General features: G+C 71.1%; 49 protein-coding genes (2 of these 49 cut by a window edge). 24 read left to right on the top strand and 25 right to left on the bottom strand.

Going from position 1 to position 56,980, the window contains the following annotated elements; genetic code table 11:
* The 3 genes in view from ligD to ACFYZE_RS20405 are tightly spaced (at most 14 nt apart) and all read right to left on the bottom strand, a layout consistent with a single transcriptional unit that may run on beyond the window.
* Window positions 1-182, bottom strand: partial view of a non-homologous end-joining DNA ligase gene (gene ligD, locus ACFYZE_RS20415; protein ID WP_388995700.1) — the 5' portion only. Its footprint begins 739 nt before the window's first position; only the first 182 of its 921 coding nucleotides appear in the window; its start codon is at window positions 180-182; its stop codon lies beyond the left edge, outside the window.
* A 14-nt stretch (window positions 183-196) separates the two neighbouring features.
* Entirely contained in the window at window positions 197-2,044 is a 1,848-nt protein-coding gene (locus tag ACFYZE_RS20410) for a transketolase (RefSeq protein ID WP_388995697.1), read from the bottom strand.
* The gene (locus tag ACFYZE_RS20405) at window positions 2,041-3,378 is read right to left on the bottom strand and encodes an NAD(P)/FAD-dependent oxidoreductase (RefSeq protein ID WP_388995694.1); all 1,338 of its coding nucleotides are present in this window, start codon (window positions 3,376-3,378) and stop codon (window positions 2,041-2,043) included. The genes ACFYZE_RS20410 and ACFYZE_RS20405 overlap by 4 nt, the downstream gene beginning before the upstream one ends.
* Before the next feature lie 188 nt (window positions 3,379-3,566).
* Between ACFYZE_RS20405 and ACFYZE_RS20400 the strand changes: the two genes are divergently transcribed.
* The gene (locus ACFYZE_RS20400; RefSeq protein WP_388995691.1) at window positions 3,567-4,523 is read left to right on the top strand and encodes an LLM class F420-dependent oxidoreductase; all 957 of its coding nucleotides are present in this window, start codon (window positions 3,567-3,569) and stop codon (window positions 4,521-4,523) included.
* A 69-nt stretch (window positions 4,524-4,592) separates the two neighbouring features.
* On the opposite strand, the gene ACFYZE_RS20395 is transcribed toward ACFYZE_RS20400, so the two are convergent.
* Together ACFYZE_RS20395 and ACFYZE_RS20390 are read right to left on the bottom strand one after the other, a co-directional pair.
* Window positions 4,593-5,606, bottom strand: a complete 1,014-nt coding sequence (locus ACFYZE_RS20395; RefSeq protein WP_388996069.1) for an SDR family oxidoreductase — start codon at window positions 5,604-5,606, stop codon at window positions 4,593-4,595.
* A 30-nt stretch (window positions 5,607-5,636) separates the two neighbouring features.
* Entirely contained in the window at window positions 5,637-6,122 is a 486-nt protein-coding gene (locus tag ACFYZE_RS20390; RefSeq protein ID WP_388995688.1) for a phage holin family protein, read from the bottom strand.
* A gap of 102 nt (window positions 6,123-6,224) precedes the next feature.
* On the opposite strand from ACFYZE_RS20390, the gene ACFYZE_RS20385 reads away from it, so the two are divergent.
* Both ACFYZE_RS20385 and ACFYZE_RS20380 read left to right on the top strand, forming a co-directional pair.
* Window positions 6,225-6,578, top strand: a complete 354-nt coding sequence (locus ACFYZE_RS20385; protein ID WP_388995685.1) for a VOC family protein — start codon at window positions 6,225-6,227, stop codon at window positions 6,576-6,578.
* A 122-nt stretch (window positions 6,579-6,700) separates the two neighbouring features.
* The gene (locus tag ACFYZE_RS20380; protein ID WP_388995682.1) at window positions 6,701-8,395 is read left to right on the top strand and encodes a purine-cytosine permease family protein; all 1,695 of its coding nucleotides are present in this window, start codon (window positions 6,701-6,703) and stop codon (window positions 8,393-8,395) included.
* Window positions 8,396-8,429: 34 nt separating this feature from the next.
* Here ACFYZE_RS20380 and ACFYZE_RS20375 read toward each other — a convergent pair whose 3' ends face one another.
* The 6 genes from ACFYZE_RS20375 to ACFYZE_RS20350 all read right to left on the bottom strand — a co-directional run bounded on the left by ACFYZE_RS20375 (window position 8,430) and on the right by ACFYZE_RS20350 (window position 14,354).
* On the bottom strand, window positions 8,430-8,975 hold the full coding sequence (locus ACFYZE_RS20375) for a GNAT family N-acetyltransferase (RefSeq protein ID WP_388995679.1): 546 nt from the start codon (window positions 8,973-8,975) through the stop codon (window positions 8,430-8,432).
* 24 nt (window positions 8,976-8,999) lie between these two features.
* Window positions 9,000-9,248 (bottom strand): LapA family protein, encoded by a 249-nt coding sequence (locus ACFYZE_RS20370; RefSeq protein ID WP_388995676.1) that lies wholly within the window; start codon window positions 9,246-9,248, stop codon window positions 9,000-9,002.
* A gap of 76 nt (window positions 9,249-9,324) precedes the next feature.
* On the bottom strand, window positions 9,325-10,248 hold the full coding sequence (locus tag ACFYZE_RS20365) for an LD-carboxypeptidase (RefSeq protein WP_388995673.1): 924 nt from the start codon (window positions 10,246-10,248) through the stop codon (window positions 9,325-9,327).
* On the bottom strand, window positions 10,245-12,209 hold the full coding sequence (locus ACFYZE_RS20360; protein WP_388995670.1) for a prolyl oligopeptidase family serine peptidase: 1,965 nt from the start codon (window positions 12,207-12,209) through the stop codon (window positions 10,245-10,247). Before ACFYZE_RS20360 ends, ACFYZE_RS20365 begins: the two co-directional genes overlap by 4 nt.
* 14 nt (window positions 12,210-12,223) lie before the next feature.
* Window positions 12,224-13,528: a M20/M25/M40 family metallo-hydrolase gene (locus ACFYZE_RS20355; protein WP_388995667.1), complete on the bottom strand. Its 1,305-nt coding sequence runs from the start codon at window positions 13,526-13,528 to the stop codon at window positions 12,224-12,226.
* On the bottom strand, window positions 13,521-14,354 hold the full coding sequence (locus ACFYZE_RS20350; RefSeq protein WP_388995664.1) for a M55 family metallopeptidase: 834 nt from the start codon (window positions 14,352-14,354) through the stop codon (window positions 13,521-13,523). Before ACFYZE_RS20350 ends, ACFYZE_RS20355 begins: the two co-directional genes overlap by 8 nt.
* Before the next feature lie 308 nt (window positions 14,355-14,662).
* Between ACFYZE_RS20350 and ACFYZE_RS20345 the strand changes: the two genes are divergently transcribed.
* Complete coding sequence (locus ACFYZE_RS20345; RefSeq protein WP_388995662.1) at window positions 14,663-15,244, top strand: hypothetical protein; 582 nt, start codon at window positions 14,663-14,665, stop codon at window positions 15,242-15,244.
* A gap of 115 nt (window positions 15,245-15,359) precedes the next feature.
* Here ACFYZE_RS20345 and ACFYZE_RS20340 read toward each other — a convergent pair whose 3' ends face one another.
* Genes ACFYZE_RS20340 through ACFYZE_RS20320 form a run of 5 tightly spaced genes read right to left on the bottom strand, consistent with a single transcriptional unit; the run spans window position 15,360 to window position 20,319 of the window.
* Window positions 15,360-16,379: a Gfo/Idh/MocA family protein gene (locus ACFYZE_RS20340; protein WP_388995660.1), complete on the bottom strand. Its 1,020-nt coding sequence runs from the start codon at window positions 16,377-16,379 to the stop codon at window positions 15,360-15,362.
* Window positions 16,380-16,402: 23 nt separating this feature from the next.
* Window positions 16,403-17,311 carry a sugar phosphate isomerase/epimerase family protein gene (locus ACFYZE_RS20335; protein ID WP_388995658.1) on the bottom strand — a complete coding sequence of 303 codons (909 nt, stop codon included), beginning with the start codon at window positions 17,309-17,311 and terminating at the stop codon, window positions 16,403-16,405.
* Window position 17,312: 1 nt separating this feature from the next.
* Complete coding sequence (locus tag ACFYZE_RS20330) at window positions 17,313-18,215, bottom strand: ATP-binding cassette domain-containing protein (RefSeq protein WP_388995655.1); 903 nt, start codon at window positions 18,213-18,215, stop codon at window positions 17,313-17,315.
* 6 nt (window positions 18,216-18,221) lie between these two features.
* A complete protein-coding gene (locus ACFYZE_RS20325) occupies window positions 18,222-19,292 on the bottom strand; it encodes an ABC transporter permease (protein WP_388995652.1) in 1,071 nt (356 codons plus the stop codon).
* 4 nt (window positions 19,293-19,296) lie between these two features.
* A complete protein-coding gene (locus ACFYZE_RS20320; protein ID WP_388995649.1) occupies window positions 19,297-20,319 on the bottom strand; it encodes a sugar ABC transporter substrate-binding protein in 1,023 nt (340 codons plus the stop codon).
* A 312-nt stretch (window positions 20,320-20,631) separates the two neighbouring features.
* On the opposite strand from ACFYZE_RS20320, the gene iolC reads away from it, so the two are divergent.
* From iolC to ACFYZE_RS20290, 6 genes are all read left to right on the top strand, one after another.
* Window positions 20,632-21,588, top strand: a complete 957-nt coding sequence (gene iolC / locus ACFYZE_RS20315) for a 5-dehydro-2-deoxygluconokinase (RefSeq protein WP_388995646.1) — start codon at window positions 20,632-20,634, stop codon at window positions 21,586-21,588.
* A 59-nt stretch (window positions 21,589-21,647) separates the two neighbouring features.
* Complete coding sequence (locus ACFYZE_RS20310) at window positions 21,648-22,526, top strand: deoxyribose-phosphate aldolase (RefSeq protein ID WP_388995643.1); 879 nt, start codon at window positions 21,648-21,650, stop codon at window positions 22,524-22,526.
* A gap of 87 nt (window positions 22,527-22,613) precedes the next feature.
* Window positions 22,614-23,498, top strand: coding sequence for a 5-deoxy-glucuronate isomerase (iolB, locus tag ACFYZE_RS20305; protein WP_388996066.1), 885 nt, complete (start codon window positions 22,614-22,616; stop codon window positions 23,496-23,498).
* On the top strand, window positions 23,498-25,372 hold the full coding sequence (gene iolD, locus ACFYZE_RS20300; protein WP_388995640.1) for a 3D-(3,5/4)-trihydroxycyclohexane-1,2-dione acylhydrolase (decyclizing): 1,875 nt from the start codon (window positions 23,498-23,500) through the stop codon (window positions 25,370-25,372). The genes iolB and iolD overlap by 1 nt, the downstream gene beginning before the upstream one ends.
* Before the next feature lie 34 nt (window positions 25,373-25,406).
* Window positions 25,407-26,900 carry a CoA-acylating methylmalonate-semialdehyde dehydrogenase gene (locus tag ACFYZE_RS20295; protein ID WP_388995637.1) on the top strand — a complete coding sequence of 498 codons (1,494 nt, stop codon included), beginning with the start codon at window positions 25,407-25,409 and terminating at the stop codon, window positions 26,898-26,900.
* 79 nt (window positions 26,901-26,979) lie between these two features.
* Window positions 26,980-27,780 carry a GntR family transcriptional regulator gene (locus tag ACFYZE_RS20290; RefSeq protein ID WP_388996063.1) on the top strand — a complete coding sequence of 267 codons (801 nt, stop codon included), beginning with the start codon at window positions 26,980-26,982 and terminating at the stop codon, window positions 27,778-27,780.
* Window positions 27,781-27,790: 10 nt separating this feature from the next.
* Here ACFYZE_RS20290 and ACFYZE_RS20285 read toward each other — a convergent pair whose 3' ends face one another.
* Window positions 27,791-28,945 carry a Gfo/Idh/MocA family protein gene (locus ACFYZE_RS20285; RefSeq protein WP_388995634.1) on the bottom strand — a complete coding sequence of 385 codons (1,155 nt, stop codon included), beginning with the start codon at window positions 28,943-28,945 and terminating at the stop codon, window positions 27,791-27,793.
* 110 nt (window positions 28,946-29,055) lie between these two features.
* Here ACFYZE_RS20285 and ACFYZE_RS20280 point away from each other — a divergent pair, with 110 nt between their 5' ends.
* The gene (locus ACFYZE_RS20280) at window positions 29,056-30,057 is read left to right on the top strand and encodes a LacI family DNA-binding transcriptional regulator (RefSeq protein ID WP_388995631.1); all 1,002 of its coding nucleotides are present in this window, start codon (window positions 29,056-29,058) and stop codon (window positions 30,055-30,057) included.
* Window positions 30,058-30,087: 30 nt separating this feature from the next.
* On the opposite strand, the gene ACFYZE_RS20275 is transcribed toward ACFYZE_RS20280, so the two are convergent.
* From ACFYZE_RS20275 to ACFYZE_RS20260, 4 genes are all read right to left on the bottom strand, one after another.
* Complete coding sequence (locus tag ACFYZE_RS20275; protein WP_388995629.1) at window positions 30,088-32,538, bottom strand: SpoIIE family protein phosphatase; 2,451 nt, start codon at window positions 32,536-32,538, stop codon at window positions 30,088-30,090.
* Between the two features lie 217 nt (window positions 32,539-32,755).
* Window positions 32,756-35,152: an MFS transporter gene (locus tag ACFYZE_RS20270; protein WP_388995627.1), complete on the bottom strand. Its 2,397-nt coding sequence runs from the start codon at window positions 35,150-35,152 to the stop codon at window positions 32,756-32,758.
* A gap of 298 nt (window positions 35,153-35,450) precedes the next feature.
* Complete coding sequence (locus ACFYZE_RS20265) at window positions 35,451-35,894, bottom strand: SRPBCC family protein (protein WP_388995625.1); 444 nt, start codon at window positions 35,892-35,894, stop codon at window positions 35,451-35,453.
* A gap of 44 nt (window positions 35,895-35,938) precedes the next feature.
* Complete coding sequence (locus tag ACFYZE_RS20260) at window positions 35,939-36,865, bottom strand: alpha/beta hydrolase (protein ID WP_388995622.1); 927 nt, start codon at window positions 36,863-36,865, stop codon at window positions 35,939-35,941.
* 196 nt (window positions 36,866-37,061) lie between these two features.
* On the opposite strand from ACFYZE_RS20260, the gene ACFYZE_RS20255 reads away from it, so the two are divergent.
* Entirely contained in the window at window positions 37,062-38,108 is a 1,047-nt protein-coding gene (locus ACFYZE_RS20255) for an Rv2578c family radical SAM protein (RefSeq protein WP_388995619.1), read from the top strand.
* Between the two features lie 111 nt (window positions 38,109-38,219).
* On the opposite strand, the gene ACFYZE_RS20250 is transcribed toward ACFYZE_RS20255, so the two are convergent.
* Window positions 38,220-39,704, bottom strand: coding sequence for a hypothetical protein (locus ACFYZE_RS20250; RefSeq protein WP_388995617.1), 1,485 nt, complete (start codon window positions 39,702-39,704; stop codon window positions 38,220-38,222).
* Window positions 39,705-40,222: 518 nt separating this feature from the next.
* Between ACFYZE_RS20250 and ACFYZE_RS20245 the strand changes: the two genes are divergently transcribed.
* Both ACFYZE_RS20245 and ACFYZE_RS20240 read left to right on the top strand, forming a co-directional pair.
* On the top strand, window positions 40,223-41,812 hold the full coding sequence (locus ACFYZE_RS20245; protein WP_388995614.1) for an alpha/beta hydrolase: 1,590 nt from the start codon (window positions 40,223-40,225) through the stop codon (window positions 41,810-41,812).
* A gap of 71 nt (window positions 41,813-41,883) precedes the next feature.
* Complete coding sequence (locus ACFYZE_RS20240) at window positions 41,884-42,282, top strand: RidA family protein (RefSeq protein WP_388995611.1); 399 nt, start codon at window positions 41,884-41,886, stop codon at window positions 42,280-42,282.
* Between the two features lie 28 nt (window positions 42,283-42,310).
* Here the strand turns inward: ACFYZE_RS20240 and ACFYZE_RS20235 are convergent, their stop codons facing one another.
* Complete coding sequence (locus tag ACFYZE_RS20235) at window positions 42,311-42,886, bottom strand: adenylosuccinate lyase (RefSeq protein ID WP_388995608.1); 576 nt, start codon at window positions 42,884-42,886, stop codon at window positions 42,311-42,313.
* 366 nt (window positions 42,887-43,252) lie between these two features.
* Here ACFYZE_RS20235 and ACFYZE_RS20230 point away from each other — a divergent pair, with 366 nt between their 5' ends.
* The 9 genes from ACFYZE_RS20230 (at window position 43,253) to pssA (ending at window position 54,161) form a co-directional block, all read left to right on the top strand.
* Window positions 43,253-45,058 carry a 3-hydroxyacyl-CoA dehydrogenase family protein gene (locus ACFYZE_RS20230; protein WP_388995605.1) on the top strand — a complete coding sequence of 602 codons (1,806 nt, stop codon included), beginning with the start codon at window positions 43,253-43,255 and terminating at the stop codon, window positions 45,056-45,058.
* Between the two features lie 136 nt (window positions 45,059-45,194).
* Entirely contained in the window at window positions 45,195-46,007 is an 813-nt protein-coding gene (locus ACFYZE_RS20225; protein WP_388995602.1) for a TetR family transcriptional regulator, read from the top strand.
* Window positions 46,008-46,405: 398 nt separating this feature from the next.
* Window positions 46,406-47,743 (top strand): crotonyl-CoA carboxylase/reductase, encoded by a 1,338-nt coding sequence (gene ccrA, locus ACFYZE_RS20220; RefSeq protein ID WP_388995599.1) that lies wholly within the window; start codon window positions 46,406-46,408, stop codon window positions 47,741-47,743.
* 18 nt (window positions 47,744-47,761) lie between these two features.
* Window positions 47,762-49,810, top strand: coding sequence for a protein meaA (locus ACFYZE_RS20215; RefSeq protein ID WP_388995596.1), 2,049 nt, complete (start codon window positions 47,762-47,764; stop codon window positions 49,808-49,810).
* Entirely contained in the window at window positions 49,807-50,772 is a 966-nt protein-coding gene (locus ACFYZE_RS20210; protein ID WP_388995593.1) for an HpcH/HpaI aldolase/citrate lyase family protein, read from the top strand. Before ACFYZE_RS20215 ends, ACFYZE_RS20210 begins: the two co-directional genes overlap by 4 nt.
* A 5-nt stretch (window positions 50,773-50,777) precedes the next feature.
* Complete coding sequence (locus tag ACFYZE_RS20205) at window positions 50,778-51,290, top strand: MaoC family dehydratase (protein WP_366027535.1); 513 nt, start codon at window positions 50,778-50,780, stop codon at window positions 51,288-51,290.
* A gap of 3 nt (window positions 51,291-51,293) precedes the next feature.
* Window positions 51,294-52,499 (top strand): acyl-CoA dehydrogenase family protein, encoded by a 1,206-nt coding sequence (locus ACFYZE_RS20200; RefSeq protein WP_388995589.1) that lies wholly within the window; start codon window positions 51,294-51,296, stop codon window positions 52,497-52,499.
* 170 nt (window positions 52,500-52,669) lie between these two features.
* A complete protein-coding gene (locus ACFYZE_RS20195; RefSeq protein WP_388996060.1) occupies window positions 52,670-53,317 on the top strand; it encodes a phosphatidylserine decarboxylase in 648 nt (215 codons plus the stop codon).
* A gap of 22 nt (window positions 53,318-53,339) precedes the next feature.
* Entirely contained in the window at window positions 53,340-54,161 is an 822-nt protein-coding gene (gene pssA, locus ACFYZE_RS20190; RefSeq protein ID WP_366027545.1) for a CDP-diacylglycerol--serine O-phosphatidyltransferase, read from the top strand.
* 119 nt (window positions 54,162-54,280) lie between these two features.
* Here pssA and ACFYZE_RS20185 read toward each other — a convergent pair whose 3' ends face one another.
* Complete coding sequence (locus ACFYZE_RS20185) at window positions 54,281-55,399, bottom strand: glycerate kinase (protein ID WP_388996056.1); 1,119 nt, start codon at window positions 55,397-55,399, stop codon at window positions 54,281-54,283.
* Between the two features lie 196 nt (window positions 55,400-55,595).
* Between ACFYZE_RS20185 and ACFYZE_RS20180 the strand changes: the two genes are divergently transcribed.
* The gene (locus tag ACFYZE_RS20180) at window positions 55,596-56,696 is read left to right on the top strand and encodes an ADP-ribosylglycohydrolase family protein (RefSeq protein ID WP_388995586.1); all 1,101 of its coding nucleotides are present in this window, start codon (window positions 55,596-55,598) and stop codon (window positions 56,694-56,696) included.
* Between the two features lie 71 nt (window positions 56,697-56,767).
* Here the strand turns inward: ACFYZE_RS20180 and ACFYZE_RS20175 are convergent, their stop codons facing one another.
* Window positions 56,768-56,980 carry the final stretch of a hypothetical protein gene (locus tag ACFYZE_RS20175; RefSeq protein WP_388995583.1) on the bottom strand. Its footprint extends 231 nt past the window's final position, so 213 of the gene's 444 nt are visible here — the last part of the coding sequence; its start codon lies beyond the right edge, outside the window — the gene reads right to left on this strand; the stop codon is at window positions 56,768-56,770.

The following is a 56,980-nucleotide window of genomic DNA, read 5'->3' as shown; positions in this document are numbered from 1 at the left end:
TCCAGCATCAGGGGACGGCCGCGCAGGTGCGGCAGCATGAAGGGGGCGACGGAGCGGTAGTACGCCACGAGGTCCGCCTTGGTGTACTCCTTGCCGTTCCCGTCGCCGGGGAAGAGCACCTTGTCCGGCCGGTGCAGCTCGACCGTGCGGCGGCCGGCCCGCACGGTCCGCGTGCTGCTCATGTCGCTCCCTTCGCTCACGGCACCACGGCGTGCTCCACCAGCAGCCGGGCCGAGGCGGCGATCGACTCCGCGTCGATGCCGGCGGCGTGCAGCTGCTCCTCGGGGGTCGCCGAGCCCGGCATCGTACGGACGGCGAGGCGCACCAGACGCGGTACGGGCCGACCGTCGAGGAAGGCGTCGAGCACCGCGTCGCCGAGGCCGCCCTCCTCGCGGTGGTCCTCCACGGTCAGCAGGCAGCCGGTGCGGTCGGCGGCCTCGCGCAGGGTCTCGCGGTCGACGGGCTTGACCGAGTAGAGGTCGATGACCCGCACGCGGATGCCCTGTCCGGCGAGGGCGTCGGCGGCCTTCAGCGCCTCGTGGACGGTGATCCCGGCGGCGACGATGGTGAGCCGGTCCTCATGGGAGGCGCGCAGCACCTTGCTGCCGCCGATCGGGAACTCCTCGGTGGGCCCGTAGATGACCGGTGTCTTCCCGCGCGAGGTGCGCAGATAGCGGACGCCCTCACGGCCGGCCATCGAGGCGACGAGCCGGGCGGTCTGGTTGGCGTCACACGGGTACAGCACGGTCGAGTCGTACACCGAGCGGAACATCGCGAGGTCCTCGAGACCCATCTGCGAGGGGCCGTCCTGGCCGATGGCGCAGCCGGCGTGCGAGCCGACGAGGTTGATGCCGGAGCCGCTGATCGACGCCATGCGCACGAAGTCGTGGGCGCGGGTGAGGAACGCGGCGAACGTGGAGGCGTACGGCACCCAGCCGCGCGCGGCCATGCCGACGGCGGCGCCGACCATGAGCTGTTCGGCGATGTAGCACTCGAAGTAGCGCTCGGGGTGTTCCTTGCCGAAGTACTCGGACCGGGTGGAGTCGCCGACCTCGCCGTCGAGGGCGACGACGTCGCCGCGGGCGTTGCCGAGCGCGGCGAGCGCCTGGCCGTAGGCGTCGCGGGTGGCGACCTCGTCCCCGATGTCGTAGCGCGGCAGCTCGAGGTGGCCGCCCTGCACGGCGTGCAGCATGCGGGCGGCCGGGGGCGCCTGGACCTCGACGTGGAGGTCGCGGAGGCCGCCGAGTTCCGCGATCGCCTCGTCGGCGTCCGGCAGCGGCTTGCCGTGCTGGCCCTCGCGGTCCTGGACGGCGGTGACGCCCTTGCCCTTGAGCGTGCGGGCGAGGATCGCGGTGGGCTGCCCGGTGGTGGACTCGGCCTCGGCGAAGGCCCGGTCGATCGCCTCGACGTCGTGGCCGTCGACCTCGACGGTGTGCCAGTCGAAGGCCTTGAAGCGGCGTGCGTAGGCGTCCAGGTCGTGGCCGTGGCGGGTGGGTCCGCGCTGGCCGAGCCGGTTGACGTCGACGATGGTGATCAGGTTGTCGAGGTGCTCGTGTCCGGCGTGCTCGGCGGCCTCCCACACGGAGCCCTCGGCGAGTTCGCTGTCGCCGCACAGCACCCACACCCGGTAGCCGGTGCGGTCGAGGCGCTGCCCGGCGAGCGCGATGCCGACCCCCACGGGCAGGCCCTGGCCGAGCGAGCCGGTGGCGGTCTCCACCCAGGGCAGCCGGCGGGGCGTGGGGTGCCCCTCCAGACGGCTGCCCAGCTTGCGGAAGGTGAGCAGCTCTGTCTCGTTGATCGCGCCGGCGGCCTTGTAGGCGGCGTAGAGGAGGGGCGAGGCATGCCCCTTGGAGAGGATCAGCCGGTCGTTCCCGGCGTGGGCGGGCCGTTCGAAGTCGTAGCGCAGGTGGTGGGCCAGCAGGACGGCCATCAGGTCCGCCGCGGACATCGAGGAGGTGGGGTGCCCGGACCCGGCCGCGGCGGAGGCACGGACGCTGTCGACGCGGAGCTGCTGGGCGAGCTCGTGCAGATGACGGGTGTTCATGTCTGTTCCTCCTTGCCGGACGTGTTGTTGCCGCCCGGCACGCGGGCCAGTTCGGGCGAGGACGACTCCAGCGGCACGGACCACGAGCGCACCAGCCCCAGCTGGACGGCCTGGCGCGGCAGCAGGGCGTCCAGCAGCCAGTCGGCGGCGACCCGGATGCGGTTGCCGGGCATCGCGGCGAGGTGGTAGCCGTGCGTGACGGCGGAGGCGAGCGGCCCCGACAGCGGCACGCCGAGCGGGGCGGCGGCGGCCTGCGGGCCACCGAGGTCCACGACGAAGCCCAGGTCGCGGTGGCGGTAGGCGCGCCGGGAGCCGATGCCGAGGGAGGCGGCGACGTTGCGCGCGCAGACCTTGCCGTGCCGCCAGGCGTGCTGCGCCGTCATGGGCGTGTACTGTCCGGGGTTCTCCAGGTCGGGTACCGCGGCCGCGTCACCGCAGGCGAACACCTCGGGATGGCCGGGCACCTGCAGGTAGGGGTCGACGAGCAGCCGGCCGCGCTCCAGGGGCTTGCCGAGGCCCTCCACGAACGGGTCGGGGCGGACGCCGACGCACCACACCAGCGTGCGGGTGTCGACGAACTCCCCGTCGGTCAGCAGCACTCCGTCGTGCGTGGCCTCCTTCACGGAGGTTCCCATCCGCACGTCGACACCGCGCCGCCTGAGAACACGGTCCGCGGTGCGGGAGAGCCGCTCGTCCATCTCCGGCAGCACGCGCGGGGCGATGTCCAGCAGCATCCAGCGCGGCCTGATGCCCTGGCGCAGCGGCTGCTTGCGCACCAGCGCGTCGGTGTACCGCTTGCCCTGCGCGGCGACTTCGGTTCCGGTGTATCCCGCGCCGACCACCACGAAGGTGCAGCGAGCGGCGCAGGTCTTGGGGTCGTCGGACGTGGCGGCCAGCTCGATCTGGCGGGTCACGTGGTCGCGCAGGTACAGCGCCTCGGGCATGCCCCGGAAGCCGTGGGCGTGCTCGGAGACGCCGGGGATCGGCAGCAGCTTGTTGACGCTGCCGACGGCGAGGACGAGCCGGTCGTAGCCGAGGGTGCCGCCGTTGCCCTCCGGATCGGTGTAGTGCACGGTGCGCGCGTCGAGGTCGACGCCGTCGGCCTCGCCGAGCACCAGGCGGATGTTGCGCAGGGTGCCGGAGAGCGAGACGGCGACCCGTCGCGGTTCCAGGATGCCGGTGGCCACCTGTGGCAGCAGAGGCAGGTACAGAAAGTAGTCCGTCGGGTTGAGCAGAGTGATGTCGGCCCGGTGCCGGGTCAGCCGGGCCAGGGTGCGGGCCGTCTGGTACCCGGCGAATCCGGCACCGACGATCAGGATGCGGGGTCGACTCACGATGCGCCTCCGGCGGTCTCGCGCGTACGTCGTCTGCCTGGCGGACGCACGGATGCGCCACCCGTGCGAGACCTTCCGCGTCCCCCAGGTCAGGGCGCCCAAACGCCGCCGGGTGTGCGTTTCGTCCATGTCCCGCACGGTTACCCGGCCGGTGACCGACGCGGTACCCCCTCCCCGGAGGTTCACCCATGACCGAGTACGGCTACTTCCTCTCGTGCGAGGAGTTCGGCCCCGCGGATCTGATCGAACAGGCGAGGATGGCCGAGCAGGCCGGTTTCCAGCGGCTGTGGATCTCGGACCACTACCACCCGTGGAACGACGCACAGGGCCAGAGCCCGTTCGTGTGGTCGGTGATCGGTGCGCTCTCGGAGGCGGTGTCGCTGCCCGTCGAGACCGCGGTGACCTGCCCGACCGTACGGATGCACCCGGCGGTGGTGGCGCAGGCCGCCGCGACCAGCGCGGTGATGACCGGCGGACGGTTCCGGCTCGGCGTGGGCACGGGTGAGGCGCTGAACGAGCACATCCTCGGCGATCCCTGGCCGCCCACGACCGTGCGCCTGGAGATGCTGGAAGAGGCGATCCAGATCATGCGCCGGCTGTTCACCGGGGAGCAGGTGACCCACTACGGCACCCACTACAAGGTGGAGAACGCCCGCCTCTACACGGTTCCCGACGAGCCGGTCCCCATCGACATCTCCGGTTTCGGGCCCGCGGCGACGGCGCTGGCGGCGCGTGTCGGCGACGGCTACATCACGATGATGCCCGAGGAGTCGATGGTGACGCAGTTCCGCAAGGGCGGGGGCGGCACCAAGCCGGTGAGCGGGGGCGCGAAGGTCTGCTACGGCACGGACCGGGAGGAGTGCGTGCGCACCGTCCGCGAGCTGTGGTCCAACGAGCTGCTGCCCGGCGAGATGGGGCAGGTGCTGCCGACGCCGAGGCACTTCGAGCAGCTGATGCCGCTGGTCTCGGAGGACATGGTGCGGGAGAACAGGGTGTGCGGCGACGATGTGGACGAACACGTGTCCGCCCTCACCGCGTTCGTGGACGCGGGCTTCGACGTGGTCTACGTCAACCAGATCGGCCCGGACCAGCGCGGCTTCTTCGACTTCTACCGGACGAAGGTCCTGCCTCAGCTGCCGCGGTGACCACGGTCGACGCAGTGGACACGAGCGAACCCCGGGGCCGGGCCCCGGGGTTCGCTCGTGTCCATGTGCTCAGCCACGGCGGCGCAGGCCGGCCGCCGTGACCGCGGCACCCAGGCCCCCGGCCAGGATTCCCGCACCGATGCGCGTCCGGTTGCGGGACAGCCACTCCTCCACGCTGTCCGGACGGGACTCCGCGTCGAAGCGCCCGTGGGCACCGTAGTCGTGGCCGTGCGGTCCGTCCGCCGGCGACCACAGGTTGCCCGCGGTGCCGTGCTGCCCGTCGTCGCGCTGCGAGTCGAACCCCGTACGGGCGAGGTAGCGGTCCAGCAGCCCCGGGAAGACGGCGTTGGCGACGAGCGTGGCGGCCGTGGACCCGCCCACCCAGTACTCCCGGCGCCGCGGGTGCCCGGCCGCGTGGACGATCGCGCGTGCGGCGACCTCCGGCTGGTAGACCGGCGCGACCGGCCGCGCCCGCCCCGGCATCCGGCTGAGCACCCAGTCGAACTGCGGGGTGTTGAGCGCCGGCATCTGCACCATCGTCGTGCGCACCTTCGAGCCGTCGTGCAGCAGCTCGCAGCGCAGCGACTCGTTGAAGCCCTGGATCGCGTGTTTGGCCCCGCAGTACGCCGACTGCAGCGGGATGCCCCGGTAGGCCAGCGCGGAGCCCACCTGGACGATCGTCCCGTGGTCCGCGGGCAGCATGTGCCGCAGCGCGGCCCGGGTGCCGAACACATAGCCCAGGTACGTCACTTCGGTGACCCGGCGGAACTCGTCCGGAGCGACGTCCGTGAACCGCGCGAAGACACCGGCGAACGCGTTGTTGACCCAGACGTCGATCCGTCCGAACTCCTCGACGACCTGCTGCGCCGCGTCCTCGACCGCCCGTGCGTCCGACACGTCGACGGGGACGACGAGCGCCTCACCCCCGGCGCGCCGCACCTCCTCCGCGGCCGCGGCGAGGCCCTCGCGTCCCCGGGCGAGCAGAGCGACCCGGTCGCCCCGCTTGGCGAAGGCCACGGCCGTGGCCCGGCCCACACCGCCGCTGGCCCCGGTCACCACGACTGCCCTGCGGCGCCTCGGCAGGGCTCCCGACCATGCCCTGGCCACGGCGGCTCACCGGGCCCGGTGCTGCGGCGCCCGGGGGTCCGCTCCAGGACCCGCGGTACCCGGCGCGGCCGGATCGGTCACGCCCGGCGTGGGCGGGGTGTGCGGCATCGGCGGGTACGGCGTCCCGAGCCCGCTCTGCGGGGCGGCTGACGGCGTACCGCGGAGGCCATGGCCGGCGTGGTGCGACGCGGCTCCGTGCCCGCCGGCGCGGGCCGCGCCGCGCAGCAGGTAGGCGGCCACGCCGAGCACCGCCGCCGTGATCAGCGCGGCGGCCCAGCCGGGCAGGGCCAGCGCCAGCGCCAGACCGAGAGCGAGCGCCACCCCGGCGCCCGCGTACAGTCCGGTGGCGCCCGAGGCCGCGTAGAGCGCGGCCGTGCGGCGCTGCTTGCGGGTCTGCTCGCGCAACTCCTCGCGCACGGCCTCCCGGGCCACCTGCGCCAGCTCGTCGACCAGATGCTTGTCCAGATGTTCCAGGTGATCCAAGCGGTTCATGTCCGCCGGGTACCCGTGCCCGGGCACGCGTAACGGCAGGTGCGCGCCCGGATCGGGGCGAAACGATCTCCTTGCCGGCCGGTCGCAACTAGGCTCGTGCGCATGGAGATTCTGGGAGCCACGCTGCGGATCTGCGTCGACGACCTGGAGGCTTCGGTCCCCTTCTACGAGAGACTGGCGGGCAGCCGCGCTCTCCGTTTCGAGCGCGGCGGTGTCTCGGTCGCCGCGGTCGGCTGTTTCCTGCTGATGAGCGGACCCGAATCCGAGCTGGAGATCCTGCGCAAGGTGGCGGCGACCATCGCGGTGGAGGACGTCGAGGAGGCCCACCGGGTGCTGAGCGAGCTCGGCGCGCGTATCATCGCCGGCCCGGTGCCGACCCCGGTCGGCCGCAACCTGATCGCCGTGCATCCGGACGGTTCCGTGTACGAGTACGTGGACCGCCGCCGGGTGGAATGACGCACTCCATCGTCGTAAAGGCATCGAAACGGCCGGGAAACAACGCGGCGGGACTCTTCCGTGCAACGGCACTGCCCCGGTCCTCGGGGAGGTGACTCGAGCTCGCGGAAGAGGGAAGGTTCATGACGGACATCGTCGACAGGCAGACGCCGCCGGACACCACGAGCCGGACGTACAACGGCTGGACGCGGAACGACACGCTCGAGGACTACTCGCTGCGGTACGCGCCGAAGTCCTTCCGCCGCTGGACGCCGTACGTGGTGGCCACCACGGCCCTGGGCGGCATCGCCTACCTCGCGGACTTCGCCATCGGCGGGTCGATCGCGATCTCCAACGGCTTCTCCAGCGCGATGGTGGCGATCCTGGCCGCGGCGGTGGTCATCTTCCTCACGGGCATCCCGGTCTCGTACTACTCGGCGAAGTACTCCATCGACATGGACCTGCTGACCCGGGGCGCCGGCTTCGGCTATCTGGGCTCGACCCTGACCTCGGTCATCTACGCCAGCTTCACCTTCATCTTCTTCGCCCTCGAGGGCTCGATCATGGCGCAGGCCCTGGAACTCGGCCTGCACATACCCCTCGCGATCGGCTACGTCATCTGCTCCCTGATCATCCTGCCGCTGGTGGTCTACGGCATGACCGCACTGTCGAAGATGCAGGTGTGGACCCAGCCGATCTGGCTGGTCCTGATGGTCGCACCGTTCGTGTCCATCGCGATCCAGGAGCCGGGGAAGTTCTCGGAGTTCACCCACTTCGCGGGCGACTCGCCCACCGGGTCGGGCATCAGCATGCTGGGGGTGGGCGCGGGCGCAGGTGTGGCGCTGTCGCTGATCGCGCAGATCGGTGAGCAGGTCGACTATCTGCGCTTCATGCCGGACAAGACGCCCGAGAACGCCAGGCAGTGGTGGGGCGCGGTGCTGTCCGCCGGTCCGGGCTGGGTGGTGCTGGGCGCGGCGAAGCAGATCGGCGGGGCGTTCCTGGCCTTCTACATCGCCGGAAGCGTGGGGCTCGCGAAGGCGAACGAGCCCATCCAGCAGTACGTCCACGGGTTCAGGACGTTCGCGGCGCCGGTCGCCCTGGGGCTGGCGACGTTCTTCGTGATCCTCTCCCAGATCAAGATCAACTCGACGAACGCGTACTCCGGTTCGCTGTCCTGGTCGAACTTCTTCTCCCGGCTGACGCACCGTCACCCGGGGCGCGTCGTCTACATCTTCCTCAATGTCGGCATCGCGCTCGCGCTGATGGAAGGCGGTGTGTTCGGGTTCCTCAACACGGTGCTGGGCTTCTACTCGAACGTCGCCATCGCGTGGATCGGCGCGGTCGTGGCCGACCTGGTGATCAACAAGCCGCTGGGGCTCAGCCCGTCGTACATCGAGTTCAAGCGGGCGCACCTGTACAACTTCAACCCGGTCGGCTTCGGCTCGATGCTGATCGCCTCGGCGGTGTCCATCGCCGCGTACTTCGAGGCGTTCGGCGCCTACGGCAAGGCGTACTCGCCGTTCATCGCCCTGTTCCTGGCCATGGTGCTCTCGCCGCTGTTCGCGGTGGCGACCAAGGGCAGGTACTACATCGCCCGCGTCGACGCCCTCGACGAGCCGCTGCTCGACGAGCGGGGGCTGCCCTCGGCGGCGACGCTGACCTGCTCGGTGTGCGCGGACACCTTCGAGCGCCCCGACATGGCGGGCTGCCCGTTCCACTCCGGCGCGGTCTGCTCGCTGTGCTGCAGCCTGGAGAAGGACTGCCACGACGCATGCAAGACCGGCAGGCGCAGCGGGCCGGTGAGCCTCGCGACGCCCACCGTGCGGTCGGCGGACTGACGGCCGTACGGGGCCATCACCGCTGAGGCACCCCTCAGGTGCGGACCATCTCCGCGGTGATGGCCCAGCGCTCGTGGTCCCGCCAGGCCCCGTCGACGAAGATCATGTCCGGTGAGAACCCCTCCAGACGGAAGCCGCAGCGCCGGGCGAGGGCGATCGAGGCGGTGTTGCGGGGCTGCGCGTTGACCTCCAGCCGGTGCAGCCCCAGCGGCCCGAACGCGTACCGCACCACGAGGTTCAGCGCCTCCGTCATCAGCCCGCGTCCGGCGGCGTGCGCGAAGGCCCCGTAACCGAGCGCCCCGCTCTGGAAGCCGCCCCGGACGATGTTGTTGATGTTGATGTACCCGGCGATCGCCCCGGTCTCCTTCTCGCACACCAGGAACCCCGCCCTCGTCGGGTCCTCGATCAGCCGGCCGGCGTAGGCGGCGTACTCCCCGGGGGTGGTCGGCGGGAACAGCCAGGGGCGGTGCAGCTTCCTGCTCTCCCGCGCCCGGGCGGTGAACTCGGCCGCGTCGTCGTGGGTGAAGGGGCGTATGCCCACGCGGGGGCCCTCGGCGAGGTATTCACGGGTGTCGGACACGGCGACACCGTACGTGATCCGCCGTCACCGGCGTCGGCTGACGAGAAGCGCGCCGCACAGTGCCCCGATCACCCCCGTACCGAGCAGTGCCAGCCACAGCGGCATCGTCACCAGCGGCACGAACAGCCGGATGCGGGTGCGCTGGGTGTTCTCGAAGACGAAGACCAGCACGAGCGCGGCCAGCACCAGGACGGCGACCGTGCGCGGCGTGAGGCCCTGCCGCCGGCGTGCCCCGCCGCTCGTCGTGGCCTCGCGGTGGGTCTTCGGGTTCATGAGCCCAGGATTGACGGCACGGCGCGGCGCCGCCCGGCGGGTGGAGCGGACGGGTGACCCGAGGCGTGGGTCGTCGTCACGCCAGCGCCGGGACCTCCAGCGTGAGCGTCCCGGTGTCCGCGTCCAGTTCCGCGGCGACGCCGAGCGGCATCGTCGGGGCACCCTCGCCGTGGCCGAACCCGAACCGCTCCACGACCGGTATCCCGAGCCCGCCGAGCCGGTCGGTGAAGACGGCGCGCAACAGCTCGTACGGGCCGCACTCCTCCCAGGAGCCGAGAGCGATCCCGGTGACACCCTCGAGCCGGCCCGAGCGCAGGAGCTGGGTGAGGAGCCGGTCGACGCGGTACGCCTCCTCGCCGATGTCCTCGAGCAGCAGCAGGCCGCCCGGCGCCCCCGGCCGGGCGTGCGGGGTGCCGAGCTCGGCAGCGATCAGGGCCAGGCATCCGCCGGAGGTGACGCCCCGGGCGCGGCCGGGCACGAGGGCGGCGCCGGAGGAAGAGATGGTCCGTACGGACTCCGGCTCGAAGAGGGTCGCCCGCAGGTGTTCCTGCGTGCGCGCGTTCTTGAGGAAGTCGGCGGCCGCCACCATCGGCCCGTGCAGCGTGACGAGGCCGAGGCGGGCCGCGAACGCCTCGTGCAGCGCGGTGATGTCGCTGAAGCCGACCAGCGCCTTGGGCCCGGCGGCGCGCAGCGCCTCCCAGTCGAGCAGGTCCATCATGCGCTGCACCCCGTACCCGCCGCGGGCGCACAGCACCGCGGCCACCTCCGGATCGCACCAGGCGGCCTGGAAGTCGGCGGCGCGGTCGGCGTCCGTGCCCGCGAGGTAGGGGAAGTCGGGGTGCCGGTCGAGCACGTGAGGGGCCACGACCGGGTCCAGGTCCCAGCCGCGCAGGATGTCGAGGCCGGCGGCGAGCCGCTCCTCGATCACGGGCCCGCTGGGCGCGACGACGGCCACGCGGGCGCCGGGGGCGAGTCTGGGCGGCCTGATCAGGTGGGTCACTCGGTGAGCTCCAGGGTGGGGATGCCGGGCGGGTTCAGCCCGAAGACCTGCGCGTACAGGGACAGCTCGGCCTCCAGGGCACGCACCATCGTCTCAGCCCGCCGGAAGCCGTGCCCCTCGCCCTCGAAGGCGAGGTAGGCGTGCGGGATCCGCCGCCCCTGGAGCCGGGCCAGGAACCGCTCGCACTGCGCGGGCGGGCAGATCGGGTCCTGGAGCCCCTGCAGCAGCAGGAAGGGGACGGTGATCCGGTCGGCGTGCTCCACGGGCGACCGCTCGGCGTACCGGCCGGGCACCTCGGCGTACGGTCCGACCAGCGTCTCCAGGTACCGCGACTCGAAGTCGTGGGTCTCCCCCGAGCCCCAGCTCGCCAGGTCCAGGACCGGGTAGACGATCGTGCCGCAGGCGTACACGTCGGTCGACGTCAGGGACGCGGCCGCCGTCCAGCCGCCGGCGCTGCCGCCGCGCACGGCGAGCCGGCTGCGGTCGGCGGTGCCCTCGTCGGCGAGGGCGAGCGCGACGGACGCGCAGTCCTCGACGTCGACGACGCCCCACTGTCCGCGCAGCCGGTCGCGGTAGGCGCGTCCGTAGCCGGTGGAGCCGCCGTAGTTCACCTCGGCGACGCCGATGCCGCGCGAGGTGAAGTAGGCGATCTCCAGATCGAGGACGAGGGGGGCGCGGCTCGTCGGGCCGCCGTGCGCCCAGACGACGTACGGCGGCGGTGCGCCGTCCGGTGCGACGCACTCGGGGTTGCGCGGTGGGTGGACGTGCGCGTGGATGTCGCGGCCCTGGGGCCCGCTGAAGGTGCGGACCTGCGGCTCGGGGTAGTAGGCGGGGTCGACGGGGTCCTCGTGCGCGGCACCGATCACGCGGGCGTGGCCGGTGGCGGAGTCCAGTTCGACGACCTCGTACGCGGTGTGCGGGCCGGCGCCGACGGCGACGACGCGGCTGCCGTGCACGGCGAGCGTGGCGGCGAACTCGGTCCAGGGTCCGGCCACGTCGACGACCTCGCCGCCGACCGGGTCGAGGATCCCGAGCCGGCCCGCTCCCCTGCCGTGCACCACTGCGACGGTGCCGTCGTCCAGGGGCGCGAACCACTGCAGTCCGACCTTCCACAGCGGCCCGCCGAACTCCTCCTCGCGGGGGCACAGCGGTGTGCCGTCCCGGTAGAGGTTCCACCAGCCGGTGCGGTCGCTCACGTACAGCAGGGAGCCGTCGGGCGCCCACTCGGCCTGGGCGATGGACTCCTCGGGGCCGCCGGCGACCGTACGCGGCTCCGGGAGCATCCCCTCGCCGGTGACCTCGGCGACGAGCAGCTCGGTGCCGTCCCAGGGCATGCGCGGATGGTCCCAGGCGAGCCAGGCCGCGCGGCGCCCGTCCGGCGAGAGTCGGGGGCCGGTGACGAACCGGTGGCGCGCGTCGGTGAGTTCGCGGACGGCGTCCCGGTCATCGGCCGCCGAGCCGTCGAACGGTACGGCGGCCGGCACCCGCCGCACGTCCGTGGGCTCGTCACCGGTGAACTCCTCCAGTACGCACCAGACTTCGCCCCGCTCGACGTGCAGCCTGGGGTCGACCCAGCGCAGTCCGCCGCCCACCGACGACCGCGGGGTGAGCGGACGCGGCCGGCTGCCCGGCGTCGCGGGCTCGTAGGCGTACAGCCGCTGGTCCGCGAAGTGCACGAACACCACAAGCGGCCCCTCGGGGCGCATCACCCCGGCCCAGGGCCGGCCGCCGTACTCCATGACCCGGCTGCGCACGTTCCACGGCGGGGGCAGGACCGACACCTCCCGGCCGTCCACCGTGCGCCTGACCAGGGTGCGCCGGCCGCCCTCCGCGGGGCGGGGTTCGGTCCACCACGCCTCCTCGCCCACGAAGCCGACCGCCTCCGGCTGCCCGCCGTGCGCGGCGGCGAGCGCCGCGTCGACGGGCGAGGGCCATGCCCCGTACGGCAGGGTCCGCACCATCTCCCCCACCCCTCCTAGGCCGTGCGCAGAAAACGGTCGAGGACGCGGACGCCGAAGTGCAGCGCCTCCACGGGCACGCGTTCGTCGACGCCGTGGAACATGGCCTGGTAGTCGTAGCCCTCGGGGAGCTTCAGCGGCGTGAACCCGTAGCCGGTGATGCCGAGGCGGGAGAACTGCTTGGCGTCCGTGCCGCCCGACATGCAGTACGGCACCACGTGTCCCTCGGGCGCGAACTCCTCCACGGCGGCCCGCATCCGCGCGAACGTCGGCGAGTCCACGGGTGCCTGGAGAGCGACCTCCCGGTGGTGGAACTCCCAGTCCACGTCCGGCCCGGTGAGTTCGTCCAGCGTCCTGCGGAACTCGTCCTCGGTGCCGGGCAGGTAGCGTCCGTCGACGTGGGCGACGGCCTCGCCCGGGATCACGTTGATCTTGTAACCGGCGCTCAGCATGGTCGGGTTGGCGCTGTTGCGGACGGTCGCCTCGACGAGCGCGGCCGCCGGGCCGAGCTTCTTCATCAGGCCGTCCACGTCGTCGACGTCGGCCTCGAGCCCGTACAGGACGGCGAGTTCGGTGAGCGCGGCGCGCACGGTGGGGGTGATCCGGAGCGGCCACTCGTGGGCGCCGATGCGGGTCACTGCGGCGGCGAGCCGCGTGACCGCGTTGCTGCGGTTGACCTTGGAGCCGTGGCCCGCCCGGCCGCGCGCGGTCAGCTTCAGCCATCCGGTGCCGCGCTCTCCGGCCGCGATCGGGTAGATCTGCCGTCCGTCGCCGGCGTGGAAGGTGAACGCCCCCGACTCGCTGACGCCTTCCGTGCATCCCTCGAAGAGGTCCGCGTGCCGGTCCGCGAGGAATCCGGAGCCGTCCTCGGCGCTGGCCTCCTCGTCGGCGGTGAAGGCGATGACGAGGTCGCGCCGGGGCCTGGTGCCCGAGCGCGCCCAGTGCCGTACGACGGCGAGGATCATCGCGTCCATGTTCTTCATGTCGACCGCGCCCCGGCCCCACACCACGCCGTCGCGCACCTCGCCGGAGAAGGGGTGCACGCTCCAGTCCGTGGCTTCGGCCGGCACCACGTCGAGATGGCCGTGAAGGAGCAGGGCGTCGGCGGAGGGGTCGGTGCCCTCGATGCGCGCGACGACGTTCGTCCGGCCCGGGGTGCGCTCCAGGAGAACGGGCTCCAGGCCGGCCTCGGCAAGGCACTCGGCCGCGTACTCGGCGGCGGGCCGCTCCCGGCAGTCGCCGCCGCCGCGGTTGGTGGTGTCGATGCGGATGAGGTCGGACGTGAACCGCACGACCTCGTCGAGTGCCTGCCGGTCAGCCATACTGTTCCTCCACCGCGGCCGAGACGATCGTGGTGACCGCCTTGAACGTCCGGATCCCCTCGTACATGGTCGCGCTCGTGTACGCCACCTTCCGCTCACCGATGCGGTCCACTCCCGGTACGACGGTGGCGGCCATGGCCAGATGCTCGGCGTCGAACTCCAGGGCGATGGTGAACGGCCCGTTCCCGGCGGGGTCATGACGCACCGCCAGTGACGCGGCTTCCTTGGCCGCCGCGCGGATGTCCGCGGCGGTCCTGGCCGGGGTGCGGCACACCGCCGCGTACCGTGACACATGGTCCTTGACGGCCACCTTGAGCGCCTCGGGCGCGTACCCGAGCGCGTCCTCGCAGGCCACGTCGTCGCCGGTGACGAGGATGACAGGCACGCCGTACTCGGCGACGACGTGCGCGTTGAGCAGGCCCTCGCTGGCGCGGACGTCGTTGAGCCACACCCCGGTGATGGAGTTGGCGAGATACGTGTGGGCGAGCACGCCCTCCATGCCCGCCCCGGCGTGGTAGCCGACGAACGCGATGCCGTCCACGTCGCCGTGCTGTACGCCCTCCACCATGGAGAGCGACTTGTGCCGTCCGGTGAGCATCTGCGCCCTCTCATCCAACTGTTCGAGGAGCAGATTGCGCATGGTCGAGTGCGCCTCGTTGATGAGCACCTCGTCGGCACCGCCGTCGAGGAAGCCGAGCACGGCGGCGTTCACGTCGGAGGTGAACATGGCCCGGCACCGCTCCCACTGGGGCGTCCCGGGAATCACGTCGGCCGGCCAGGTGACACCGGTGGCGCCTTCCATGTCGGCGCTGATGAGGATCTTCATGCCGAGCCGTCCCCACGCAGGTCGGAGGCTTGTCGTCCGGCTGGTGACGGCGGTGTGCTGCGGCGTTCAGCGGTGACGGAGATCTCCATGCTCGGTCACGTTACGCGCCCGGGAGGAAGGCGGCCACGAAGGCGGGACACCCGGGCCCGTCGCGTTCGAGGCAACCGCTCGTCACGCCCGCACGGGATCGCCGTGACCGGGTACGCCCGTCCTCCGCCTGTACACCGTCAACGCGTTGTGTCCGTGCGTTAGTTGTGCAACTTCGGTCGGATGATCCGGCCGGTGAGCTGACGATCCAGGGGGGAACTGTGGCTTCCATTCGCCGTGCCCTTGCAGCGGCCGCTGCCGCCGCCGTCGTGCTCGTGGTGCCGTCCGCGGACTTCGCGTCGGCCTCCGACGAGCAGCAGCCGTACATCGCCGCGGACGGCACGATTCAGGGATGCGTGAACGCGCGCGGTCACCTGCGCCTCATCGAGGTGGGCTCCGCCTGCCGCTCCGACGAGCGGTCCGTCACCTGGGCCCAGACCGGCCCGCAGGGTCCCGCGGGACCGAAGGGAGCCACCGGAGCGCAGGGGCCCGCCGGACCCACGGGTCCGCAGGGTCCCGCCGGAACCTCCGGTCTGGCGGGCGTGCACGTGGTCACCGCGTCCAAGGACGTCGGCGTCCTGGACATGGTCGACGTGGACGCCACCTGCCCGGACGGGGAGATCTCCGCCGGGGGCGGCTGGTACCTGCCCAACGGGGCCGCCTCGGCGTACGGCCCGGCGTTGCACTCGAACCCGGTCCTGTCCGGCACCACGCCCGTCGGCTGGACCGCCGGGTTCCTCAACGGCGGCTACGAACCGCACTACACGGCCTCCGTCTACGCGATCTGCGCCAAGACCGGCTGACTGATCGCTCCGGAACGGGACGTCCGGACCGTCCGGGCCCGACCGGGCGTCCTGGGGGCGGGAAACCCGTCCCAGGACGCCCGGACCGACGGCACGAACCGGCGACGCCGGCCGCTCAGCGGTAGAGCGCCGGACGCTCGATCAGTTCCACCTCGGTGCGGCGCCCCTCCGCCTGCGCGCGCACGCCCGCCTCGCAGACCGCCGCCGCCGCGTAGCCGTCCCAGACGCTCGGGCCGGTGACCTCGCCGCGCCGGGTGGCGTCGACCCAGGCCTGCACCTCGCGGTCGTAGGCGTCGGCGAAGCGCTCCACGAAGTCCGGGGCGATGGTGCCGCCCCAGCGGCCGGCCATGTTGGTGACCATGGCATGCCCGTCGCCGATCCGGGCGGTGCCCGACTCGCAGACCACCTCGGCCTGCACCTGGTAGCCGAAGCCGCAGTTGACGAAGATCTCGACGTCGACGAGCGCGCCGCCGTCGGTCTCGAAGACGACGAACTGCGGGTCGGACAGCCCGTCGGGCGCGTTGCCCGACGGCGCCGGGCGCAGCACCGTCACCGCTGTGATCTCCTGGCCGAGCAGCCAGCGGGTGACGTCCATCTCGTGCACCACGGAGTCGTTGATGAGCATGGCTTCGGTGAAGCCGGGCGGGCTGCCCGCGTTGCGGTGCCGGTTGTGCAGCATCAGCGGCCGGCCCAGCTGGCCGCTGTCGAGCAGCGCCTTGAGCTTGACGTACTCGGCGTCGTAGCGCCGCATGAAGCCGACCTGGACGCGCCGGTGACCCAGCTTCTGCTCGGCCTGAAGGATGCGCAGCGCGGAGGCCGCGTCAGGGGTGAGGGGCTTCTCGCACAGCACCGGCAGGTCGTGCTCGAAGGCGGTGAGAAGTGCGGCCTCGTGAGCGGGGCCGGGCGAGGCGATCAGCACGGCGTCGACGTCCGCGGCGGCCATCGCGGCGGCCGGTTCGGTGTAGGCGGCGCAGCCCTCGACGCCCGCGGCGACGGACTTGGCCCGCTCCGCGTCGACGTCCACGACGGCGGCCACCCGCGCCCCGCTGATCACCTCGTCGATGCGGCGCACATGGTCGGCGCCCATCCTGCCCGTCCCGATGACGGCGACTCCGAGCGTTCCACGCTGAGTCATGGTGTTGCTGGTCCCTTCGGGGGTCAGGCGCCGCAGGAGCGGAGGAACTTGCGGGTGCGGACGGCGATGGGCAGCGGCTTGTCCGGCTCACAGGGGTACATGTCCTGCTCGACGATGGCGAACAGGTCGACGCCCAGGCCCTGCGCTGCGGCCAGGACCGGCTCCAGCGCGGGCACGCCGGCCGGCGGCTCGCACATCACGCCGCGCTGCACGGCGGGCCCGAACGGCACCCCGTTGCTGACGACGTCGGCGAGGATCTCCGGGTCGACCTGCTTGAGGTGGAGGTAGCCGATGCGCTCGCCGTAGGTCTCGATCAGCTTGACGCTGTCGCCGCTGCAGTAGGCGTAGTGCCCGGTGTCCAGGCAGAGGTTGACGAGGTCGGAGTCGGTGGAGTCGAGGAAGCGCTCGACGTGCTGCTCGGTGTCGATGTGGGTGTCGGCGTGCGGGTGGACGACGATGTCGAGGCCGTAGGTCTCCTTGACCTCGTGACCGAGCCGCTCCATGCCCTTGCTCAGGTGCGCCCACTGCTCGGCGGTGAGCTCGGAGGGCTCCAGGATCTCGGCGGTCTTGTCGTCCCGCCAGAAGGAGGGGATGACCACGAGGTGCTTCGCGTCCATGGCCTGGGTGAGGGCCGCGACCTGGCTGACGTGCTCCCAGGTGGACTCCCACACGGACGGTCCGCGGTGCAGGGAGGTGAAGACCGTGCCGGCCGACACCTTCAGGTTGCGCTTGTTCACCTCGTCGGTGAGCCGCGCCGGGTCGGTCGGCAGGTAGCCGTAGGGGCCGAGCTCGATCCAGGAGTAGCCGGCCTCGGCCACCTCGTCCAGGAAGCGTTCCCAGGGCACCTGCTGCGGGTCGTCGGGGAACCAGACGCCCCAGGAGTCCGGGGCGGAGCCCACCCGGATGCGGTCCAGGGAGGGGACGGTGGTCATGTCAGGAGTTCCCTTCGGGTGATGCCGCCACAGGTGCCTGGAGGTCCTTCGCTTCCGGGAGCTCCTCGACATCGACGCCGCTGACCTGCGCCAGCTCGTGCTTGAGCGCGGCCAGTTCGGCGCCACCGGCCATGTGGTTGGTGAGTTCCTCGAGGCTGACCTCGCTGCGGGAGGCGGAGAGTTCGAGGGTGCCCAGGCGCAGCACGCTGAAGTGGTCGCCGACCATGTAGGCGTGGTGCGGGTTGTGGGTGATGAAGATGACGCCGAGGCCGCGCTCGCGGGCGGCGGCGACGTACTTCAGCACCACTCCGGACTGCTTGACGCCGAGTGCGGCGGTGGGCTCGTCCAGGATGAGGACGCGGGCGCCGAAGTAGACGGCGCGGGCGATGGCGACGCACTGGCGCTGGCCGCCGGACAGGGTTCCGATGGGCTGCTCGAGATCGTCCAGGACGATGCCCATGTTGCGCAGCTCTTCGTCCGCGGTCTTCTTCATCCGGGCGATGTCGAGACGGCGGAAGGGCCAGGGACCCTTGGTCATCTCCGAGCCGAGGAAGAAGTTGCGCCACACCGGCATCAGCGGCACGGTCGCGAGGTCCTGGTAGACGGTGGCGATGCCCTTGTCGAGGGCGTCGCGCGGGGTGGTGAACTTCACCTGCTCGCCGTCGACGAGGAACTGGCCCTCGGTGTGCTGGTGCAGCCCCGAGATGATCTTGATGAGGGTGGACTTGCCGGCGCCGTTGTCGCCGAGGACGCAGGTGACCCGGCCCGGGTGGACGGCGAGGTCGACGCCGTGCAGGGCCCGGATGTTGCCGTAGGACTTGCCGGCGCCGCGCAGTTCCACGATGGGGGCCCGGTCCGCCGGGGTGGCCGTGCCGTTGTTCTGGTCGAGGTCAGCGGTCGTCATGGGTGGTCACCTCCGGGTCGCGGACTTCTGGACCCACAGATTGATGAGCGTGGCGCCGAGGAGCATCACGCCGAGGAAGGCCTTGAACCAGTCGGGGTTCCAGCCGGCGTAGACGATGCCCTGGCTGACCATGCCGAACATGAAGGCACCGAAGACGGGACCGATCGCCGAACCGTAGCCGCCGGTGAGCAGGCAGCCGCCGATCACCGCCGCGGCGATGTAGATCAGCTCCTGGCCGACGCCCTCGCCGGACTGGACGGTGTTGAAGGCGAACAGCTGGTGCATGCCGACGAACCAGGCACCGAAGGCCACCAGCATGAACAGCGAGATCTTGGTGAACTTCACCGGGACACCGACGGCCCGGGCGCTGTCCTTGTTGCCGCCGACCGCGAAGATCCAGTTGCCGTACTTGGTGCGCAGCAGCACCCAGGTCGCCAGGGCCGCGAAGAACAGCCACCACAGGACGGTGATCTTGAACTGGACGCCGCCGATGGTGAAGCTGGACGAGAAGACCGCCTTGGCCTGGTTGAAGCCGTCCATGTCGCTGATGTCGTCGGTCGCCACGTTGCCGGTGACCAGCTTGGTGACCGCGAGGTTGATGCCCTGCAGGCCGAGGAAGGTGCCGAGGGTGACCAGGAAGCTGGGCAGTCCGGTGCGCACCATCATCCAGCCGTTGAAGGCGCCGATCGCGAGCGAGACCACGAGGGCGACGACCACGCCGACCCAGACGTTCATCGTCAGCTGGAAGCTGATCATGCTCGCGGTCAGCGCCGAGGTGATCACCGCGACACCGGCCGACAGGTCGAACTCGCCGCCGATCATCAGCAGGGCCACGGGCAGGGCCATGATCCCGATGGTGGACGACTGGTAGAGGACGGTGGCCATGGCGCTGCCCGAGCGGAACGTGGGGGCCATGGCGAAGAAGAAGACGAACACGGCGACGGCGCCGAGGAAGACGCCGACCTCCGGCCGGGCGAGCAGCCGCACCACTAGGGAGCGCTGTACGGTCCGGCCGTCGCGTTCCTTGGGGCCGGAGGCCGGCGGTGAGGACACCGCCGGCACAGCCTGCTGAGTCATTGGATCACCTCGTGCCCTTGGCGGCGAACGTCGCGATGGTGTCGGCGTTGGACTTGTCGACGAAGGCCGGGCCGGTCAGCACCGGCTGCTCACCGCCGCCGCTGTAGTTGCCGTTGTTCTTGTAGAGCCACAGGGAGTCGATCGCCAGGTAGCCCTGCAGATAGGGCTGCTGGTCGACGGCGAACTGGATGTCGCCCTTCTTGATGGCGCTGGTCAGGTCCTTGTTCAGGTCGAAGGTGGCGACCTTCGCCTTGCTGCCGGCGTCGGAGACCGACTGCACCGCGGTCAGGGCGTACGGCGCGCCCAGCGTGGCCACGTAGTCGATGGAGCTGTCCTGCTTGAGCTTCGCGCTGATCGTCGACTTCACGGACGGCATGTCGGTGCCGTTGACGTACAGGATCTGCGTCTTGCCGGTGAACGTCTTCTTCAGTCCGTCGCAGCGCTGGGTGAGGCCGACGTTCCCCTGCTCCTGGATCACGCACACGGTGTTCTTGGCGCCCAGCTCGTTGAGCCGCTTGCCGAACGCCTCGCCCGCCACCGTCTCGTCCTGCCCGAAGAACTCCATCAGGCCCAGCTTCTTCCAGTCGCTCAGACCGGAGTTCAGGCCGACCACGGGTATCTTCGCCTGGGTGGCCTTGCTGATGACGTCCTTCATCGCGTCGGGCTTGGCGAGGGTGACCGCGATGCCGTCGACCTTCTGGTCGATCGCGTTCTGCACCAGGTTGGCCTGGTTGCCCGCGTTGGGGTCGCTGGAGTAGACGAGCTTGATGTTGTCCTTGGCCGCCGCCGCCTCGGCTCCCTTGCGGACGATGTCCCAGAAGGTGTCGCCCGGCGCCTGGTGGGTCACCAGCGCTACCGTCATCCGAGGGGTGCTGGCCTTGCCGGCGGAGACGTTGTTGCTCGCGTCCTCCGCCTTCTTCCCGCCCGAGCTGCTGGAGCAGCCGGCAACGAGGAGCGCGGAGGCGGCGGCCAGCGCGAGGACTGGGGCGACTCTGTGGGAGCGGCGAGGGTGAAACGTGCGGTCCATCTTTACCTGCACCTCACTGTGCGACCGGGGGAAGGGGAGGAACGGCGCCGCTCGGGACCCCGGTCGGGGCCCGGACGGACGTCCGGGTCGTCTGCCGGTGAACCGGCGGTTTCGCTGGCACGGGATACAAACCCCTGTAGCACCCACCTGTCAATACTTTGTTAAGACATCATTTCAGAAGCAGGTCCGAATGTAAGTACAAAGCCTTGACAGGGACTCCTCGCGCGGCCTACACCTGTGAGGCATCCGGGGCCCGATGCCCGCCTTCCCGGCGCCCGGTCGCCCGCATCCCCCGCATGAGGAGCGTCGCACATGTCTGAGCCCGCCGAACATTTCGATCTCATCACCATGGGCCGCATCGGGGTCGATCTCTACCCGCTGCAGACGGGTGTGCCGCTCCCCGAGGTCGAGACCTTCGGAAAGTTCCTCGGCGGCTCGGCGGCCAACGTGGCGGTGGCCGCGGCGCGTCTCGGCCGCAACACGGCGGTGATCACCCGGACCGGCGACGACCCCTTCGGCGCCTATCTGCACCAGCAGCTGAAGGAGTTCGGCGTCGACGACCGGTTCGTCACGCCGGTGGACGCCTACCCGACCCCGATCACGTTCTGCGAGATCTTCCCGCCGGACGACTTCCCCCTGTACTTCTACCGCCGCCCCAAGGCGCCCGACCTGGAGATCCACACCGACGAGCTGGACTTCTTCGCCATCCGCTCGGCCCGGATCTTCTGGATCACCGGGACCGGCCTGAGCGAGGAGCCCAGCCGCTCGGCCACGCTCGCCGCCCTCAAGGCCCGCGACAAGGCCGGCATCACGGTGTTCGACCTGGACTGGCGCCCCATGTTCTGGAACGACCCCGAGACCGCACGCGCGTACTACCGCGAGGCGCTGAGTCACGCCACGGTGGCCGTCGGCAACCTCGACGAGTGCGAGATCGCCACCGGCGTACGCGAACCGCGGGCCTGCGCCGAGGCACTGCTGGAGGCCGGTGTGCAGCTCGCGGTCGTCAAGCAGGGCCCCAAGGGCGTGCTCGCCGTGCACCGCGACGGGACGACGGCCGAGGTGCCGCCCGTGCCGGTGGAGGTCGTCAACGGACTCGGCGCCGGAGACGCCTTCGGCGGGTCCCTGTGCCACGGACTGCTCGCCGGCTGGCCGCTGGAGAAGACCATGCGGTACGCCAACGCGGCCGGCGCGCTCGTCGCCTCCCGCCTCGCCTGCTCCTCCGCGATGCCGACCGAGTCGGAGGTCGCCGACCTCGTCGCCCGCGGCTGACCGCCGCCTCGAGGCCTCTCGCACGCGGCCCAGGCCGCCACCCCTGAACGGAGCCTGTCTTGAGCATCAGCATCCCCGACCTCGCCACGGTGCGCGCCCGGCACCCGGAGGCCATCGCCGAGGCCGCCGCCCGCCGGGTCCGCCGCCCGCTGATCGGCGACAGCGGCCGCCTCATGATCGTGGCCGCCGACCACCCGGCCCGCGGCGCCCTCGGCGTCGGCGATCGCCACCTGGCCATGGCCAACCGCGCCGACCTGCTGGAGCGCCTGTGCGTCGCGCTGTCCCGGCCCGGCGTGGACGGGGTGCTGGCCACCGCGGACATTCTGGATGACCTGCTGCTCCTCGGCGTCCTGGACGACAAGGTCGTCATGGGCTCCATGAACCGCGGCGGTCTCGCGGGCGCGTCCTTCGAGATGGACGACCGCTTCACCGGGCACCGCGCCGAGGACATCGAACGCCTCCGCTTCGACGCGGGCAAGCTGCTGCTGCGCATCGACTACGACGACCCGGGCTCCCTGACGACCCTGGAGTCCACGGCCAGGGCGGTGGACGACATGGCCGCGCGCCGGCTGCCGCTGTTCATCGAACCGTTCATGTCCCGCCGTGTCGACGGCCGGGTGCGCAACGACCTGAGCGGCGAGGCCGTCACCCGGTCCATCGCCATAGCCTCGGGTCTCGGCGGCACCTCCGCCTACACCTGGCTGAAACTGCCCGTCACCGCCGACATCGACGACATGGCCGAGGCACTGGAGGCCTCCACGCTGCCCGCCGTGCTCCTCGGGGGCGAGGTCGGCAAGGACCAGGAGGGCGCCTACGAGAAGTGGCGCAAGGCCCTGCGCCTGCCCACAGTGCAGGGGATGGTCGTCGGCCGGTCCCTGCTGTACCCCGCGGAGGGCAGCGTGGAGACCGCGGTCGACACCGCGGTCGGGCTGCTGTGACACCGGCCCGAGTCCCCGCCCGGAACGCCACGACGCCATGAACGTCCCGACGCCATGAACGTCCCGAACGCCACGAAGAAGGGCATCATGACCACCGCGCACCACCTCCCCGCGGGCAAGGCCGCAACCGGCGCCTACGCGGTCGACGTCACCCCCGAGTCGGCCGGCTGGGGCTACTCCAGCCTGAAGGTGCTCGAACTGCCGTCCGGCGGCTGGCACTCCTTCGACACCGGCGACAGCGAGTGGATCGTGCTCCCGCTGTCGGGCTCCTGCACCGTCGCCGTCGGCGGTGACACGATTCGACTGCACGGCCGCGAGAGCGTGTTCAGCGGTGTCAGCGACTTCGCGTACGTGCCGCGCGACGCCCAGGTCTCGATCGCGTCCCGCGACGGCGGCCGCTTCGCGCTCACCGGCGCCCGCTGTGAGCGCCGGCTGCCCGCCCGTTACGCGCCCGCCTCGTCCGTCCCGGTCGAGCTGCGCGGCACCGGCAGCTGCTCCCGCCAGGTCAACAACTTCGGCGCGGCCGGCGTGTTCGAGTGCGACAAGCTCATCGCCGTCGAGGTGATCACACCTGGCGGCAACTGGTCGTCCTTCCCGCCGCACAAGCACGACGAGCACCGGCCGGGCGAGGAGTCGGAGCTGGAGGAGATCTACTACTTCGAGTTCGCCGCGCACGAGGGCATCCCCGGGCTCGGCTACCAGCGGGTCTCCCCCTCCGGCCACGGCACCGGCACGGACGTGCTGGCCGAGGTGCGCGACGGTGACGTCGTGCTCATCCCGGACGGCTGGCACGGACCGTCCATGGCCGTGCCCGGCCACGACATGTACTACCTCAACGTCATGGCGGGCCCCGACCCCGACCGCGCCTGGCTGATCTGCGACCACCCCGACCACGCGTGGATCCGCGGCACCTGGCCGGCCCAGCCGGCCGACCCCCGTCTCCCCCTCTACACGGCACCGGAGAAGCCCTGATGAGCAGCACTACCCGCCGTCTGACCGTCGCCCAGGCGCTGGTGCGGTTCCTGTCCGCCCAGTACACCGAGCGCGACGGCGTACGACACCGGCTGATCGCCGGCACCTGGGGCATCTTCGGCCACGGCAACGTCGCCGGCATCGGCCAGGCGCTGCTCGAGGCCGGCGAGGGCACCATGCCCTTCCACCAGGGCCGCAACGAACAGGCCATGGTGCACGCCGCCGTCGGCTACGCCCGCCAGCTCAACCGGCTCTCCGCACAAGCGGTCACCACCTCCATCGGCCCGGGCGCCACCAACCTGGTCACCGGCGCCGCGCTGGCCACGATCAACCGCCTGCCGGTCCTGCTGCTGCCCGGCGACTACTTCGCCACGCGCGCCGCCGACCCGCTGCTCCAGCAGCTGGAGCACCCGGTGGAGGCCGATGTGTCGGTCAACGACACGCTGCGCCCGGTCTCCCGCTTCTTCGACCGGATCACCCGCCCGGAGATGCTGATCCCGTCCGCGCTGAACGCCATGCGGGTCCTCGCCGACCCGGCGGAGACCGGCGCGGTCACCCTGGCCATGCCGCAGGACGTGCAGGCGGAAGGCTTCGACTGGCCGGAGGAGTTCTTCGCCGAGCGCGTCTGGCACGTACGCCGTCCGGCCCCCGACCCGGTGGAGCTGGCGGAGGCGGTCCGCGCGATCCGTGAGGCCGAGCGGCCGCTGATCGTGGCGGGCGGCGGCGTCCACCACAGCGAGGCCGAGCAGGCCCTGAAGGCGCTGGTGGACGCGACCGGCATCCCGGTGGCCTCCACCCAGGCCGGCAAGGGCTCGCTGCGCCACGACCACCCCGCCGATCTGGGCGGTATCGGCCACACCGGCACGGCGGTCTGCGACGACATCGCCCGCACCGCCGATCTGGTCATCGGCGTCGGCACCCGGTACAGCGACTTCACCACCGCGTCGAACACGCTGTTCCAGAACCCCGGCGTGCGGTTCGTCAACCTCAACATCACCGCCTTCGACGCCCACAAGCTCGCGGCCCTCACCCTGGTCGCCGACGCCCGTGCGGGACTGGAGGCGCTGGCGGAGGGGCTCGCCGGACACCGCGTCGGCGACGCGTACGAGGCCGAGTACCGTGCGGGCAAGGAGCGCTGGGAGCAGGTCGTCCAGGCCGCCTACCGCGCGGACGACGAGAACTCCGTACCGACCCAGACCCAGATCCTCGGCGCCCTGGACGCGGTCGTGGGCGACGACGACGTGGTGATCAACGCGGCCGGCTCGCTCCCCGGCGACCTGCACAAGCTGTGGCGGGCCCGTTCGCCGCGCCAGTACCACCTGGAGTACGGCTACTCCTGCATGGGCTACGAGATCCCGGCCGGCATCGGCGTCCAGCAGGCCGCGCCCGGCACACCGGTGTGGTCGCTGGTCGGCGACGGCACCTACCTGATGATGCCGACGGAGATCGTCACCGCGGTCCAGGAAGGCCTGCCGGTCAACCTGGTCCTGATCCAGAACCACGGCTACGCCTCCATCGGCGGCCTGTCGGAGGAGACCGGCGGCGAGCGGTTCGGCACCGCCTACCGCTACCGGGCCGCCGACGGCACCTTCACCGGGGCCCCGCTCCCGGTGGACCTGGCCGCCAACGCCGCCAGCCTCGGCATGGACGTGCTGCGCGCCAAGACCGTACGGGAACTGCGCGACGCGCTCGCCGCGGCGCGCGCCTCCGACCGGCCGACCTGTGTCTACGTCGAGACCGACCCGACGCCCACCGCTCCGCCCGCCGAGGCCTGGTGGGACGTGCCCGTCGCCGAGGTCGCCACCCGCGAGGCCGCGGTGTCCGCCCGAGAGCGCTACGACCGGCACGCCGCCGACCGCCGACGCCACCTCTGACTCCCCCGCTGAACGAAAGGTCCCACACCGCACCATGAAGACCATCACCCACTGGATCGGCGGCAAGCCCGTCGAGGGCACCTCGGGCCGCTTCGGCCCGGTCTACAACCCGGCCACCGGCGCGCAGGAGAAGCAGATCGCGTTCGCCACGGTCGACGAGGTCGACGCCGCGGTCGCCACCGCCAAGGCCGCGTTCGAGAGCTGGGGACAGAGCTCGCTCGCCAAGCGCACGGCGATCCTGTTCAAGTTCCGCGAATTGCTGGACGCGCACCGCGACGAGATCGCCGAGCTGATCACCGCGGAGCACGGCAAGGTGCACTCCGACGCGCTCGGCGAGGTCGCGCGCGGCCTGGAGATCGTGGAACTGGCCTGCGGCATCTCCGAGAAGCTGAAGGGCGAGCTGTCCACCCAGGTCTCCACCCGGGTCGACGTCGCCTCGATCCGGCAGCCGCTCGGCGTCGTCGCCGGCATCACACCGTTCAACTTCCCGGCGATGGTGCCGATGTGGATGTTCCCGATCGCCATCGCGACCGGCAACACCTTCGTGCTCAAGCCGAGCGAGAAGGACCCCTCGGCCTCCTTCCGCCTCGCCGAGCTGCTGGCGGAGGCCGGTCTGCCGGACGGTGTGTTCAACATCGTGCAGGGCGACAAGGTGGCCGTGGACCGCCTCCTCGAGCACCCGGACGTCGCGGCGGTCTCCTTCGTCGGCTCCACCCCGATCGCCAAGTACATCCAGCTCAAGGCGGTCGAGCACGACAAGCGCGTGCAGGCCCTCGGCGGTGCCAAGAACCACATGCTGGTCCTGCCGGACGCGGACCTGGACTTCGCCGCCGACCAGGCGATCAACGCGGCGTACGGCTCGGCGGGCGAGCGCTGCATGGCCGTGTCCGTGGTCGTGGCGGTGGGCGACACCGGTGACAAGCTGGTGGCGAAGATCGCCGAGCGCGCGAAGAACCTCCGCATCGGCCCCGGCAACGACCCGGCCTCGGAGATGGGACCGCTGATCACGCGCGAGCACCGCGACAAGGTGGCGTCATACGTGACGAGCGCGGTGGAGCAGGGCGCCGAGGTCGTCGTGGACGGCACCGGGTACTCCGTGGAGGGCCACGAAAACGGCTTCTTCATCGGCGTGTCGCTGCTGGACAAGGTGCCGGTGACGGCGGACGCGTACAAGGACGAGATCTTCGGCCCCGTCCTGTGCGTGGTGCGCGCGGAGACGTACGACGACGCGATCAAGCTGATCAACAGCTCCCGCTGGGGCAACGGCACCGCGATCTTCACCCGGGACGGCGGCGCCGCCCGCCGCTTCCAGCTGGAGGTCCAGGCGGGCATGGTCGGCGTCAACGTGCCGATCCCGGTGCCCGTGGGCTACCACTCCTTCGGCGGCTGGAAGGACTCGCTCTTCGGCGACCTGCACATCTACGGCAACGACGGCGTCGCCTTCTACACCCAGGGCAAGGTGATCACCACGCGCTGGCCGGACCCGGCCGACGGCGGCATCAACCTCGGGTTCCCCAGCAACTCCTGATGAGAACGGCGGCCGGTGCGGGAGCGGACTTGTGGCCTCCCGCACCGGCCGCACTCTCCCCTATTGTCAGGACAAGATGATGACGAGTGTTCCGGTCAATCAGTCGGCGGCATATTCTCCCCCCGTGACCACTTCCGCACCCGAAGCCCTCGATTTCGCGCTGGACCGCAGCAGCCCGGTCCCCCTCTACTACCAGCTGGCGCAACAGCTGGAGGCGGCGATCGAGCGCGGGGCGCTGGGCCCGGGGAGCCTGCTGGGCAACGAGATCGAGCTCGCCGGGCGGCTCGGCCTGTCCCGGCCCACGGTGCGCCAGGCCATCCAGTCGCTGGTCGACAAGGGCCTGCTGGTCCGCCGCCGGGGCGTGGGCACGCAGGTGGTGCACAGCCAGGTCAAGCGCCCGCTGGAGCTGAGCAGCCTCTACGACGACCTGGAGGCCGCGGGGCAGAAGCCCGCCACCCGGGTGGTGCGCAACGAGGTGGTGCGGGCGTCCGCCGAGGTCGCGGCCGCGCTGGGGATCGCCGAGGGCGGCGACGTGCACCACCTGGAGCGCCTGCGCCTCGCCCACGGCGAGCCGATGGCGTTCCTGTCCAACTACGTGCCGGCCGGCCTGCTGGACCTCGACACCGACCGGCTCCAGGCCACGGGCCTGTACCGGATGCTGCGGAGCGTCGGCATCACCCTGCACAGCGCCCGGCAGACCGTCGGCGCCCGCTGCGCCACCGCCGAGGAGGCCGAGCGGCTGGGCGAGCCGGAGGGCGCGGCCCTGCTGACCATGCAGCGCACGGCGTACGACGACACCGGCCGCGCCGTCGAGTACGGCACCCACATCTACCGCGCCTCGCGCTACTCCTTCGACTTCCAGTTGCTGGTGCGGCCCTGACCGGCCGGGCTCACGACAGGTCCACCCAGGTGCGCCGCTCGGCCGAGCGGCTCATGGCGTCCAGCGCGGCGGCGCTGCGCACGGCGTCCTCCAGGGTCGGGCCGTGGGCGGTGCCTTCCGCCACGGAGCGCAGGAAGTGGTACGCCTCGATGACCTTGAGGTCGTCGTAGCCCATGCCGTTGGCCGAGCCGGGCTGGAAGGCGCCGTACTCGCCGTGGCCGGGGCCGACGTAGAGGGTGCTGACGGGCTGGTCCTGGTAGGCCGTACCGCGACTGACGCCGAGCTCGCCCATGCGGCGGAAGTCCCAGAAGAGGGCGCCCTTGGTGCCGTGGACCTCGAAGCCGTAGTTGTTCTGTTCGCCGACCGAGACCCGGCTCGCCTCCAGCACGCCGCGGGCGCCGGAGGCGAAGCGCAGCAGGCAGTCGACGTAGTCCTCGTTCTCCACGGGGCCCGGCACGCCGCCGGTCGCTCGGGTGTGGCCGGCGGTGGCGCCGGTGGGGCGGGCACGTTCGGGGATGAAGACGGCCGTGTCGGCGGCCAGCGACTCGATCTCGCCGAGCAGGAAGCGGGCGAGGTCCACACCGTGCGAGGCGAGGTCGCCGAGGACTCCGCTGCCGCCGCGCTCCCGCTCGTACCGCCAGGTCAGGGCGCCCTCGGGGTGGGCGGCGTAGTCGCTGAAGAGGCGGATGCGGACGTGGGTGACGGTGCCGATCTCACCGGAGGCGATCAGTTCGCGGGCGGTGGCGACGGCGGGCGCGGCCCGGTAGTTGAAGCCGACCGTGCCCTGCACACCGGCCTTGGCGACGGCGCCCGCGACCGCCCGGGCGTCCTCGGCGGTGAGGCCGACCGGCTTCTCGATCCAGATGTGCTTGCCCGCCTCGGCCATGGCGACGCCGATCTCGCGGTGCAGGAAGTTCGGGGCGGCGATGCTCACCGCCTTGACCCGTGGATCGGCGGCGATCTCACGCCAGTCGCGGACCGCCGTGGCGAAGCCGTACTGGGCGGCGGCCTCCTCGGCACGTCCGGGCACCTCGTCGGCGACCGCGACCAGTTCCGGGCGCAGGGGCAGCTGTGGAAAGTGGTGCGGCAGGCGGACGTAGGCCTGGGTGTGCACCCGCCCCATCCAGCCGAATCCCACGACGGCGACGCCGAGCGTACTCACCATGACTGCCCCTTTTTGGACCGTTCCATAACCTGCGCGGCCCACACTGAAGGGCATACCCGCACTTGTCAATCCCTTTGACAAGCGCGTCCACCCTATGGAACGGTCCACACATGAGACCGCCGACGATCCGCGATGTGGCCGAACGGGCCGGAGTGTCGAAGTCGCTGGTCTCCCTGGTGCTGCGCGGCTCCGACCAGGTGCGCCCGGAGAAGCGGGCGGCGGTGCTGGCCGCCGTCGAGGAGCTGGCGTACCGGCCCAACGCCGCCGCGCGCAGCCTGAGCGAGCGCCGCACCCGCACGGTCGGTGTCCTGCTGAACGACATGCGCAACCCCTGGTTCGTGGAGCTGCTCGACGGCCTGAACTCCCGGCTTCACGACGCCGGTCTGCGCATGCTGCTGGCCGACGGCCACCTCAACCGGCGCCTCGGCGAGGATCTGACCCGCACCTTCACGGACCTGCGGGTCGACGGGTTGATCGCCGTCGGCACCCTGCCGCCCTCCGAGGCCCTGCGCCAGGCCGCCGCCCGCATTCCCACCGTCGTCGCCGGGGCCCGCGAGCCCGAACTGCCCGCCGTCGACATCGTGGCGAACGACGACGAGCACGGTGCCCGCCTCGCCACCGAGCACCTCATCGGCCTCGGCCACCGCCGCATCGCCCACATCGCCGGGCAGGGAGTGGTCGGCGCACTGCGCCGGCGCAGTTTCGAGACCGTGATGCGCGAGCACGGCCTCGAGGACTCGGCGATCGTGGCACAGGGCGACCTGACGGAGGAGGGCGGCTACCGGGCCGCGATCCGCCTGCTCAGCGCCCGCGAACGCCCCACGGCCGTCTTCGCCTTCAACGACATCGCGTGCGTCGGCGCCCTCTCGGCGGCGGAGGAGCTGGGGCTGCGGGTGCCGCGCGACCTGTCCCTCGTCGGCTACGACAACACCTACCTCTCGCGCCTGCGGCACCTGTGGCTCACCACGGTGGACAACGGCAGCCACGACGTGGGCCGCCGCGCCGCCGGGCGCCTCCTGGACCGCATCGCCGACCCGGGCCGCCCGGCGGAACTGGTCCTGACGACACCGGCGCTGGAGGTGAGGGGGACGACGAGCGGGCCATCGGCCTGAGGCGTGGCTTCCGGCACCGCGGCGGCCGGGTCAGCGACGCGCGACGCGCGGCAGCGTCAGTTCGAACCAGACCGTCTTTCCCGCGCTCGTCCGGCTGGTCCCCCACTCACGGGCCAGCGTGCTCACCACGCGCAACCCGCGGCCGGACTCGTCACCGGGTCCGGCGCTGAGCAAGGTCGGCAGGGTGTGGTCGTCGTCGTCCACCTCGCACAACAGGGTGTCGCCGCGCACGAGCCGCAGTTCGACCGGGCGGCCGTGGGAGTGCCGTACGGCGTTGGTGACCAGTTCGCTGACCATCAACCCGGTGTTGTACGCGAGCGTGTCGAGCCCCCACTCGTGGAGCTGTTCACGGACCACCGCGCGGGCCCGGCCCACCTCGACGGGGTCCAGGGAGAACCGCCACACGGCGACGTCCTCGGGTTCGATGCCGGCCAGCCGGGCCATGAGCAGCGCCACGTCGTCCTTGCGGCCGCCGCACGTGTTGAGGGCACGGATGATCGTGTCGCAGGCGTCGTCCATGGAGGCCGCCGGGTGCGCGGCGGACTCGCACAGCGTGGCGAGCCCGACACCGATGTCCTCGCCGCGCACCTCGACCAGTCCGTCGGTGCACATCACCAGCCGGTCGCCGGGCGACACCGGCACCCGTACCGACTCGAACGGCACCCCGCCGACGCCGATCGGCGCACCCGTGGGCAGGTCGAGCAGTTCACTGCGCCCGTCCTCCGCGCGGACGATCACCGGTGGGATGTGGCCGGCGTTGGCGAGGTGCAGTTCGCTCGCGATCGGGTCGTAGACGGCGTACAGGCAGGTCGCGAGGTAGGTGTCGCCGAGCCGCTGGGCGAGGTCGTCGAGGTTGCGCAGCAGCTGGGCGGGCGGCAGGTCGAGCGCGGCCATGGTCTGTACGGCCGTGCGCAACTGGCCCATCATGGCTGCCGAGTTGAGCCCATGACCCATGACGTCGCCGACGACGAGGGCGGTGCGGGCCCCGGGCAGTTTCACGGAGTCGAACCAGTCGCCGCCGACGCGTCCGAGCAGGGTGCCCGGGAGGTAGCGGGTGGCGATGTCGCAGGCCGTCATGCGCGGTGCGATGTGCGGCAGCATGCTGTCCTGGAGGGTCTCCGCGACGTTCTCCTGGTACGTGTACATGCGCGCGTTGTCCAGCACGAGGGCCGCGCGGGCGGCGAGTTCGGCGCCCGTCACACGGTCCATGTCGTTGAACTCGGGACGCTCCGGATGACGCATCAGCGCCATGAAGCCGAGGACCACCTGACGCGCTTTCAGCGGCACGATCAGCATGGAGCGGTGGGTGATGAGGGGCCGGATGTCACGCTTGTCGAACTGGGAGGCGATGGCGTGCCCCATCTCCTCGCTGATGCGCGGGATGACGACGGGCTCTCCGGTGGTCATGCACTGGAAGAAGGGCGTCTGAGCCGGGAACGGCATGGCCTCGCCGACCGGCACGACGTCTTCCCAGCGGCCCGGCTCGTCGGTGTGCTCCAGGGCGACCCGGTGCCACATGGTGGTGGTGTCGGGCACTCCGTCGGGGAACCCCTCGCCGGCGACGACCTGTTCACGAAGATACGTGCAGGCCACGTCCGTGAACCGGGGCACCACGGCCTTGCTGACCTCGATGATGGTCTGCGCCAGGTCGAGGGAGGTGCCGATCTTGCCGCTGACCTCGTTGAGGAACTCCAGCCGCTCGCGTACCGCGGCGTACTCGAGGTCCTCGCCCTCGTCCTGAACGTCCTGCGGCACCGGCTGCCCGGCCGCCACGGCGCGCGCCGCCCGCTCCCGGCGCGCTCTGCGCTCCACGCGCCGGGGCACGCCCCAGTCGGGGGTGACGGGCACCCGGTCGTTCTGACTGAACTCCAGGATCGGATAGCCCAGTTCGAGGACCTGCGAGACGATGCGGGCGCTGTCGCCGACGCTCATGCTGGGCAGGATCTCCGGCAGCCTGCGGGCGAGTTCCTCCGCGCCGGGGAAGTCGGTGTGCAGTGCGAATGCGGGCGCGATGCGCGGGGCGGCCGTGCCGTCGTCCTGGGAATGCAGCGCACCCGCGTCGGCGGCCAGCACCAGCAGCCGTTCCGGGCCAGGACCGACCAGGGGGTACGCCCACCACAGCACGTCCACGCGCTCGGCGCCTGGCACGGAGAGCCGGGCGCGCCCGGCGGCCGGGTACGACAGCCGTCCGTCGAGCGAGGACTCCAGGTCGGGGCCGAGTCCGTCGTACGCCACGTACGCCCCGTAGGGTCCGGCGTCCTCACCTTCGGGCAGGGCTCCGGAGACGGGCAGCAGGTCGACGGCGGGCCGGCCGAGCGCGTCCTCCCTGGGGATGCCGAACAACCTCCGCGCACCCCGGCTCCAGTGCGAGACCAGCCCCTCGCGGTCCACCACTATCACGGCCAGCGGGATACGGCCGGCCGCGGCGTGCTCGGCCGCACCGTGCCCGGCCGAGGCGCCCGTCTCGGTGCCATGGTCCATGGCCCAGGCCCTTTCTCCCCGCTTGCAAGATCTGTGCCGCCACCAACACGGTAGGGCCCCGCCTGGTTGGGATGTGCAGCATTACGCGAATTGGTCCGATGGGGGCGCGGAGGCGCGCCCCGAAGGGGCGCGGGGCGGTGACATTCTGCGGCTCCGCCGCGTGGGCGCGACCAGCCGCGAACAGCCCGCAGCCGACAGACCTGTGACCCCCGCCCCCTCAGTCCTCATGTCCCAACTGCAGATCACGCTCGGTCCGACCGCCCCCGGCGACCTGCAACACCGTCGCCACCGGCGGGTAACCGGCCGCGATGACCGTGTACTCCCCTGACGACAGATCAACGAATCGATAGGTCCCGTCGGTCCCGGTGGTCAGCGTGTCGACGACGTTGCCCGCGGCATCCAGCAGCGTCACCCGCGCGTCCTCGACCGGCCGTCCGTCTCCCGCACGGACCGTGCCCCGCAGCACCGCGCCGCCCGCCAGTTCGACGTCCTGCCGGGTCTCGCGCGAGGCCTGCACGGTGACCGGGAGCGCGGCCGGGCGGAATGCGGGGGCGCTCGCGGCGAGGGTGTACTCACCGGCCACCAGCTCGGTGATGACGTAGCTTCCCTCGCGCCCGCTGCGGGTGGTCGCGACCACCTCTCCGTGCACGTTGGTGAGCGTGACGGCGGCGTCGCGCACCGGGGTGCCGTCGGCCGTGACCACACTGCCCGCCAGCCGGCCCGCGCCGCCGAGCACGACGTCCAGTTCGACCGGGCGCTCCCCGACGGTCACCGAGACGGCCTGCGGCTGGTGGCCGCCGGCCGCGGCGATGAGGACGTAGGACCCGGCGCCGGGCGTGGACAGTGCGTACCGCCCGTCCTCGCCGCTCGCGCCCCGCCCGATCTGCACGCCCGCGACGTCGATGAGGGTGAGCGCCGCGCGGGGGACGACGGTGCCGTCGGGGTGCTGGACCGTGCCGCAGACGGGCACGCCGGCGGCGTAGGGCGCGCGCGCATGAGGGACCTGGGTGGCGGTCGGACAGTCGGCTGGGGCGTGGTGGGACACCAGTGGTTTCTCCTTGAGGAAGAAGGCGATGAGCAGGCCGAGGACGATGACCGGGACGAGGTAGAGGAAGATCCGCGGCATGGCCTCGGCGTACGCCTGGATGTACGCGTTCCGCAGCGTCGGCGGCAGTGCGTGGACGAGTTGCGGCGTGATGGACTCGGGGTCGGGCAGACGGGCGCCCGCGCTCGCCGGGAGGCGTTCGCGCAGGGCGTCCGAGAGCCGGTGGGCGAACAGGGTCCCGAAGACGGCGGCGCCCACGCTGCCGCCGATCTGCCGGAAGTAGTTGTTGGCGCTGGTCGCGGTGCCGAGGTCGGCCGGGCGGACGGAGTTCTGCACGGCGAGGATCAGCACCGGCATCACCAGGCCGATACCCGCGCCGAGGACGGCCATCCAGACGCTGTACTCCAGCCGCGGCGTGTCCACGTCGAGCCGGGACAGCAGCCACATGCCGATCGCGGCGAGGACGCTGCCGAGGAGCGGGAAGGCCTTGTACCGGCCGGTGTGGCTGATGAGCTGTCCGCTGATGATCGAGGCGCCGACGATTCCGGCCATCATCGGCAGCATCAGCAGCCCGGACCCGGTGGCGCTCGCCCCGTCGACCATCTGAAGGAAGGTGGGCAGGTAGCTGGCGGCGCCGAACAGGGCGACGCCGATGACGAGACCCACCAGTGCGGTGACGTTGAAGACCGGGTCCCTCAGCAGCCGCAGCGGGATGAGGGGTTCGACGGCGAACCGCTCGACCACCAGGAAGAGGACGCATCCCAGGGCCGCGCCCGCGCCGAGCCCCAGGATGACCCGCGAGTCCCAGGGGTACTCGGTGCCGCCCCAACTGGTCAGCAGCACCAGGCAGGTCGACGTCGCGGCCAGCAGGAGGGTGCCGAGGACGTCGAGGCGGGCCTTGACGGTGGGCTTCGGCAGTTTCAGCACCGCCGTGACGACGGCGAAGGTGACCAGGCCGAAGGGCACGTTGACGTAGAAGCACCAGCGCCAGGAGAGGTGGTCCGTGAAGTAGCCTCCCAGCAGGGGGCCGGCGACGGAGGCGAGACCGAAGGCGGCGCCGATGATGCCCATGTAGCGGCCGCGTTCGCGGGGCGGGACGATGTCCGCGATGATCGCCTGCACACCGATCATGAGGCCGCCGGCGCCGACGCCCTGGATCGCGCGGAAGGCGATCAGCTGGTCCATGGTCGACGCCCGGCCGGCGAGCGCGGAGCCGACGACGAAGACGCCGATCGCGAACTGGAAGACGCCCTTGCGGCCGAAGAGGTCACCGCACTTGCCGTAGACCGGAAGGCCGACGGTGGAGGTCAGCAGGTAGGCGGTGATCGCCCAGGACATCCGGTCCAGGCCGTGCAGCTCGCCCACCACCTTGGGGAGCGCGGTGGCCACGATCATCTGGTCGAGGGCGGCCAGCAGCAGCGCGAGCATGAGCCCGACGAACACCAGCCGGATCCGGCGGGGGCCGAGCGCCACGGGCGGCTCGACGCCGGCCGGCTCCCGGTGCGTGTCCGGGACCACGGACAGCACGGCCCGCTCGTCGTCCACGTCCACCGCAGTCGTCCCGCCCACGTACCGCTCCCCTCGTCGCGTCTGCGCCGCACATTTCTCGCATTGCGCGACAACAGGGATCAAGCGCGACGAGTCGCCCGTGAGACGGGCCGTGGAAGGTATGCGCCGGTCGGAGCGCTACGGCGCACCACCGCGCCCCGCGGAAAACCACTCGAAACGGTGAGCGCGAGAATCAGCCCGTCGACTGACGGCGCGCGCTCCGGGGAGCGGAACACAGGTCCCGAGCCCCCGGAGCGCACAGGGAGTCATGGCGGCGCGAACGGACTCCTGCCGCTCACACCCGACGGCGTACGCCCCGTCACTTCTCCACGTCGGCAGCGAGCTTCGCGAGGATCGCGTCGTAGATCCGGGCGAGACCCTTGGGCGCGAAGGTCCTCTCGAAGAAGCCGCCGATGCCGCCGGCGCCCTTCCAGGTGGTGGTCACGACGACCCGGGACCTGCCCTCGCCGGCCGGGGTGACCCGCCAGGTGGTGACCATGGAGGAGTTGCGGTCCTTCTCGACGAGTTCGCCGTCGGTCGGCTCGCCGACCTCCAGCAGGCAGTCACGGACGCGCTTGCTGGTGGCCTGGAGCTTCCAGTGCACGAGGGTGCCCTCGCCGTCGCCGCCCTCGCGCACCTCGTACTCGCTGAACTGCTCGGGCAGCAGACGCGCGCGGGTGCCGCTGTAGTCGGCGAGCGCGTCGAACACCGTCTCCGGGTCCGCCGCGATGGTCCGCTCCGTGGTGGCCTCGACCTGCGCCATGAACTTCCTCTTTCTGTACGTGTGATGGGGTGTGCGCCATCCCATCACACCCGGGGCGTGGCCCCGGACCGCACCCGCGCCCTCGACTGCCGCTCATCCTCTGCGGACACCGACAGGCGCTCCTCGAAGAACGCGAGCGCGCGCAGGTGGTACGCGCGCGCCGCCCAGCCCAGGCTGATGTTGTGTCCCGCCGCGGGCTGCCGTTCGACGCGGACCACCGGCGCCGCGGCGAGGCGCGCGGTGAGGTCGGCGAGGTCCCGTTCCCCGTGCAGCCACCACGCCTCGTGCTCGGCGAAGGTCAGCCTCACGGGGATCCGGACGCGCGGCGCCAGGTCCTCGAACAGCGCGGGCCAGTGGGCGACTTCGGCGGCCTCGCGGGCGGGCATGGGAGCGATGAGCGAGCCGATCGAGCGGAACGTCCCCGGCGGATACAGCCACAGCGGACCCCAGTTGCGCCCCCGGTGCGCGCCGCGCCCGATCTCGAGCAGTTCGGCGGGCTCGACCCCGTAGCGGTGTCCGCAGCCGGAGACGTCCAGCGCGAGCAGCCCGTCGGCGCGCGCGGCCGTCACGAGGGCGAGTTTGCCGCCGTAGGAGTGCGCCAGCAGGAAGAAGCCCGCTCCGGTGGCATATCGCGCAGCGAACGACTCCAGGGCGGCCTGAAGCACCTCGGCCTGCTCGGCGAGGGTCTGCCCGTCGGGCAGCCGGCCGGCCGACAGCCCGTAGCCGGGCCGGTCCACCGCGAGCACCGTGAAGCCGAGGCGCGCGCCGAGGGTGAGGAGGGACAGGTCGGGGTGGGCCTGCCCGTCGAAGTAGCCCGCCGTCATGCCGCCGCCGTGCAGGGCGACCACGGTGGCGCGCGGCTCGCCGTCCGGCACCTCGGCGAGCAGGCACGACAGGGTGACGCCCGCGGCTTCCAGGGTGAGGTGACGTACGCCCGTGGAGAGGCTCCCCGGCAATCTCGACTGCTGCATCTCTCTGTTATGACGCAGACAGAGCCACGGGGGTGAGGGGCGCGCCGACGTCCCACGCGCCGGCGCGCGACAGCCTGCCCCGAAAAGCCCAGGTCGGGATCGACTCCCTCTCGATTCGAACTCGCGACCGAATCTACCTCGCGATCAAGGGAACGTGTGTTCTATTCTGTGGCGCAGTGCTATCGAGGAGGCGCCCATGCGCTGGGATCATCTGGCCGAGAACCCCGCCGCGGCCCGGGGCGCCGCGCTGTTCGACGCGGACACGGTGACCACCCGCACCTTCGACACCCCGGAGTTCCGCGGCATCACCTTCCACGAGGTCCGGGCCCGTTCGATCGTGAACCGGGTGCCGGGCGCCTCACGCATGCCGTTCGAGTGGACGGTCAACCCCTACCGGGGGTGTACGCACGCGTGCGTGTACTGCTTTGCCCGCAAGACGCACAGCTACCTCGACCTGGACACGGGGCTCGGCTTCGACAGCCAGATCGTGGTGAAGGTCAACGCGCCGGAACTGCTGCGCACCCACCTCGGCTCCCCTCGCTGGCACGGCGAGCACATCGCGATGGGCACCAACGTCGACTGCTACCAGCGGGCCGAGGGCCGCTACCGGCTGATGCCGGGCATCATCGCGGCGCTGCGCGACCACGCGAACCCCTTCTCGATCCTCACCAAGGGCACCCTGATCCTGCGCGACCTCGACCTGCTGAAACAGGCCGCCGAGGTCACCGACGTCGGCATCTCCGTCTCCGTCGGCTTCACCGACCAGGAGCTGTGGCGCACCGTCGAACCGGGCACCCCTGCCCCGGAGCGCCGGCTGGACGTCGTGCGCACGCTCGGCGAGCACGGCATCGGCTGCGGTGTCCTGATGGCCCCCGTGATCCCCTTCCTGAGCGACCACCCGGCCCAACTCCGCGCCACCGTCCGGGCGATCGCCGCCGCCGGGGCGACCTCGGTGACCCCACTGGTGCTGCACCTGCGCCCGGGCGCGCGCGAATGGTTCATGGCCTGGCTGGAGCGCCGGCACCCGTACCTCGTACGCCGTTACGAACGGCTGTACGCGGACGGCGCCTACGCCCCGAAGTGGTACCAGCGCCGGATCACCGGCCAGGTGCACGAACTGGCCCAGGAGTACGGCATCGGCCCGACGCGCCCCGGGATGCCGCGCAGGATCCGCCGGCCCGAGCCCGAACCGGTTGCGGCGGAGCCGACGGTGACCGGGCCGACACAGCTCTCGCTCCTGTGATCGACGCGGAGACGAGCGCCTCTTGATTCCATACCGGTCCGGCGAACTTTTCGGGGCCCGTTCCCGGCGCCGCGTGGCGCCGGGAACGGGCCCCGCCCGACGTGCGTCACGTCAGTGCAGGTTCTGCACCGCCGGGTCGGTGAAGCCGACGGCGAAGACCGTGCGCAGGGACGAGGTCGTCGAGCCGTTGTAGCCGGAGCAGGCGTCCAGCGTGCTCGTCGGCGTGTGCTCGTCGTACCGCGGGTCGCTCGGGCTGAAGCAGATGCCCTCGGTCAGCCCCCACAGCTCGTCGACCTGGGTCGCATCGAGCTTCGGCCAGTGGCTCAGGGCCTGCGGCGGTCCGGCCGCCCAGTTGCCTCCGGCCGCGCAGGTCGTCCCGGCTCTGGTGTCGCCGATCCACGTGTGGGAGTAGACGCCGGGCTGGGTGCCGCAGCCCTTGTGGAAGGCGAAGTTCAGTACGCCCTGGCCGTCGGTCCAGGTCATGCCGCCCTGCAGCCCCCGGTAGCGGGATGCGGCGTAGGCGTCCTGGATGACGGTCTTGCCGCCGGACATGTTGAGGAGCCCGGGGTAGGTCGAGGCGCTCGTCGGGTTGAGCTGGTAGCGCACCACGCGGCCGCCGTCGACCCCGCCGTACCACTCGCCGGTGACCAGCTTGTACGGGCTGCCGCCGGTCTTGTCGAGGGAGAGCCAGGAGTAGCAGAGGTGGTCGGGGTCGAGGCTGCCGGCGTTCGCGTCGGAGTCGCACGCGGTGGGTGTGCCCGACTGCTGGTAGTAGTGCACCTCGGGCAGCACGTACGGGAAGCCGCAGGCGCTCGAGCGGCCGCCGCTGATGCCGTAGGTGCTGACGCCGGAGCCGTAGTCGTCGACCTTGGCGAGCTTGTTGATGTCGAACACCCGGATGCCGTGTGCGGTGTCCGTGACGTAGATGTAGTTGGAGTACCAGACGATGCCGCCGCCGTGGCCGGTGACGAACTTGAAGTTCGACGCGCTCGAGGAGGTGCTGGTCGGCTCGGCGAGCAGGACGTGGCGGTACTTGCCGGTGTCGCGGTCGATGAAGGTGAGCTTCAGCAGGTTGTCCGTCTTGCAGCCGCTGGAGGTCTCCCCCGACAGCGTCTCGTAGTGCCAGGAGACCGCGGCGACGTGGTCTCCCTGGATCGCGCCGTCGCTGCCGTCGGCCGTGCCGGTGGTGCTCAGGCCCTGCGGGTACCAGTGCTGGGTGGTGTCGTCGCCGTGCGCCGACGACCAGCACCAGGCGACCTTGGTGGTCACCGGCGGCAGCGCCTTGGTCTCGTTGCCCGAGCAGGTTCGCATCGAGTCCAGGTTCAGCCAGGAGTCGGTGGCGCCCGACGAGTTCGTGGTGTAGTTCGTGGTGATGACGTCCGTCAGGCCGGCGTGGTCCGTCAGGTAGTTGTTGTAGAGGTTGCTCGTCGCGGCGACGTAACTGGTGTCCGTCATCTTGAACTGGTCGCCGCTGAGCGTCAGCTGCGTCACCGTGGGTGTGTCCACCGCCGTCGCCGGCTGTCCCGTCAGCCCGGCGAACAGGGCGGCAGCGGCGACGACCACGGCCAGTTGTCTGAATCTGCGTATGGGCGCCACGCGCACCTTCCAGGAAGCGGACCGAGGCATGCCTCGTCCGGAGCATGCCAACCTGCAAAACGCATAGAGCATAGGCGAGGCGCGCCGAGCCGCCACTGCCCTTCGTGTCGCGGGCCACGGTGAGGGGCGTACATCCGCTGGGTGGGTGGCTCCACGGCGTGCCTCCCGCCGCAGAGCACATTCAACGTCTCCGGCGGACAGCTCGACGCCGTGCGTATTTCCAGCGCGGCGACCTGCTGACCGGACCCGAGGCCCAGGGCAGCAGGCCGTCTGCCCTGGGCCCTTGGCGGCCGGGCGAGTTGCCGGTCGGCCCGAGCCCGTGGCAGCGGAACAGCGGACCCGCGGTGACCGGTCCGAAGCGGCTCTCGCTCTTCTGATCGACGTGCATACGAGCGGCTTGCGCGGCCCAATCGGGTCAACCGCTGTCTGAACAGCGCTCTTCCGGACGGTCGTTCCGGGACGATGCGGCAAGGACCCGGCACCCGCGGTCCGAATCCCTCCGTCCTGGGAGGTCCGACATGACACACCGCGCAGCCGTGCTGTGCGGCGCCGCCCTGGTGGTGGCCGGGATGCTCACCACGGCCCCGGCCGGCGCGAGCACACCGCGCACCACGGACACCGCACCGGCGGCGCACCTGACCTGGAAGAAGTGCGGCACCACCAAGTATCCGACGCTCCAGTGCGCGACCGTCACGGTGCCGCTGGACCACGCCAACCCGCGCGGACAGCAGATCACGCTGGCACTGTCCCGCGTTCCGCACACCGCGAAGACGTATCAGGGACCGCTGCTGGTCAACCCCGGCGGGCCAGGAGGCAGCGGTCTGGCCCTCGCCGGATACGTCGCCTCCTCGCTGCCCAAGGCAGTGGCGGCGCAGTACGACGTCATCGGCTTCGACCCGCGGGGCGTGGGAAAGAGCAAGCCGGCCCTGAACTGCACGCCCGGCTACTTCACCCCGGTCCGCCCCGACACGGTTCCCCTCACCCCCTCCCGGGAGAAGGCGAACCTGGCCCGCGTCGCCTCCTTCGCCCGGGCGTGCGCCACCAAGTACGCGGACGTGCTGCCGTACATCGACACGGTGAGCACCGCGCGCGACCTGGACGCCATCCGGCAGGCGCTGGGGGCCGAGAAGCTCAGCTACTTCGGCTACTCGTACGGGACCTACCTGGGCGCCGTCTACGCGAAGCTCTTCCCGCAGCGGGTGCGCCGTCTGGTGCTCGACTCCATTGTCGACCCCGAGGGGGTGTGGTACGAGAACAACATCCGGCAGGACTACGCCTTCAACGACCGTCACCGGGCGTTCCTGGCGTGGGTGGCGCGGCATGACGCGGTGTACGGGCTCGGCACCGATCCGGCCGCCGTCGAGGTCAGGTGGAAAGCGATGCGGGCGGTGCTGGCCATGAGTCCGGCCGAGAAGAAGGTGGGTGCCTCGGAGTTGGAGGACACCTTCATGCCGGGCGGCTACTACGACGGCTACTGGCCGCACCTCGCCGAGGCGTTCGCGGCCTATGTGAACGACAAGGACCCCCGTCCGCTGGTCCAGGCGTACAAACGCTACGGCGCGGTCGAGGCCTCGGGGGACAACAACTACTCCGTCTATGTCGCGGTGCAGTGCCGCGACGCCTCCTGGCCGCGCGACTGGGCGCGGTGGCGCGCGGACACATGGGCGGTGTACGCCAAGGCGCCGTTCATGACCTGGAGCAACGCCTGGTACAACGCGCCGTGCGCCTTCTGGCCGACGGGATCGCTGCGGCCGGTGGACGTGTCCAACGACGCGCTGCCGCCTGCGCTGCTGTTCCAGGCGACCGACGACGCCGCAACGCCGTACCAGGGCGGGCTGACGATGCATCACCTGCTGCGCGGCTCCAGCCTGGTGGTCGAACAGGGCGGCGGCAACCACGGCGTCACCCTGAGCGGGAACGCCTGCCTGGACAGATATCTGGCGGCTTACCTCGCCGACGGTACGGTGCCGCGCGGCACCGGCGACATCAACGCGGTGTGCCAGAGGCTCCCCGAACCCAAACCGCTGACCGGCAAGCCCGCGTCCCCGGAGGCGTCCGGTGCGGGGCACGGTTCGACGCTGCACGGGCTGCTGGGCTTCCACGGCTGAGCGGCCGGGGGGACGCCGCCCGTCGGGGGCGTGGAAGGTCACTGTCAGACCCGTGGTCCACCATGGGACCCATGAGCGAGCTGACCAGGATTCCCGCCCCCGACGGGGTCGCCCCCGCCGCCCCTTACTCCCATGTCGTCATGGGCACCGGCCGCTTCGTCGCGATCTCCGGCCAGCTCGCCCTGGACGAGGACGGCGAGCTGGTCGGCGAGGGCGATCCGGCGGCCCAGGCCCGGCAGGTCTTCGAGAACCTGCGGCGCTGCCTGGCAGCCGCCGGAGCCACATTCGACGACGTCGTCAAACTCACGTATTTCGTAACAGACATGGCATACATGCCCGCGATCCGCGAGGCCCGCGCCGCGCACATACCCGACGACCGGCTCCCCGCGTCGTCGGCGGTGCAGGCGGCGGCCCTGGTGCGCCCGGAGTTCCTGATGGAGATCGAGGCGTACGCGATCGTGCCGGGTTGATCCGTGGCTCGGTGATCCCGCGTGGTGGTCACCGCCCGCCGGGGATGCGGGCCAGTGCGTGGACCGCCGCCTGAGCCAGGGCCGGGTGGGCGAGGGCCTCGTTCAGGACGGGTCTGGCACGGGGGTCGCCGAGAGCTCCCAGCCCTTCCACGCAGGCGAGCGCCACCTTGCGGTAGGGATCGTGCGGGCGGAGCCGCCGCTGCAACGTGGTGATCAGCGCGGGCACGGCCTCGGGGGCGCGCAGCTCGACGAGCAGGCGTACGGGGTGAAGGGCGTAGGCAACGCGGAGCTCGTTGGTGGCGAGGGCGGCTGCCGCACGGGCGGTACGCGGGTCGCCGAGCCGGGCCAGGGCGTGGGCGGCCGACGCGCAGCGCTGCGCGTCCCGGTGGTTGAGCAGCAGGACGAGCGTCTCGAAGGACCGCCGGTCGCCCGCGACGCCGAGCCGGAACGCGGCCAGTTCGCGGGCCCACAGCGGCTGCCCCGGCTCGGTCAGTACGGCGGCCAGCTCCTCCGGATCATCGGTGGCCGCCAGCCGCTCGTGGACCGGGGACCCGCCGCTCTCGGTCCGTGAACGCTCGGTGAGCGATCGCAACGCTTCGTCCATGCTCCCGAGCCTAGGCGCGCGGCAGGTGCGGCGGGACCCAGATCACAAAGCCGAGGGCTGGCGCGCTCGTTACCCGCGGGTTAAGCTCAGACGAGCGAGTTACCCACTCGCGAGACTCGCGGCGGCCTGGTGACGCAGCCGTCGTGAGTGCTGGTCGGTTCGGTACTTCGTGTACCTCAGTACGACTCGGCTCCGGGACAGGGCCGGTCGGTATCGCCGTTCCGGGCGTGTGCACGTCCGTGACACGGCCCCGGGCGTGTGCGTTCGTCAGCCCGGCAAGCACCCGCACTCATCGCCCTGTGGTGCGCCCTCGGCGCACCCAGGCGCACCCCCTCAGTCGTCACCCTCATTTCCTGGAGTCCCGCGATGGCCACTCCCTTGTCCGACACCCCCCTGTCCCCGCTCAAGACCGTTGCCGTCGTCGGCCTCGGCACCATGGGCACCGGCATCGCCGAGGTGCTCACCCGGGCCGGCCGCGAGGTCGTCGGCATCGACATCAGCGAGGCCGCCGCCTCGAAGGCCGTCGCCACCCTGGAGGCCGCCACCGCCCGCGCCGTCAGCCGCGGCCGTATGACCGAGCGGGAACGCGAGGACGCCCTCGCCCGCTTCCGCACCTTCACCGACCTGCGGGCCGCCGCCGACGCCGACCTGGTGATCGAGGTGGTCCCGGAGTCGTACGAGATCAAGCAGCAGGTCTTCCGCGCCCTCGACGACATCGTGCGCCCGGACACCGTTCTCGCCACCGGCACCAACGCCCTCTCGGTGACCCGGCTCGCCGCCGACTCGGCCCGCCCCGAGCGCGTCCTCGGGCTGCACTTCTTCAACCCGGCCCCGGCGATGCGGCTCGTGGAGATCGTCTCGTCCGTGCTGACCGCGCCCGCGGTGGTCACCGCGGTCACCAACCTGGCCCTGGACCTCGGCAAGGAGCCCGTCGCGGTGGGCGACCGGCCCGGTTTCGTCGCCGACGGCCTGCTGTTCGGCTACCTGAACCAGGCCGCCGCGATGTACGAGTCGAAGTACGCCTCGCGCGAGGACATCGACGCCGCGATGAAACTGGGCTGCGGGCTGCCCATGGGGCCGCTCGCCCTGCTCGACCTGATCGGCATCGACACGGCCCGCACGGTCCTGGAAGCCATGTACGCCGCCTCCCACGACCGTCTGCACGCTCCCGCGCCGATCCTCAAGCAGCTCAGTGAGGCGGGCCTGACCGGCCGGAAGGCGGGGCGCGGCTTCTACACCTACGAGGCGCCGGGCAGCCCGGTCGTCGTCCGCGACGCGCTGACCCCGCTGGAGGGCGGCTCCCTCGTCCCGGGTCGCACGGTCCGCTCGGTCGGTGTCGCGGGCTCGGGCACGATGGCGTCCGGGATCGCCGAGGTCTTCGCCAAGGCCGGGTACGAGGTCGTGCTCGCGGCCCGCACCGAGGAGAAGGCCCAGTCCGCCAAGGCCCGTATCGGCAAGTCGCTGGCGCGCTCGGTCGACAAGGGCCGGATGACCACGGAGGCGGCCGCGCAGACTTTGGACCGGATCAGGCCGACGGGCTCCTACGACGACTTCGCGGACGTCGACCTGGCCCTGGAGGCCGTCGCCGAGGACCTGGAGGTCAAGCGGCAGCTGTTCAGCACCTTCGACAAGGTCTGCAAGCCCGGCGCGATCCTCGCCACCACCACCTCCTCGCTGCCCGTCGTCGCCTGTGCCCGCGCCACCTCGCGCCCCCACGACGTGATCGGCATGCACTTCTTCAACCCGGCGCCGGCCATGAAACTGGTCGAGGTCGTCCGCACGGTGCTGACGGCGGACGACGTCCACGCGACGGTGCGCGCACTGTGCGGCTCGATCAGGAAGCACCCCGTCGACTGCGGCGACCGCGCCGGATTCATCGTCAACGCGCTGCTGTTCCCGTACCTGAACAACGCCGTGAAGATGGTGCAGGAGCACTACGCGTCCCTCGACGACATCGACGCGGCGATGAAGCTGGGCGGCGGCTACCCGATGGGGCCGTTCGAACTGCTCGACGTGGTCGGACTCGACGTCTCGCTCGCCATCGAGAAGGTGCTGCACCGGGAGTTCCGCGACCCCGGACTGGCCCCCGCGCCGCTTCTGGAACACCTGGTGGCCGCGGGCTGCCTCGGCCGCAAGACCGGCCGCGGCTTCCGCGAATATGCCAAGCGCTGACCGGCGCGGCGACCGGCTCCACGGCGGCGCCGACTGGGGCGGACTGCTCGACCCGACAGGTCACCCCCCGCCCGCGCGGGGCGGGGGGAAGCCGGGACATGCGCACCATCCTGCGCAGATGCAGTACGTTCGGGTCATGTCCCAGCCCGCCAAGTCCTCACGTACACCAGCTACGCCCGACGCGCCGGAGAGCGCCGCAGGCTCTCGCGCCGCCGCCCAGCGGCTCAAGATGCGCCGGGAACTGGCGGCCGCGGCGATGGAGCTGTTCGCCACCAAAGGGTACGAAGCGACCACCGTCGACGAGATCGCGGCAGCCGCGGGGGTCGCCCGGCGCACCTTCTTCCGCCACTTCCGCTCCAAGGAAGAGGCGATCTTCCCGGACCACGACGACACCCTGATCCGGGCCGAGGCGGTGCTCAACGCCGCGCCCGCGCACGAGCACCCGCTCGACACCGTGTGCCGCGGCATCAAGGAAGTCATGAGGATGTACGCGGCCCGGCCGGAGATCTCCGTGCAGCGCTACAAGCTGACCCGCGAGGTGCCGACGCTGCGCGAGGCGGAGATCGCCTCGGTGGCCCGCTACGAACGCCTCTTCACCCGCTACCTCCTCGGCCACTTCGACGAGCACGCGCACGACGACGACGCGAACGACGACCCGCTGCTGGCCGAGGTCGCCGCCTCCGCGGTCGTCACCGCGCACAACCACGTACTGCGGCGCTGGCTGCGGGCGGGCGGCCAGGGAGACGTGGAGGCTCAGCTGGACCACGCCTTCGCGATCGTCCGCAAGACGTTCGGCACGGGGATCGGGGCCGGACGGGACACCGCCCCCCGGACGGCGACGGCCTCTGCGACCACGCACGGGGAGGTGCTGGTCACGGTGGCCAGGACGGACGCGCCCCTGGACGAGGTCATGCGCACCATCGAGCAGGCCCTCAAGGAGCGCTCGTAACCTTCTGTAACACGACGGGCCGACGGCGGCACTGGGTGCCGCCGTCGGCCCGTTCGTTTGCGCGTACTCAACAGTAGCTTTGATCGATCATCGCTCATTTGTTACGTAAAGATTTCATCTGAGGCCAGCTTCTGGCACCCAGTGCCTTGCGGGGTGACACACAGTGCCATACGGTGGTGGTGTCCGGGCGGCCGGCGTGCAGAGACCATTCGTACGCCGGCTGTCCCCGCAAGCCCTTCGGCGAGCGCGCCCGGACGCCTGCGTCACAGGCACCCTCCGCGCCACAAAGCGCTGCCAAGCACCACCTTCGCCGAACCGACGGCACCCCTCTCACCAGCAGCACTACCGACGTAACCCTCAGCGTCCCCCTCAAGACGCCATTCGCCGGAGGCACCACCGTGAAGGACATCCTGGACGCCATTCAGTCGGGGACCGCCACGTCCGCCGACTTCGCCGCCCTTCCTCTCCCCGAGTCCTACCGCGCGGTCACCGTGCACAAGGACGAGACGGAGATGTTCGCGGGCATGCCCACCCGCGACAAGGACCCCCGCAAGTCACTGCACGTGGACGAGGTCCCGCTGCCCGAGCTCGGCCCGGGCGAGGCCCTGGTGGCCGTCATGGCCTCCTCGGTCAACTACAACTCGGTGTGGACCTCGATCTTCGAGCCCCTGTCGACGTTCGGCTTCCTCGAGCGCTACGGCAAGCTCTCGCCGCTGACCAAGCGGCACGACCTGCCGTACCACATCATCGGCTCCGACCTCGCGGGCGTCGTCCTGCGCACCGGCCCCGGCGTGAACGCCTGGAAGCCCGGTGACGAGGTCGTCGCGCACTGCCTGAGCGTCGAGCTGGAGTCGCCCGACGGTCACGACGACACCATGCTCGACCCCGAGCAGCGCATCTGGGGCTTCGAGACCAACTTCGGCGGCCTCGCGGAGATCGCCCTGGTCAAGTCCAACCAGCTGATGCCGAAGCCGGGCCACCTGAGCTGGGAGGAGGCCGCGGCCCCTGGCCTGGTCAACTCCACCGCGTACCGGCAGCTCGTCTCCCGCAACGGCGCCCAGATGAAGCAGGGCGACAACGTCCTGATCTGGGGCGCGAGCGGCGGCCTCGGCTCGTACGCCACGCAGTTCGCGCTCGCGGGCGGCGCCACCCCGATCTGTGTCGTCTCCTCGCCGCAGAAGGCGGAGATCTGCCGCAAGATGGGCGCCGAGCTGATCATCGACCGCAACGCCGAGGACTACCGGTTCTGGAAGGACGAGAACACCCAGGACCCCAAGGAGTGGAAGCGCTTCGGCAAGCGCATCCGCGAGCTGACCGGCGGCGAGGACGTCGACATCGTCTTCGAGCACCCCGGCCGCGAGACCTTCGGCGCCTCGGTGTACGTCACCCGCAAGGGCGGCACCATCGTCACCTGCGCCTCCACCTCCGGCTACATGCACCAGTACGACAACCGCTACCTGTGGATGTCGCTGAAGCGCATCATCGGCTCGCACTTCGCGAACTACCGTGAGGCGTACGAGGCCAACCGGCTCATCGCCAAGGGCAAGATCCACCCGACGCTGTCGAAGGTGTACTCCCTGGAGGAGACCGGCCAGGCCGCCCACGACGTCCACCGCAACGTGCACCAGGGCAAGGTCGGCGTGCTGTGCCTGGCGCCCGAGGAGGGCCTGGGCGTGCGCGACCACGAGATGCGCGCCAAGCACATCGACGCCATCAACCGCTTCCGGAACGTCTGAGGCGAGCGGAGGTCACACATGACTGAGCGTCAGTCCTCCGAGACACGGAGGGAGAAGGACCGGCCGTGGCTCATGCGGACCTACGCCGGTCACTCCACGGCCGAGGCGTCCAACGAGCTGTACCGGCGCAACCTCGCCAAGGGGCAGACCGGTCTGTCGGTGGCGTTCGACCTGCCGACGCAGACCGGCTACGACGCCGACCACATCCTCGCCCGCGGCGAGGTGGGCCGGGTCGGGGTCCCCGTCTCTCACCTCGGTGACATGCGCCGGCTGTTCCAGGACATCCCCCTGGAGCAGATGAACACCTCGATGACCATCAACGCCACGGCCATGTGGCTGCTGGCGCTCTACCAGGTGGTCGCGGAGGAGCAGGGCGCGGACATCACCAAGCTCCAGGGGACGACCCAGAACGACATCGTCAAGGAGTACCTGTCCCGCGGGACGCACGTCTTCCCGCCGGGACCGTCGCTCCGCCTGACGACGGACATGATCGCGTACACGGTCTCCCACATCCCGAAGTGGAACCCGATCAACATCTGCAGCTACCACCTGCAGGAGGCGGGCGCCACGCCCGTCCAGGAGATCGCGTACGCGATGTCCACCGCGATCGCCGTCCTGGACGCCGTGCGCGACAGCGGCCAGGTGCCGCAGGAGCGCATGGGCGATGTCGTCGGCCGTATCTCCTTCTTCGTGAACGCGGGCGTCCGCTTCATCGAGGAGATGTGCAAGATGCGTGCCTTCGGCCGCATCTGGGACAGGATCACGCGCGAGCGGTACGGCATCGAGGACCCCAAGCACCGCCGCTTCCGCTACGGCGTCCAGGTCAACTCGCTCGGCCTGACCGAGGCCCAGCCGGAGAACAACGTCCAGCGGATCGTGCTGGAGATGCTGGCCGTCACCCTCTCCAAGGACGCACGCGCGCGTGCCGTGCAGCTTCCGGCCTGGAACGAGGCCCTCGGCCTGCCCCGCCCCTGGGACCAGCAGTGGTCGCTGCGCATCCAGCAGGTGCTGGCGTACGAGAGCGACCTGCTGGAGTACGACGACATCTTCGAGGGCTCGAAGGTGATCGAGGCCAAGGTGGACGAGCTGGTCGAGGCGGCGCTCGCCGAGATCGAGCACATCCAGGAGATGGGCGGCGCGATGGCGGCCGTCGAGTCCGGCTACCTCAAGTCGCAGCTGGTCGCCTCGCACGCGGCACGCCGGGCCCGTATCGAGTCGGGCCAGGAGAAGATCGTCGGCGTCAACATATTCGAGGGGACCGAGCCGAACCCGCTGACGGCCGACCTGGACACCGCGATCCAGACGGTCGACCCGGCGGTGGAGGCCCGTGTCATCGAGTCCCTCCAGCGCTGGCGCGACACCCGCTACCAGCCTCCCTTCAACCACCCGCGCCCCTGCAAGGCGCTGGAGCGGCTGAAGGAGGCCGCGAAGGGCACCGACAACCTCATGGAGGCCACCCTGGAGTGCGCCCGCGCCGGGGTCACGACCGGCGAGTGGGCCGGGGCCCTGCGCGAGGTGTTCGGCGAGTTCCGGGCCCCCACCGGCGTGTCGTCCGCGCCCGTCGCGGTGGCCGCCGAGGAGGGCACCAAGCTGGCCGAGGTCCGCCGCAGGGTGGACGCCACCGCCCGCGACCTGGGCGTCGGCAAGCTCCGTTTCCTGGTGGGCAAGCCGGGCCTGGACGGGCACTCCAACGGCGCCGAGCAGATCGCCGTGCGGGCCCGTGACGCCGGGTTCGAGGTGGTCTACCAGGGCATCCGGCTCACCCCCGAGCAGATCGTGGACGCGGCCCTCGCGGAGGACGTGCACGCGGTCGGGCTCTCCATCCTCTCCGGCTCGCACGCCCAGCTGGTGCCGGACGTGCTGGAGCGGCTGCGCGAGGCCGGCGCGGCCGACATCCCGGTGATCGCCGGCGGGATCATCCCGAACGGCGACGCCGAGCAGCTCAGGGCCGCTGGAGTGGCCGCGGTCTTCACCCCGAAGGACTTCGACATCACCGGGATCATCGGCCGTATCGTCGACGAGATCCGGAAAGCGAACAAGCTCGACCCCCTGGAGGTCCCCGCATGACAACGCCCGTCAACCGCCTCCGCCCGCGGCGCTCCTGCCTGGCCGTACCGGGCTCGAACCCGCGCTTCCTGGAGAAGGCGCAGGGCCTCCCCGCCGACCAGGTCTTCCTGGACCTGGAGGACGCGTGCGCGCCGCTCGCCAAGCCGGAGGCGCGGCACACCATCGTCAAGTTCCTCAATGAGGGCGACTGGACGGGCAAGACCAGGGTGGTCCGGGTCAACGACTGGACGACCGAGTGGACCTACCGGGACGTCGTGACCGTCGTCGAGGGCGCGGGCCCCAACCTCGACTGCATCATGCTCCCGAAGGTGCAGAACGCCGAGCAGATCGTCGCCCTCGACCTGCTGCTGACGCAGATCGAGAAGACCATGGGCTTCGAGGTCGGTCGCATCGGCATCGAGGCCCAGATCGAGAACGCCCAGGGCCTCAACAACGTCAACGCGATCGCGCAGGCCTCCCCGCGCATCGAGACGATCATCTTCGGCCCGGCCGACTTCATGGCGTCGATCAACATGAAGTCGCTCGTCGTGGGCGAGCAGCCGCCCGGCTACCCGGCGGACGCCTACCACTACATCCTGATGAAGATCCTGATGGCCGCCCGCGCCAACAACCTCCAGGCGATCGACGGCCCCTACCTCCAGATCCGCAACGTCGACGGCTTCCGCGAGGTCGCCGGCCGCGCCGCCGCGCTCGGCTTCGACGGCAAGTGGGTGCTCCACCCGGGTCAGGTCGACGCCGCCAACGAGGTGTTCTCGCCCTCCCAGGAGGACTACGACCACGCCGAGCTGATCCTGGACGCGTACGAGTACTACACCTCGGAGGCGGGCGGAAAGAAGGGCTCCGCGATGCTCGGCGACGAGATGATCGACGAGGCCAGCCGCAAGATGGCACTGGTCGTCGCGGGCAAGGGCCGCGCCGCCGGCATGCAGCGCACCAGCAAGTTCGAGATCCCGGAGGCGTGAGCGGCATGCAGTTCGGACGGACCTACGAGGAGTTCGAGGTCGGTGCGACGTACAAGCACTGGCCGGGCAAGACGGTCACGGAGTACGACGACCACCTGTTCTGTCTCCTCACCATGAACCACCACCCGCTCCACATGGACACGAACTATGCGGAGAAGACGACGGACTTCGGCAGGAACGTCGTCGTGGGCAACTACATCTACTCGCTGCTGCTCGGCATGTCCGTCCCGGACATCTCCGGCAAGGCGATCGCCAACCTGGAGATCGAGTCGCTCAAGCACGTGGCGCCGACCTTCCACGGCGACACGATCTACGGCGAGACGACCGTGCTCGACAAGTGGCCCTCGAAGTCGAAGAACGACCGCGGCATCGTCCACGTCGAGACCAAGGGCTACAAGCAGGACGGCACGCTCGTGTGCGTGTTCCGCCGCAAGGTGATGGTGCCGACCGAGACGTACATCAAGGAGCGCGGCGGCGAGCAGCCCGGCCGCCCGGAACTGAAGCAGCAGGAGAAGTAGGCCATGGCTCGACTCGCCCAGACCGCCGGTCTGACGGACGTCCAGCAGGAGATCATCTCCACCGTCCGGGACTTTGTCGACAAAGAGATCATCCCGGTCGCGACCGAGCTGGAGCACCGCGACGAGTACCCGCAGCAGATCGTCGACGGCCTGAAGGAGCTGGGCCTGTTCGGTCTGATGATCCCCGAGGAGTACGGGGGTCTGGGCGAGTCGCTCCTGACCTACGCGCTGTGCGTGGAGGAGATCGCCCGGGGCTGGATGTCGGTGTCCGGCATCATCAACACGCACTTCATCGTGGCGTACATGCTCAAGCAGCACGGCACGCAGGAGCAGAAGGACCACTTCCTGCCGAGGATGGCGGCCGGCGACATCCGCGGCGCCTTCTCGATGTCGGAGCCCGGACTCGGCTCCGATGTGTCGGCGATCACGTCCAAGGCGGTCAGGGACGGCGACGAGTACGTCCTGACCGGCCAGAAGATGTGGCTGACGAACGGCGGCACGTCCTCGCTGGTCGCCGTCCTCGTCAAGAGTGACGAAGGCCACCCCGAGGGCACGGCACCCCACAAGTCCATGACCACCTTCCTGGTCGAGAAGGAGCCCGGTTTCGGCGAGGTCCGTCCCGGCCTCACCATTCCGGGGAAGATCGACAAGATGGGCTACAAGGGGGTCGACACCACCGAGCTCATCATGGACGGCCTGCGCATTCCGGCCGATCGGGTGCTCGGGGGGGTCACCGGCCGGGGCTTCTACCAGATGATGGACGGAGTCGAGGTCGGCCGGGTGAACGTCGCGGCGCGTGGCTGCGGGGTCGCTCAGCGTGCCTTCGAGCTCGGCGTGTCGTACGCGCAGCAGCGGCACACCTTCGGCAAGCCGATCGCCCAGCACCAGGCCATCCAGTTCAAACTGGCGGAAATGGCCACCAAGGTCGAGGCGGCGCATGCCATGATGGTGAACGCAGCACGCAAAAAGGACTCCGGTGAACGAAACGACCTCGAGGCAGGGATGGCGAAGTACCTCGCCTCCGAGTACTGCAAGGAGGTCGTGGAGGACGCCTTCCGGATCCACGGCGGCTACGGCTTCTCCAAGGAGTACGAGATCGAGCGCCTCTACCGCGAGGCCCCGATGCTGCTGATCGGTGAAGGTACCGCCGAAATCCAGAAAATGATCATCGGTCGCCGACTGCTCGAAGAGTATCGACTCCAGGGTTAGATATGCCGATACGGGGTGTTTTCTTCGCGAAGAAGATCACACCCCGTCAACACTCTTCGGCCGCCGACTCGGGCTTCTGGCTTGCCCAGTTGCGGCCCACGACCGGTACGATCGCCGGAAAGCCGCCGTCCCCCGTTGAAGCGCGGCATCATCCGCTACGAAGGTCATCCATGCCCCACAGCCAAACCTCTGCACCACGCGGCCGGGTCCGCCTCGCGCGCGGAGCATCGCCGTGGCTTCTCCCGACCGTTGCCACCGCAGCCCTCAGCCTGGCCCGGGCGCGCCGCTCCGGCGCCGCGAAGGCCGTGGCCGTGCCCGCCACCGCACTCGCGGCGGGCATGCTGTGGTTCTTCCGCGACCCGGAGCGCGAGATCGCCCGGGGCCGGGTCATCTCGCCCGCCGACGGTGTGGTGCAGAGCATCATGCCGTGGAAGGACGGCCGCACCCGCGTCGCGATCTTCATGAGCCCGTTGAACGTCCACGTCAACCGGGCGCCGCTGGCCGGCACGGTCACGTCGGTCGAGCACATCCCGGGCGGTTTCGTTCCCGCTTTCAACAAGGAGAGCGAGAACAACGAGCGTGTCGTCTGGCACTTCGACACCGAGCTCGGCGACATCGAGATGATCCAGATCGCCGGCGCGGTGGCCCGCCGCATCGTCCCGTACATTCCGCGGGGCACGAAGGTGGAGCAGGGCGACCGCATCGGCCTGATCCGCTTCGGCTCGCGTGTCGACATCTACCTTCCCGAGGGTGTCGAGATCGCGGTGGAGGTCGGCCAGAAGACCGTGGCTGGGGTGACGCGCCTTGACCGTGATTGATCCCGATACCCAGTCCGGCTGGGTGCCGGAGGCCGACGAGGTGGACGACGAGGAGGAGATGCCCCTCTCGCTCCGCCTCTCAATAGCGGACACGCTCACCCTCGGCAACGCGACGTGCGGCTTCATGGCGGTGTACTTCACCACCACCGGGATCCTCATCCCGCACCTGACGGGCAACGACGAGTCCGCGGGCATGGCGCGGCACAGCGCGGCCACGGCGGTCATCCTGATGCTGTGCGCGGCCGTCTTCGACCTGTTCGACGGCCTGGTGGCGAGGAAGCTGCGGTCGTCGCCGATGGGCGCCGAGCTGGACAACCTCTCGGACCTGATCAGCTTCGGCCTGGCGCCGGCGTACTTCGTGCTGGTCTACGGCATGGTGGCGGACGACGCGCACCAGAGGGTGGCGGCGGTCGGCGCGATCGTGGTGCTGCTGGCGGTGGTGCTTCGCCTTGCGCGCTTCTCGTGCGTGACGATGAAGGACGGCATGTTCCAGGGGATGCCGTCGCCGTTCGGCGCGCTGACGGTCGTCTCGATCGTCCTGCTGGAGCTCCCGTTCTTCGCCACGCTGCTGGCGATCCTGGGTACGGCGTGGCTGATGGTGAGCCGGGTGGAGTACCCGAAGCCGCGGGGCCGGCTCGCGGTGGCGATGCTGTCGTGGATCGTCCTGTCGATGGGTCTGCTGGCGGCATGGGCCTTCGACGCGCCGAGCGGTCAGCTGCTGCTGCAGACGGGCTGCGCGCTCCAGCTGGTCATGGGCGCGGTGATCCCGCTGTTCGCCACGGCACGCCGGGTGAACAACTTCCGTGACAACCGCCGGGAGGCGCGAGCGGCGCAGTTGCCGTAGCGCGCGACGCTGCGCTGCGTATGGCGGAGGGCCCCGAACCGGGTTGGGTTCGGGGCCCTCCGCTTTGGTGCCGGGGCGCACCCGGGGGGCGTGCCTCGTCCCCGCGGAAAGCTCTTGCCTCAGACCAGGTGGTCCCGCGCGATCCGTTCCGCCACCCGCTCCAGGACGGGCCCCGCGTCCGCGATGCACCGCGCCACGTCCGGCTCCACCTCCGTCAGGGGGTAGGCCCGCCCGATGCCCGCCCTCTCCAGCGCCTCCGGCGGCAGGGCCAGGCGGCCGCAGACCGCCACGACCTCCTTGCCCGCCGCCCGCGCCGCCGCCGCGACCCCCGCAGGGGCCTTCCCGTGCAGCGTCTGCTCGTCCAGCGAACCCTCGCCCGTGATCACCAGCGAGGCCCGCGCCAGCGCCGGCGCGAAGCCGAGGACGTCCAGCATGACCTCGATGCCGGGGCGGAACCGCGCGCCGAGGAGCAGGGCCCCGTACCCGATGCCGCCCGCGGCCCCGGCCCCCGGCGCCACCGCGTACTCCGCGGCCCGGGTGCCGATCGCCTCCTCCAGTACCTTCGCGCAGTGCGCCAGCGCCGCGTCCAGCGTCTCCACGTCGTCCGGCGAAGCCCCCTTCTGCGGGCCGTACACGGCCGGGGCGCCCTTCGGCCCCGTCAGCGGGTTGTCCACATCGCTCGCGAGGATCAGGTCGACCGAGGCCAGCCGCGGGTCCAGGCCCGACAGGTCGGCACGGTCCAGCCCCGCCAGTCCCCCGCCCCCGGGCGTCACCGGCTCCCCCTCCGCGTCCAGGAACCGCGCCCCGAGCGCGGTCAGCATCCCCGCGCCCCCGTCCGTCGTCGCGCTCCCGCCGACCCCGAACACGATGGTCCGCGCCCCCGCGTCCAGCGCGGCCCGCAGCAGCTCACCGGACCCGTACGTCGACGCCGTCAGCGGCGCGAAGACCCCGGCGGGCAGCCGCTGCAACCCGCTCGCCTCCGCCATCTCCACGACCGCCGTGTCGCCGCGCAGGGCGAACGCCGCCGTCACCTCGTGCCCGAGCGGCCCCGCGACCCGCACCTCACGTCGTTCGAACCCGGCCGCGACCGCCGCGGCCACCGTCCCGTCGCCCCCGTCGGCCACGGGCAGCGCCTCCACCTCGAGGTCCGGCACGACTCTGCGCAGCCCCGTGGTCACCCGCTCCGCGACCTGGACGGCCGTCAGCGACCCCTTGAACTTGTCCGCGGCGACGAGCACCCGCTGTGCCGTTCGCGTGTCGTTCACTGCAGCGTCCGCCACCTGCAATCCCCTCGCTCTTCGAGCCCCGCGCACGTCGAACACGCCAGGGCAGTCGCGCCGCTGTGACCCTAACCGCAGCGCACCTGCCCCGTCATGCCCCGTCCGGCCCCCGGAATCCGCGCGAGTGCCCCCGGAATCGGGTAGACCTTCAGCCATGACCCCTGTGGGCACCGATCTCGCGGACCGCGTCCTCGGCGGCTGGCTGGGCCGGATCGCCGGCAACATGCTCGGCAAGCCGGTCGAGCGGGGCGATGTGTGGACGCGGGAGCGCATCGACCGCTATCTGCGGCAGGCCTCGGCGCTGCCGCTCACCGACTACCTGCCCGAGCCCGCCACCGAGAGCGACGCCCTCGACCTGCGCCCCGAGTGGCGTCAGTGCGTACGCGGCCGCATCCACGGCAGCTGCCGCGACGACGACGTCGACTACGCCGTCCTGGGCCTGGACCTGCTGGAGACGCACGGCTTCGACTTCAGCACCGAACAGGTCGGCGACCAGTGGCTGCTCAGGCTGCCGTATCTGCAGACGTTCACGGCCGAGCGGGCCGCCTACCGCAATCTCGCGGGCGGCCTCAAACCTCCGCTGACCGCCACCTACGACAACCCCTACCAGGAGTGGATCGGCGCCCTGATCCGCGCTGACGTCTACGGCTGGACCTGCCCGGGCGTCCCGCGCCGCGCCGCCTCGCTGGCCCGCCGGGACGCGGTCCTGTCGCACACCGGGAACGGGGTGTACGGGGCGATGTGGGCGGCCGCGCTGATCTCGGCGGCGTTCACCGCGCCCACCGTCCGGCACGCGCTCGACACCGCGCTGACGGTGATCCCCGCGAGCAGTCGTCTCGCCCGCACCGTACGCCGGGTGATCTCGCTCCACGAGACCGGGCTGAGCTGGGAGGAGACGCTGGACGCGGTCTCGGAGGAGACCGCCGGTCTCGGCTGGATCCACACCGTTCCGAACGCGGGGGTCCTCACGGCGGGGCTGCTGTACGGCGACGGTGACTTCACCCGTACGATCACGCTGACCGTGCGCGGTGGTCTGGACACCGACTCCAACGGCGCGACCGCGGGCTCGGTCGCGGGCGTCCTCACCGGCGCGGAAGCGATCCCCGCGCGGTGGAAGGACCCCCTGGAGGACACGGTCCGCAGTGCCGTCTTCGGCTACGACGGTGTCCGCATCAGCGAGCTGGCGGAACGGACCCTGCGGCTCGTGGAGGCCCAAGAAGGAGGCCCCGACTCCTCAACGAGTTGGGGCCCTTGACCCTGAACGGCGACACTGATCGCTAGGTCGACTTCATCTGCGATCCATGCGGCCACGAGGCTGACAAGCGGTCACGCCCAGACGTCTTCCTTCGTGGAGCACTTCGACCACGAGCCCTTCACCACGCACACCCACATCAGGTAGTGGTTGCCCTCGGGAAGGTTGCCCGAAGTCGTGTCCTGGTATTTGGCACTGTGGCCACGGGTGGTCGCGGTCCGTCCCGTGCTCAGGTGAGACTCGATGCCGTAGCCGTCCGCCAGGTTGTCGTACGCCACCAGGGTGTC

The sequence above is a fragment of the Streptomyces sp. NPDC001796 genome (assembly GCF_042892355.1).
Taxonomy (GTDB): domain Bacteria; phylum Actinomycetota; class Actinomycetes; order Streptomycetales; family Streptomycetaceae; genus Streptomyces.
This window is presented reverse-complemented; position numbering and strand designations above follow the sequence as displayed.

Bases quoted from the DNA above. Each gene is read 5' to 3' on its own strand.
- ACFYZE_RS20410 (WP_388995697.1), bottom strand. From the start codon at position 2,044: ATGAACACCCGTCATCTGCACGAGCTCGCCCAGCAGCTCCGCGTCGAC.
- ACFYZE_RS20400 (WP_388995691.1), top strand. From the start codon at position 3,567: ATGACCGAGTACGGCTACTTCCTCTCGTGCGAGGAGTTCGGCCCCGCG.
- ACFYZE_RS20390 (WP_388995688.1), bottom strand. From the start codon at position 6,122: ATGAACCGCTTGGATCACCTGGAACATCTGGACAAGCATCTGGTCGAC.
- ACFYZE_RS20385 (WP_388995685.1), top strand. From the start codon at position 6,225: ATGGAGATTCTGGGAGCCACGCTGCGGATCTGCGTCGACGACCTGGAG.
- ACFYZE_RS20380 (WP_388995682.1), top strand. From the start codon at position 6,701: ATGACGGACATCGTCGACAGGCAGACGCCGCCGGACACCACGAGCCGG.
- ACFYZE_RS20370 (WP_388995676.1), bottom strand. From the start codon at position 9,248: ATGAACCCGAAGACCCACCGCGAGGCCACGACGAGCGGCGGGGCACGC.
- ACFYZE_RS20360 (WP_388995670.1), bottom strand. From the start codon at position 12,209: ATGGTGCGGACCCTGCCGTACGGGGCATGGCCCTCGCCCGTCGACGCG.
- ACFYZE_RS20355 (WP_388995667.1), bottom strand. From the start codon at position 13,528: ATGGCTGACCGGCAGGCACTCGACGAGGTCGTGCGGTTCACGTCCGAC.
- ACFYZE_RS20350 (WP_388995664.1), bottom strand. From the start codon at position 14,354: ATGAAGATCCTCATCAGCGCCGACATGGAAGGCGCCACCGGTGTCACC.
- ACFYZE_RS20340 (WP_388995660.1), bottom strand. From the start codon at position 16,379: ATGACTCAGCGTGGAACGCTCGGAGTCGCCGTCATCGGGACGGGCAGG.
- ACFYZE_RS20335 (WP_388995658.1), bottom strand. From the start codon at position 17,311: ATGACCACCGTCCCCTCCCTGGACCGCATCCGGGTGGGCTCCGCCCCG.
- ACFYZE_RS20330 (WP_388995655.1), bottom strand. From the start codon at position 18,215: ATGACGACCGCTGACCTCGACCAGAACAACGGCACGGCCACCCCGGCG.
- ACFYZE_RS20325 (WP_388995652.1), bottom strand. From the start codon at position 19,292: ATGACTCAGCAGGCTGTGCCGGCGGTGTCCTCACCGCCGGCCTCCGGC.
- ACFYZE_RS20320 (WP_388995649.1), bottom strand. From the start codon at position 20,319: ATGGACCGCACGTTTCACCCTCGCCGCTCCCACAGAGTCGCCCCAGTC.
- iolC (WP_388995646.1), top strand. From the start codon at position 20,632: ATGTCTGAGCCCGCCGAACATTTCGATCTCATCACCATGGGCCGCATC.
- iolB (WP_388996066.1), top strand. From the start codon at position 22,614: ATGACCACCGCGCACCACCTCCCCGCGGGCAAGGCCGCAACCGGCGCC.
- iolD (WP_388995640.1), top strand. From the start codon at position 23,498: ATGAGCAGCACTACCCGCCGTCTGACCGTCGCCCAGGCGCTGGTGCGG.
- ACFYZE_RS20295 (WP_388995637.1), top strand. From the start codon at position 25,407: ATGAAGACCATCACCCACTGGATCGGCGGCAAGCCCGTCGAGGGCACC.
- ACFYZE_RS20290 (WP_388996063.1), top strand. From the start codon at position 26,980: ATGACGAGTGTTCCGGTCAATCAGTCGGCGGCATATTCTCCCCCCGTG.
- ACFYZE_RS20285 (WP_388995634.1), bottom strand. From the start codon at position 28,945: ATGGTGAGTACGCTCGGCGTCGCCGTCGTGGGATTCGGCTGGATGGGG.
- ACFYZE_RS20280 (WP_388995631.1), top strand. From the start codon at position 29,056: ATGAGACCGCCGACGATCCGCGATGTGGCCGAACGGGCCGGAGTGTCG.
- ACFYZE_RS20275 (WP_388995629.1), bottom strand. From the start codon at position 32,538: ATGGACCATGGCACCGAGACGGGCGCCTCGGCCGGGCACGGTGCGGCC.
- ACFYZE_RS20265 (WP_388995625.1), bottom strand. From the start codon at position 35,894: ATGGCGCAGGTCGAGGCCACCACGGAGCGGACCATCGCGGCGGACCCG.
- ACFYZE_RS20260 (WP_388995622.1), bottom strand. From the start codon at position 36,865: ATGCAGCAGTCGAGATTGCCGGGGAGCCTCTCCACGGGCGTACGTCAC.
- ACFYZE_RS20255 (WP_388995619.1), top strand. From the start codon at position 37,062: ATGCGCTGGGATCATCTGGCCGAGAACCCCGCCGCGGCCCGGGGCGCC.
- ACFYZE_RS20245 (WP_388995614.1), top strand. From the start codon at position 40,223: ATGACACACCGCGCAGCCGTGCTGTGCGGCGCCGCCCTGGTGGTGGCC.
- ACFYZE_RS20240 (WP_388995611.1), top strand. From the start codon at position 41,884: ATGAGCGAGCTGACCAGGATTCCCGCCCCCGACGGGGTCGCCCCCGCC.
- ACFYZE_RS20235 (WP_388995608.1), bottom strand. From the start codon at position 42,886: ATGGACGAAGCGTTGCGATCGCTCACCGAGCGTTCACGGACCGAGAGC.
- ACFYZE_RS20230 (WP_388995605.1), top strand. From the start codon at position 43,253: ATGGCCACTCCCTTGTCCGACACCCCCCTGTCCCCGCTCAAGACCGTT.
- ACFYZE_RS20225 (WP_388995602.1), top strand. From the start codon at position 45,195: ATGTCCCAGCCCGCCAAGTCCTCACGTACACCAGCTACGCCCGACGCG.
- ACFYZE_RS20215 (WP_388995596.1), top strand. From the start codon at position 47,762: ATGACTGAGCGTCAGTCCTCCGAGACACGGAGGGAGAAGGACCGGCCG.
- ACFYZE_RS20210 (WP_388995593.1), top strand. From the start codon at position 49,807: ATGACAACGCCCGTCAACCGCCTCCGCCCGCGGCGCTCCTGCCTGGCC.
- ACFYZE_RS20205 (WP_366027535.1), top strand. From the start codon at position 50,778: ATGCAGTTCGGACGGACCTACGAGGAGTTCGAGGTCGGTGCGACGTAC.
- ACFYZE_RS20200 (WP_388995589.1), top strand. From the start codon at position 51,294: ATGGCTCGACTCGCCCAGACCGCCGGTCTGACGGACGTCCAGCAGGAG.
- ACFYZE_RS20195 (WP_388996060.1), top strand. From the start codon at position 52,670: ATGCCCCACAGCCAAACCTCTGCACCACGCGGCCGGGTCCGCCTCGCG.
- ACFYZE_RS20180 (WP_388995586.1), top strand. From the start codon at position 55,596: ATGACCCCTGTGGGCACCGATCTCGCGGACCGCGTCCTCGGCGGCTGG.